This window comes from Nocardiopsis sp. MT53, assembly GCF_019598965.1.
Classification (GTDB): domain Bacteria; phylum Actinomycetota; class Actinomycetes; order Streptosporangiales; family Streptosporangiaceae; genus Nocardiopsis; species Nocardiopsis changdeensis.
On record NZ_CP080599.1, the window covers coordinates 7,124,414 to 7,180,477 of the forward strand.

At 74.4% G+C, this 56,064-nt stretch carries 53 protein-coding genes and 2 tRNA genes (1 of these 55 running past the window's edge); 24 read left to right on the top strand and 31 right to left on the bottom strand.

From position 1 onward, the window contains the following. Window positions 1–68: 68 nt before the first annotated feature. The gene (locus K1J57_RS31765; protein WP_220562375.1) at window positions 69–635 is read right to left on the bottom strand and encodes a TetR/AcrR family transcriptional regulator; all 567 of its coding nucleotides are present in this window, start codon (window positions 633–635) and stop codon (window positions 69–71) included. Window positions 636–657: 22 nt separating this feature from the next. Further along, window positions 658–2,163 carry an MFS transporter gene (locus K1J57_RS31770; protein ID WP_255646746.1) on the bottom strand — a complete coding sequence of 502 codons (1,506 nt, stop codon included), beginning with the start codon at window positions 2,161–2,163 and terminating at the stop codon, window positions 658–660. Window positions 2,164–2,302: 139 nt separating this feature from the next. On the opposite strand from K1J57_RS31770, the gene K1J57_RS31775 reads away from it, so the two are divergent. Further along, window positions 2,303–2,824, top strand: a complete 522-nt coding sequence (locus K1J57_RS31775; RefSeq protein ID WP_220562377.1) for an SRPBCC domain-containing protein — start codon at window positions 2,303–2,305, stop codon at window positions 2,822–2,824. Between the two features lie 12 nt (window positions 2,825–2,836). Here K1J57_RS31775 and K1J57_RS31780 read toward each other — a convergent pair whose 3' ends face one another. The 3 genes from K1J57_RS31780 to K1J57_RS31790 all read right to left on the bottom strand — a co-directional run bounded on the left by K1J57_RS31780 (window position 2,837) and on the right by K1J57_RS31790 (window position 4,750). Beyond that, on the bottom strand, window positions 2,837–3,622 hold the full coding sequence (locus tag K1J57_RS31780) for a hypothetical protein (protein WP_220562378.1): 786 nt from the start codon (window positions 3,620–3,622) through the stop codon (window positions 2,837–2,839). A 229-nt stretch (window positions 3,623–3,851) separates the two neighbouring features. Next, window positions 3,852–4,475 carry a maleylpyruvate isomerase family mycothiol-dependent enzyme gene (locus K1J57_RS31785; protein ID WP_220562380.1) on the bottom strand — a complete coding sequence of 208 codons (624 nt, stop codon included), beginning with the start codon at window positions 4,473–4,475 and terminating at the stop codon, window positions 3,852–3,854. Continuing rightward, complete coding sequence (locus K1J57_RS31790) at window positions 4,472–4,750, bottom strand: DUF1905 domain-containing protein (RefSeq protein ID WP_220562381.1); 279 nt, start codon at window positions 4,748–4,750, stop codon at window positions 4,472–4,474. The genes K1J57_RS31785 and K1J57_RS31790 overlap by 4 nt, the downstream gene beginning before the upstream one ends. Window positions 4,751–4,845: 95 nt before the next feature. Between K1J57_RS31790 and K1J57_RS31795 the strand changes: the two genes are divergently transcribed. After that, window positions 4,846–5,475: a TetR/AcrR family transcriptional regulator gene (locus K1J57_RS31795; protein WP_220562383.1), complete on the top strand. Its 630-nt coding sequence runs from the start codon at window positions 4,846–4,848 to the stop codon at window positions 5,473–5,475. Window positions 5,476–5,603: 128 nt separating this feature from the next. Continuing rightward, window positions 5,604–5,948, top strand: a complete 345-nt coding sequence (locus K1J57_RS31800; RefSeq protein ID WP_220562384.1) for a DoxX family protein — start codon at window positions 5,604–5,606, stop codon at window positions 5,946–5,948. Here K1J57_RS31800 and K1J57_RS31805 read toward each other — a convergent pair. Then, window positions 5,933–7,159 carry an MFS transporter gene (locus K1J57_RS31805; RefSeq protein ID WP_220562386.1) on the bottom strand — a complete coding sequence of 409 codons (1,227 nt, stop codon included), beginning with the start codon at window positions 7,157–7,159 and terminating at the stop codon, window positions 5,933–5,935. The two genes, K1J57_RS31800 and K1J57_RS31805, sit on opposite strands and share 16 nt — an antisense overlap. 115 nt (window positions 7,160–7,274) lie before the next feature. Between K1J57_RS31805 and K1J57_RS31810 the strand changes: the two genes are divergently transcribed. Continuing rightward, window positions 7,275–8,189, top strand: a complete 915-nt coding sequence (locus K1J57_RS31810; RefSeq protein ID WP_220562388.1) for a LysR family transcriptional regulator — start codon at window positions 7,275–7,277, stop codon at window positions 8,187–8,189. Between the two features lie 227 nt (window positions 8,190–8,416). On the opposite strand, the gene K1J57_RS31815 is transcribed toward K1J57_RS31810, so the two are convergent. Beyond that, window positions 8,417–8,490, bottom strand: a tRNA-Pro gene (locus K1J57_RS31815). Window positions 8,491–8,578: 88 nt separating this feature from the next. Beyond that, window positions 8,579–9,664 carry a class I SAM-dependent methyltransferase gene (locus K1J57_RS31820; RefSeq protein WP_220562390.1) on the bottom strand — a complete coding sequence of 362 codons (1,086 nt, stop codon included), beginning with the start codon at window positions 9,662–9,664 and terminating at the stop codon, window positions 8,579–8,581. 360 nt (window positions 9,665–10,024) lie between these two features. On the opposite strand from K1J57_RS31820, the gene K1J57_RS31825 reads away from it, so the two are divergent. The 6 genes from K1J57_RS31825 (at window position 10,025) to K1J57_RS31850 (ending at window position 16,950) form a co-directional block, all read left to right on the top strand. Continuing rightward, window positions 10,025–11,272, top strand: coding sequence for a helix-turn-helix transcriptional regulator (locus K1J57_RS31825; protein ID WP_220562391.1), 1,248 nt, complete (start codon window positions 10,025–10,027; stop codon window positions 11,270–11,272). A gap of 214 nt (window positions 11,273–11,486) precedes the next feature. Further along, window positions 11,487–11,975 carry a hypothetical protein gene (locus K1J57_RS31830; protein ID WP_255646747.1) on the top strand — a complete coding sequence of 163 codons (489 nt, stop codon included), beginning with the start codon at window positions 11,487–11,489 and terminating at the stop codon, window positions 11,973–11,975. Between the two features lie 399 nt (window positions 11,976–12,374). Further along, on the top strand, window positions 12,375–12,971 hold the full coding sequence (locus K1J57_RS31835; protein ID WP_220562393.1) for a TetR/AcrR family transcriptional regulator: 597 nt from the start codon (window positions 12,375–12,377) through the stop codon (window positions 12,969–12,971). A gap of 75 nt (window positions 12,972–13,046) precedes the next feature. Further along, complete coding sequence (locus tag K1J57_RS31840) at window positions 13,047–14,318, top strand: MFS transporter (RefSeq protein ID WP_220562394.1); 1,272 nt, start codon at window positions 13,047–13,049, stop codon at window positions 14,316–14,318. A 288-nt stretch (window positions 14,319–14,606) separates the two neighbouring features. Beyond that, a complete protein-coding gene (locus tag K1J57_RS31845) occupies window positions 14,607–16,397 on the top strand; it encodes a TIGR03767 family metallophosphoesterase (RefSeq protein ID WP_220562396.1) in 1,791 nt (596 codons plus the stop codon). A 121-nt stretch (window positions 16,398–16,518) separates the two neighbouring features. Beyond that, a complete protein-coding gene (locus tag K1J57_RS31850; RefSeq protein ID WP_220562397.1) occupies window positions 16,519–16,950 on the top strand; it encodes a cyclopropane-fatty-acyl-phospholipid synthase family protein in 432 nt (143 codons plus the stop codon). A 35-nt stretch (window positions 16,951–16,985) separates the two neighbouring features. Here K1J57_RS31850 and K1J57_RS31855 read toward each other — a convergent pair whose 3' ends face one another. Then, on the bottom strand, window positions 16,986–17,468 hold the full coding sequence (locus tag K1J57_RS31855; RefSeq protein WP_220562398.1) for a TipAS antibiotic-recognition domain-containing protein: 483 nt from the start codon (window positions 17,466–17,468) through the stop codon (window positions 16,986–16,988). Window positions 17,469–17,677: 209 nt separating this feature from the next. Between K1J57_RS31855 and K1J57_RS31860 the strand changes: the two genes are divergently transcribed. From K1J57_RS31860 to K1J57_RS31870, 3 genes are all read left to right on the top strand, one after another. Beyond that, on the top strand, window positions 17,678–18,502 hold the full coding sequence (locus K1J57_RS31860) for an SAM-dependent methyltransferase (RefSeq protein ID WP_220562399.1): 825 nt from the start codon (window positions 17,678–17,680) through the stop codon (window positions 18,500–18,502). A 213-nt stretch (window positions 18,503–18,715) separates the two neighbouring features. Then, window positions 18,716–19,558: a DUF1963 domain-containing protein gene (locus K1J57_RS31865; RefSeq protein WP_220562400.1), complete on the top strand. Its 843-nt coding sequence runs from the start codon at window positions 18,716–18,718 to the stop codon at window positions 19,556–19,558. A gap of 118 nt (window positions 19,559–19,676) precedes the next feature. Continuing rightward, a complete protein-coding gene (locus K1J57_RS31870) occupies window positions 19,677–20,081 on the top strand; it encodes a four-helix bundle copper-binding protein (protein ID WP_220562401.1) in 405 nt (134 codons plus the stop codon). Window positions 20,082–20,172: 91 nt separating this feature from the next. On the opposite strand, the gene K1J57_RS31875 is transcribed toward K1J57_RS31870, so the two are convergent. Then, window positions 20,173–20,246 (bottom strand) — tRNA-Pro (locus K1J57_RS31875). A gap of 523 nt (window positions 20,247–20,769) precedes the next feature. Between K1J57_RS31875 and K1J57_RS31880 the strand changes: the two genes are divergently transcribed. Then, complete coding sequence (locus K1J57_RS31880; RefSeq protein WP_220562402.1) at window positions 20,770–21,174, top strand: very short patch repair endonuclease; 405 nt, start codon at window positions 20,770–20,772, stop codon at window positions 21,172–21,174. Here K1J57_RS31880 and K1J57_RS31885 read toward each other — a convergent pair. Further along, entirely contained in the window at window positions 21,130–22,257 is a 1,128-nt protein-coding gene (locus K1J57_RS31885; RefSeq protein ID WP_255646748.1) for a DNA cytosine methyltransferase, read from the bottom strand. The genes K1J57_RS31880 and K1J57_RS31885 overlap by 45 nt on opposite strands. Window positions 22,258–23,224: 967 nt before the next feature. On the opposite strand from K1J57_RS31885, the gene K1J57_RS31890 reads away from it, so the two are divergent. The 4 genes from K1J57_RS31890 (at window position 23,225) to K1J57_RS31905 (ending at window position 28,185) form a co-directional block, all read left to right on the top strand. Continuing rightward, window positions 23,225–24,094, top strand: coding sequence for a hypothetical protein (locus K1J57_RS31890; protein ID WP_220562403.1), 870 nt, complete (start codon window positions 23,225–23,227; stop codon window positions 24,092–24,094). 37 nt (window positions 24,095–24,131) lie between these two features. Further along, window positions 24,132–24,824, top strand: coding sequence for a hypothetical protein (locus K1J57_RS31895; RefSeq protein WP_220562404.1), 693 nt, complete (start codon window positions 24,132–24,134; stop codon window positions 24,822–24,824). Window positions 24,825–24,907: 83 nt separating this feature from the next. Next, window positions 24,908–26,344 (top strand): hypothetical protein, encoded by a 1,437-nt coding sequence (locus K1J57_RS31900; RefSeq protein WP_220562405.1) that lies wholly within the window; start codon window positions 24,908–24,910, stop codon window positions 26,342–26,344. A 14-nt stretch (window positions 26,345–26,358) separates the two neighbouring features. Continuing rightward, the gene (locus K1J57_RS31905; protein WP_255646749.1) at window positions 26,359–28,185 is read left to right on the top strand and encodes a DEAD/DEAH box helicase; all 1,827 of its coding nucleotides are present in this window, start codon (window positions 26,359–26,361) and stop codon (window positions 28,183–28,185) included. A 230-nt stretch (window positions 28,186–28,415) separates the two neighbouring features. Here the strand turns inward: K1J57_RS31905 and K1J57_RS31910 are convergent, their stop codons facing one another. Both K1J57_RS31910 and K1J57_RS31915 read right to left on the bottom strand, forming a co-directional pair. Beyond that, window positions 28,416–29,075 (bottom strand): dienelactone hydrolase family protein, encoded by a 660-nt coding sequence (locus K1J57_RS31910; RefSeq protein ID WP_220562406.1) that lies wholly within the window; start codon window positions 29,073–29,075, stop codon window positions 28,416–28,418. An 85-nt stretch (window positions 29,076–29,160) separates the two neighbouring features. After that, window positions 29,161–29,526 (bottom strand): VOC family protein, encoded by a 366-nt coding sequence (locus K1J57_RS31915; protein ID WP_220562407.1) that lies wholly within the window; start codon window positions 29,524–29,526, stop codon window positions 29,161–29,163. 166 nt (window positions 29,527–29,692) lie between these two features. Between K1J57_RS31915 and K1J57_RS31920 the strand changes: the two genes are divergently transcribed. Both K1J57_RS31920 and K1J57_RS31925 read left to right on the top strand, forming a co-directional pair. After that, entirely contained in the window at window positions 29,693–30,631 is a 939-nt protein-coding gene (locus K1J57_RS31920; protein ID WP_220562408.1) for a helix-turn-helix domain-containing protein, read from the top strand. After that, window positions 30,628–31,191, top strand: a complete 564-nt coding sequence (locus K1J57_RS31925) for a dihydrofolate reductase family protein (RefSeq protein WP_220562409.1) — start codon at window positions 30,628–30,630, stop codon at window positions 31,189–31,191. The genes K1J57_RS31920 and K1J57_RS31925 overlap by 4 nt, the downstream gene beginning before the upstream one ends. Here the strand turns inward: K1J57_RS31925 and K1J57_RS31930 are convergent. Continuing rightward, window positions 31,170–31,691 carry a DUF523 domain-containing protein gene (locus K1J57_RS31930; RefSeq protein ID WP_220562410.1) on the bottom strand — a complete coding sequence of 174 codons (522 nt, stop codon included), beginning with the start codon at window positions 31,689–31,691 and terminating at the stop codon, window positions 31,170–31,172. The two genes, K1J57_RS31925 and K1J57_RS31930, sit on opposite strands and share 22 nt — an antisense overlap. Before the next feature lie 163 nt (window positions 31,692–31,854). Between K1J57_RS31930 and K1J57_RS31935 the strand changes: the two genes are divergently transcribed. Further along, entirely contained in the window at window positions 31,855–33,354 is a 1,500-nt protein-coding gene (locus K1J57_RS31935) for an MFS transporter (RefSeq protein ID WP_220562411.1), read from the top strand. Window positions 33,355–33,429: 75 nt separating this feature from the next. On the opposite strand, the gene der is transcribed toward K1J57_RS31935, so the two are convergent. From der to uvrB, 16 genes are all read right to left on the bottom strand, one after another. Further along, entirely contained in the window at window positions 33,430–34,857 is a 1,428-nt protein-coding gene (der, locus tag K1J57_RS31940; RefSeq protein WP_220562412.1) for a ribosome biogenesis GTPase Der, read from the bottom strand. A 243-nt stretch (window positions 34,858–35,100) separates the two neighbouring features. Further along, window positions 35,101–35,805 carry a (d)CMP kinase gene (cmk, locus tag K1J57_RS31945; RefSeq protein WP_220562413.1) on the bottom strand — a complete coding sequence of 235 codons (705 nt, stop codon included), beginning with the start codon at window positions 35,803–35,805 and terminating at the stop codon, window positions 35,101–35,103. A 103-nt stretch (window positions 35,806–35,908) separates the two neighbouring features. Continuing rightward, window positions 35,909–37,021 (bottom strand): prephenate dehydrogenase, encoded by a 1,113-nt coding sequence (locus tag K1J57_RS31950; protein WP_220565931.1) that lies wholly within the window; start codon window positions 37,019–37,021, stop codon window positions 35,909–35,911. Between the two features lie 117 nt (window positions 37,022–37,138). Then, on the bottom strand, window positions 37,139–37,501 hold the full coding sequence (gene aroH, locus K1J57_RS31955) for a chorismate mutase (RefSeq protein WP_220562414.1): 363 nt from the start codon (window positions 37,499–37,501) through the stop codon (window positions 37,139–37,141). Between the two features lie 111 nt (window positions 37,502–37,612). After that, the gene (locus tag K1J57_RS34225; RefSeq protein WP_338151186.1) at window positions 37,613–38,467 is read right to left on the bottom strand and encodes a pseudouridine synthase; all 855 of its coding nucleotides are present in this window, start codon (window positions 38,465–38,467) and stop codon (window positions 37,613–37,615) included. 1,435 nt (window positions 38,468–39,902) lie between these two features. Next, window positions 39,903–40,478: an SMC-Scp complex subunit ScpB gene (gene scpB / locus K1J57_RS31965; protein WP_220562416.1), complete on the bottom strand. Its 576-nt coding sequence runs from the start codon at window positions 40,476–40,478 to the stop codon at window positions 39,903–39,905. Further along, the gene (locus tag K1J57_RS31970) at window positions 40,475–41,317 is read right to left on the bottom strand and encodes a ScpA family protein (RefSeq protein WP_220562417.1); all 843 of its coding nucleotides are present in this window, start codon (window positions 41,315–41,317) and stop codon (window positions 40,475–40,477) included. Before K1J57_RS31970 ends, scpB begins: the two co-directional genes overlap by 4 nt. 121 nt (window positions 41,318–41,438) lie before the next feature. Then, window positions 41,439–41,831: a hypothetical protein gene (locus tag K1J57_RS31975; RefSeq protein WP_220562418.1), complete on the bottom strand. Its 393-nt coding sequence runs from the start codon at window positions 41,829–41,831 to the stop codon at window positions 41,439–41,441. Then, on the bottom strand, window positions 41,828–42,787 hold the full coding sequence (locus K1J57_RS31980; protein ID WP_220562419.1) for a ParA family protein: 960 nt from the start codon (window positions 42,785–42,787) through the stop codon (window positions 41,828–41,830). The genes K1J57_RS31975 and K1J57_RS31980 overlap by 4 nt, the downstream gene beginning before the upstream one ends. A 218-nt stretch (window positions 42,788–43,005) precedes the next feature. Further along, complete coding sequence (locus K1J57_RS31985) at window positions 43,006–44,046, bottom strand: tyrosine recombinase (protein WP_220562420.1); 1,041 nt, start codon at window positions 44,044–44,046, stop codon at window positions 43,006–43,008. Then, on the bottom strand, window positions 44,043–44,708 hold the full coding sequence (locus K1J57_RS31990; RefSeq protein ID WP_220562421.1) for an NUDIX domain-containing protein: 666 nt from the start codon (window positions 44,706–44,708) through the stop codon (window positions 44,043–44,045). Before K1J57_RS31990 ends, K1J57_RS31985 begins: the two co-directional genes overlap by 4 nt. 42 nt (window positions 44,709–44,750) lie before the next feature. Continuing rightward, window positions 44,751–46,391: a CTP synthase gene (locus K1J57_RS31995; RefSeq protein WP_220562422.1), complete on the bottom strand. Its 1,641-nt coding sequence runs from the start codon at window positions 46,389–46,391 to the stop codon at window positions 44,751–44,753. Window positions 46,392–46,986: 595 nt separating this feature from the next. Further along, window positions 46,987–47,910, bottom strand: coding sequence for a hydroxymethylglutaryl-CoA lyase (locus K1J57_RS32000; RefSeq protein ID WP_220562423.1), 924 nt, complete (start codon window positions 47,908–47,910; stop codon window positions 46,987–46,989). A gap of 89 nt (window positions 47,911–47,999) precedes the next feature. Further along, complete coding sequence (locus K1J57_RS32005; protein WP_220562424.1) at window positions 48,000–48,995, bottom strand: GNAT family N-acetyltransferase; 996 nt, start codon at window positions 48,993–48,995, stop codon at window positions 48,000–48,002. Window positions 48,996–49,297: 302 nt separating this feature from the next. Continuing rightward, on the bottom strand, window positions 49,298–49,732 hold the full coding sequence (locus tag K1J57_RS32010; protein WP_220562425.1) for a DUF3060 domain-containing protein: 435 nt from the start codon (window positions 49,730–49,732) through the stop codon (window positions 49,298–49,300). 147 nt (window positions 49,733–49,879) lie between these two features. Beyond that, window positions 49,880–51,976 carry an excinuclease ABC subunit UvrB gene (gene uvrB / locus K1J57_RS32015; protein ID WP_220562426.1) on the bottom strand — a complete coding sequence of 699 codons (2,097 nt, stop codon included), beginning with the start codon at window positions 51,974–51,976 and terminating at the stop codon, window positions 49,880–49,882. Between the two features lie 245 nt (window positions 51,977–52,221). On the opposite strand from uvrB, the gene K1J57_RS32020 reads away from it, so the two are divergent. Together K1J57_RS32020 and K1J57_RS32025 are read left to right on the top strand one after the other, a co-directional pair. Continuing rightward, a complete protein-coding gene (locus K1J57_RS32020; protein WP_255646750.1) occupies window positions 52,222–53,403 on the top strand; it encodes a hypothetical protein in 1,182 nt (393 codons plus the stop codon). A 196-nt stretch (window positions 53,404–53,599) separates the two neighbouring features. Beyond that, window positions 53,600–54,643 carry a hypothetical protein gene (locus tag K1J57_RS32025; RefSeq protein WP_220562427.1) on the top strand — a complete coding sequence of 348 codons (1,044 nt, stop codon included), beginning with the start codon at window positions 53,600–53,602 and terminating at the stop codon, window positions 54,641–54,643. A 162-nt stretch (window positions 54,644–54,805) separates the two neighbouring features. On the opposite strand, the gene coaE is transcribed toward K1J57_RS32025, so the two are convergent. Then, window positions 54,806–55,408 carry a dephospho-CoA kinase gene (gene coaE, locus K1J57_RS32030; RefSeq protein ID WP_220562428.1) on the bottom strand — a complete coding sequence of 201 codons (603 nt, stop codon included), beginning with the start codon at window positions 55,406–55,408 and terminating at the stop codon, window positions 54,806–54,808. A gap of 55 nt (window positions 55,409–55,463) precedes the next feature. On the opposite strand from coaE, the gene K1J57_RS32035 reads away from it, so the two are divergent. Continuing rightward, window positions 55,464–56,064, top strand: the 5' portion of a protein-coding gene (locus K1J57_RS32035; RefSeq protein ID WP_220562429.1) for a hypothetical protein. The gene runs 812 nt beyond the window's last position; 601 of the gene's 1,413 nt are visible here — the first part of the coding sequence; its start codon is at window positions 55,464–55,466; its stop codon lies off the right edge, out of view.

Consider the following 56,064-nt stretch of genomic DNA (forward strand, 5'->3'; position numbering starts at 1 on the left):
CCCGGAACGGGAAAAGGGATTCCGAAAACGGTGCCCCGCGTCGCCCGGAACGGCGTCGGGCCGGGCGGTCACCGGCCCCCGGTGAGGGCGTGTCCCAGGACCGCGTGCAGGTGGTCGACGTCGGCCTCGGCGCCCCCCAGCAGCAGGGAGGCGCACAGCCCGTCGGAGGCGGCGACCAGGGCCTCGACGGCGGCCGGGTCGTCGGTGCGGGCGCGGGCCAGCCCGGCGACCTCCTCCCGCCAGCGCCGGGCCAGCGGGCGCAGCGCGGGGCGCCGCGCCGCCAGGGTGGACAGTTCGCGTTCGGCGAGCGCGCGCTCGCGCCCGGGGCCCGCGGACTCCGCGAGGAGCTCGGCCAGTCCCCGCAGGGTGTCCCCGCCGGCGGCGGTGACGGCCCGGATCCTCGCGGTGTAGTGGTCGGCGACGGTCGACAGCGCCGCCACGAGGAGGTCGTCGAGCGTGGCGAAGTAGTAGGTGGTCAGACTGGCGGTCACCCCGGCCTCGCGGGCGACGGTGCGGTGGGTGACGCCCGCTGCGCCGTCGCGGTGCACGACCCGCAGGGTCGCGTCGATGATCTCGGCCCGGCGGCGCTCCCCTCTGATCCTGCGCCCGTCGGTGACCGCCGTCGTCTCGCCCATGGTGCCTCCCTCACCGCCCAGGCTAGTGGCCGCCGCCCGTTCCGGCCCCGATGGGGCGGACGTGCCGCAGGGCGACGGCGCAGACCACGGCGAGCACGGCCACGACCGGGCCGGTGGCCAGGGCCGCGAGGTTGAGCCCGGCGACGAACGCGTCGACGGCGTCCCGGACGGTGGCCTCGGGCAGCCGGTGGGCCACCGACCGCACGCCCGACAGGCCCTCGCCGACCCGCGCGGCCACGGCGGCGGGCGCGTCGTCCGGAGGTGCGACCCGGGAGCGGTGGACGGCGGTGGACAGCCCGCCCAGCAGCACCACGCCGACCGCCAGCCCCAGCTCCTGCACGGTTTCGGACACCGCCGCCGCCGACCCCGCCCTGTCCGCGGGCGCAGCGCCCACGACGATGTCGGTCCCCAGGGCCGCGATGGACCCGAGCCCGAGGTAGACCAGGGTGAACCCGGCGACCACGCAGACCCGCTCCCCCGGGCCGGCGGCGGCCAGCAGCGCGTACCCGGCCAGCGAGGCGCCGAGGGTCGCGGCCATGACGGTGCCAGGGCGGATCCGCCGGGCGGCCAGCGGGGCGCCGACCGCGGCGGCGAGCATCGCCAGCGCGGGCGGTCCCATCCACAGCCCCGCCTCGGTGGCGGGGAGCCCCTCGACCAGCTGCAGGTACTGGGTGACCAGGAACATGACCCCGCCGACGCCGACCAGCCCGACCAGCAGCACGAGCAGGGCGGCGGAGAAGGCGCGGTCGGCGAACAGCGACACGTCCAGCAGCGGCTCCGGGGAGCGGAGCTGGCGGCGGACGAACAGCACCGAGCAGACCGCGCCCAGCAGGGCCGCGCCGAGGGTCCACGGGTCGGGCCCGTCGGCGGCCAGGTGCTTGACGGCGTAGACCAGCGGAAGCAGCGCCCCCAGCGACAGCGCCACGCCGGGCAGGTCGAAGCCGCCCCGGCCGGGGACCCGGTGCTCCGGCAGCAGGAACGGGGCGGCGGCCGCGACGACCGCGGCAACGGGGACCGCGAGCAGGAACACCGACCCCCAGGGGAGGTGCGCCAGCAGGGCGCCGCCGACCACAGGGCCCGCGGCCATCCCCAGCGCGAACATGGTGGCCCAGATCCCGATGGCCAGGGCGCGGTGCCGGGGCTCGGGGAACAGCGTCCCCACCAGCGCGAGGGTGGAGGGCATGAGCGTGGCCCCCGCGACGCCCAGCAGCGCCCGGGCGGCGATCAGCCACTTCGCGGTGGGGGCGAACGCCGCGAGGACCGAGAAGAGGCCGAAGGCGACGACGCCCACGGACAGCAGCCGGCGGCGGCCGATCCGGTCGCCCAGGCTCCCCATGGTGATGAGGAACCCGGCGATGAGGAGCCCGTAGGCGTCCATGATCCACAGGGTCTGCGCGGCCGTGGGCTCCAGGTCCGCCGCCAGGCTCGGCAGGACGAGGTAGAGCACCGTGACGTCCAGGCCGAGCAGCACCGTCGGCAGTGACAGCAGTGCGAGACCGGCCCAGGCGCGCGCTCCGGGGCGTTCCACGGGCGTCTCCCTTCTCTCGAGAAAGTTGAACGAGAGTACAAGTTGTACCATCGTTCAATTTTTTGGGGAAGGGGCGGCCCCGGGCGGGGAACGTGAGCGGACCCGGAATCAGGGCGGGCGGGCGGCGGTTGGCAGCGGTATGACCGAGACCTCCCCCGTGCTGCACGGCACCTTCACCGTGCCCTTCACGCTGGCCGCCGCCCCCGGCCGGGTGTTCGCCGGATTCTCCGATGAGCCACTGCGCCGCCGGTGGTTCCGCATGCCAGGGCCGTCGGCGACGGCCCGCCACCGGCTGGACTTCCGGACCGGCGGCACCGAGGAGGCCGGGAGCGTCTTCCCCGGCACGGAGGGGCCGGAGGAGCTGGAGTACCGGTCCCGGTTCCTGGACATCGCGCCCGACCGGCGCATCGTGTACGGGTACGAGGCCCGGGTGAACGGGGTGACCCGGTGGACCTCCCAGGTGATCCTGGAGTTCGCTTCCGAGACCGGGGGGACCCTGCTGACCTGGACCGAGCAGTACGCCTTCCTGGTGCTGACCGGGGACGGGTCCCAGGACGTCGCCCACCTGAAGGGCGCCACCCGGCTGCGCCTCAACGGGCTGGCCTCCGTGGTGGAGGACCGCCCGGCCCCGGGGCGCCCGCTCACCCGCCCCCGCCGGTAGCCCCCGCGCGGATCACCGGTCGCCGGTCCCCGCCTCCCCCCGCCACCCGTCGTCCGGGTACTCCTCCCCCTGCCAGCGGCCGTCCGACCAGTGCTCGTCCGGCGGAGCTCCGCCCGGCCGGCGCCCCGCCGACCCGGTGGACTCCGGCCGCTCCCCCCGCGGGCCCTCCCCGGGCCGGGGACGCCGCGGCCGGGGCAGGGCGACGGCCAGCAGGGAGGCGCCGACCAGGAACCACACCGACGGCCACAGCAGGCCCAGCGCCTGTTCGGCCCGCATCGACGGCATGGTCCCCCGGGGGTCGCGGGCCACCTCCATGACCTGCCCGGGCTCCGCGTCGGGCCGGGTCGCGGTCGTTCGCGAGGTCGTCAGGGTGCCGCCGCAGTCCCACTCGACCGTGAAGTCCCCCGTACCCGTGACGGGGTCCTCCCCCCACACCCGGCCCGGTCCCCTTGCGGAGCGCCCGGCGATGGCCTCGCCGTCGACGTACGCCACCGTGCACGTCTCGACCACGGCGACCGTGCGATAGGCCAGTCCGCGCCCCAGGAACTGGACTGCGCCGAGCAGGACCGCGACGGCCACGAGGCCGAGGACCAGAGGGGTCCAGCCGGCGGAATCCCGCACGACCGCGAAGAGGACCAGCACGACCCCGACGATCCAGGCGACCACGAGGACGAACACACCGGCGGCGTTCGGCGCCCATCCGTAATGGAGGTACGAGGCGCCCAAGAGCACCGTTACCGCGATGGGCGCCGCCAAGGCCGCGAGGAGCCGCCGCGATCCCGCGTCTTCGTCCCGCATGTGCCCACTCTCCCGTTCCCGTCGTACGGTTCGCGGGTGGGACGGCCTTCCGAAGGAGGCGGTTCCGCCACGGCCGCGGGGTTCCACGGCGGCGGGGCCGCCCGGACCGCGCTGTTCCGGAGGGGCGCGGGCGCACCGGCGGCGGAGCCGGAGGTCGGAGCGGGGGCGGGGCTCCGGTGGGCGTCTTCGCGAGGGTGTGGCCGGAACCGGCCGCGTGGCCCGCGGGGCCTCAGAGCCGGGCGCGGAGGGCGTCCGCGCCGGGGCCGCCCAGCCCCTCCAGGGCCGCCCCGCGGCCCGAGAGGGCCAGGAGCAGGTCCAGCGCCGTACCGGAGACGACCGGGCCATCGCCCAGGCCGGGCCCTCCGCCGGCGGCGGCGAGCCGCAGTCCGGCGGCCCTCTCCCGGCCTCCGCCGTACGCCGCCGGCGTGCGGGCCTGGAGCCGGAGGGCGCGCTCCACCGCCTCCGGCGGGTACGCGCGGACGATCCCCAGGGGGCGCCGGATGTCCTCGCCGTGGACGACCTCCTCCACGAGCCGCGTGTCCAGGGGCGCCGGAGGCGCCGTCGTCCGCGGCGCGACCTCCCGCAGCCGCTCCAGGGTGTCGGCGGGGCCGTTCCCGCGCTCGCGGGCGACACCGGCCCCGTTGAGCCGGTCGAAGTCCAGCCGCGCCCGCAACATGCCCAGGACGAAGCCGACGCGCGTGGTCCGCGCGGAGTCGACCAGGTGCGCCGCCACGTCGTGGACGGTCCAGCCGTCGCAGAGCGAGGGCGTCCCCCACCGGTCCGGCGGCAGTCCGGCCAGGTCCTCGACGAGGGCGCGGCGTTCGGCGTGCACGAGCGCCCAGACCCCGTTCACGGCGCGACCGCCGCGACGCTCACCCGGACGCGGTCGCCCGCCTCCTTGCCCAGCGCCTTGCGCGTCGCGGCCTTGACCGAGCCCATGTGGCCGCCGTTCCCCGTGGGCATGAGCGTGATCTGCACGGGCACCTCGTCGAGGGTGCCGTGGACCCGCACCGGCCGCCGGGTGCCGAAGAAGGCCGCGGAGCCGGGCACGTCGAAGACGGTCCAGGAGCCGGCCTCCGGGCCGGTGCGCAGTTCGGCCTCGAAGACGAGAGGTGTGTCGGCGGACATGGCGGCCCCACTTTCTGGACTGATGAGTCTTACTTCTCTGAGATTAGACTGCGCAGTATGATTTCTGCAAGAGAAGAAGTGTGAGGAGTGAGCGCGTGCGCCCCAGTTCGGTCCGGAAACGGGAGGCCGCCCTCGCGGCGGCCGAGCGCCAGTTCCTGGCCACCGGGTACGAGTCGGTGACCATGGACTCGATCGCGAGCGAGTCCGGTATCGCGAAGCAGACGCTGTACAGCCACTTCGGCAGCAAGCGGGAGCTGTTCCTCGAACTGGTCACCGCAAAGACGGTGGCGGCGAGCGAGCACGTGCTCGCCGAGCCGCCGCGGCCCGCGCCCGGCTCCGACCCGCGCGCGGTGCTCGGCGAGGTGCTCCGCGCCCAGTTGGCGACGGTGCTGGACCCGGCGATCCTGGGCCTGCGGCGGTTGGTGATCGGCGAGGCGACCCGGTCCCCGGAGCTGGCCGCCGCGCTGTACGAGCACGGCCCCCGCCGGGCGATCGCCTCGCTCGCAGCGACCCTGCGCGCCCTCGACGGCCTCGCGATCCTGGACGTGCCCGACCCCGGGCTCGCCGCGACCCACCTGAACTGGCTGGTCATGGGCGAGCCGGTCAACCGCGCCATGCTGTTGGGCGACGGGGCCGCGCGCCTGGACGAGGACGAGGTCGAACGGCACGTCCAGGCGGCCCTGGACACCTTCCTGCCGAGCGTGCTGCCGGGGCGGGAGCGGTAGCCCGCCCCGGGCGGAGCGCCGGGGCACCGCCCGGGGCGGTCCCCGGGCCCGGGCGGCGCGGTGTCACATCAGGGGGACGCGGTCCGTCCCAGGGGTGTAAACGACCCCGAACGGTCCGGAGCCGAACGATGTCCTTTCTCCACCTCGCCGCCGTCCTGCCCGCGGCGCTCCTCTGCGCCGCCGCGGCGGTCGCGAACCTCACCGGCCACCGCTACCCGCGCGAGGAGGCGGACCGGCTGGGTGTGCCCCGCACATGGATCCCCGTGCTGGGCACACTGCTCGGCGCGGGTGCGCTGGGGCTGCTGGCCGGCCTGGCCGTACCCGCCGTGGGGCTGGCCGCCGCCGCAGGGCTCGTCCTGTACTTCGTCGGCGCCCTCGTCGCCCACCTGCGCGTCGGGGACCTCCGCCTCGGTGCCTGGGCGCTGTTCTCCGTCCTGTCCGCGGCGGCCCTGGCCGCCTACCTGCTGCTCTGATCCCGGGGCCCCGGCCGCCCGCCCGCTCCGACCCCCGCACCGAGGGCCCCGACGGCGAGGGCGGCCAGGGCGAGCCCCGCCGCGCCCCACAGCAGCGGGGCGGTCCCCGCGGCGTCGACGACGGCTCCCCCGGCGAAGGCGCCCAGAGCGATGGAGGCGGTGAAGACCCCGACGTACAGGCCGGTGACGTGTTCGACGCGGTCCGGCGCCGCCGCGGTCATCCAGAGCTGCCCGGACACGGAGAGACCGCCGTAGGCCGCCCCCCACAGGGCGACCGCCGCCACCGCCGCGGCGGCCGTCCCGGAGGCCGCCAGCACGGCGACGGCCGCGGCGATCCCCCCGGCCAGCAGCAGGACCGTCGGCCCGGGCCGGCGGGCCGCGAGGGCCCCGGCGCCGAAGTTGCCGGCGAGCCCGAAGACCCCGTACAGCAGCAGGAGCACGGCGATCGCCCCCGCCGGGAACCCCGCCCGGTCCTCCAGGACCGGGCGGACATAGGTGTAGGCGGCGAAGTGCGCGACGACCAGGAGCGCCACGGCGGCCAGGCCGGCGGCGACCGCCGGACGGAGCAGCCGACGGCGTTCGCCGCCGTCCTCCGCTCCGGCGGGCTCCGGGCGCCGCAGCCGGGGCAGCACGGCCGCCAGCCCGATGGCCAGCACGAACGCGAGGGCGGCGAACACCGCGAACGCCGCCCGCCAGCCGGCGAGTCCGCCGACCAGGGTGCCCAGCGGCACGCCCAGAACGGAGGCGGCGGCCACCCCGCCGACGGTGACCGACACGGCCAGGGCGGCGTCGCGCGGCGCGACCAGGCGGACGGCGACCGCCGCCGCCAGGCCCCACACCGCCCCCATCCCGATCCCGAGGACGATCCGCGAGACGACGAGGAGCCCGAAGCCTCCGGCCAGGGCGGTCAGCAGGTTGCCCAGGCCCAGGACGGCCATCGCCGCCGCGAGCACGACGCGGCGGTCGAGGTCCCCCAGCAGGCGGGGCACCACGGGCGCGACCGCCGCAGCGACCAGCCCGGTGACCGTCAGGCTGGTGCCCGCCGCCCCGGGGGACACCCCGAGGCCCTGTGCCATCGGGGTCAGCACCCCCACGGGCAGCATCTCGGACGTCACCACGGTGAACGTGGCCGATGCCAGGACGGCGACCGCGGCCCGGCCGCGGGGAGAGGTCCGCGCGTGCTCGCGCGCGGGAGGAGAGAGTCGTTCCATGGGGTCCACCCCACCGCTCCGGGGCCCCGGGAACAACGGCGATCCACTCAAGGATCGATGAGCTAGGCTCATCGATATGCCGGACACCCCTCCTTCGACGAACCGGGTCCCCCCGATGAACCAGGTGCACCTCCAGCAGGTCGAGTGCCTGGTCACCCTGGCCGAGGAGCTGCACTTCGGCCGGACCGCCGAGCGCCTGGGCTACTCCCAGTCCCGTGCCAGCCAGCTCATCGCCTCGCTGGAGGGGCGCGTCGGCGCGCGGCTGGTGGAGCGCACCAGCAGGCGGGTGGCGCTCACCCGCCTGGGCGCCGAGTTCGTCGAGGAGGTCCGCCCCGCCTACCGGGCGCTGGCGGCCGCGTTCTCCCGGGCGCGCGAGAACGCCATGCGGGGCGCGCTGCGGGAACTGCGCATCGGCTTCACCGGCATGGTGTACGAGGAGGTCACCCGGACGTTCCGCGCCCTGCGGGAGGAGCACGGGGTCTCGGTGCACACCTGCGACCTGCCCCTGGGCACGCCCTTCGCGGCGGTGCTGGAGGGCGCGGTGGACGCCGTGATCGCCGAGCTCCCCGTCCACGAGCCGGAACTGACGGTCGGGTTCCTCTTCCCGCCCCAGGACCGGCTGCTCGCCCTGGCCGGAGGCCACCCGTGGGCGGACCGGGAGGCGGTCCCGGTGGAGGACCTGGCCGGGTCCGACCTGCTGCACCGCGTCGGCGACGCCCCGGACTACTGGACGGCCGCCCACACCCCGCCGGCCACCCCGGCGGGCCGCCCCATCCCCTCCACCCGGGGCGTCGCCACCCTCCAGGAGGGGCTCGCCCTGGTGGCCTCAGGACACCACACCATGCTGGTCTGCCGCCCGCTGAGCGAGCACAGCACCCGCACCGACGTGCGGTTCCTCCCGGTCCGGGGGCTGGAGGGGTCGAGCCGCCTCGGGCTGCTCTGGCGGACCGACCGCACCGTCCCCCCGCTCACCGCCCTGGCCCGACTGCTGGCCGACACCCACGAAACGCCGAACCCCTCCCCCGCCTGACCCGCCCCGCGGGCGCGCCGGTCAGGCGACGCGCCGGGGCGCCCCCCCGGCACCGGGCACCCCGACCAGGACACCTGGGAGGACGCCGCCGCCACCCACCTCCGCGGCGTCGTCCAGACGCACCGCCCGAGGCGGTGCGGCCGCGGTCCCGGACGGTCGGCAAGGGCTCCGGAGTGCTCCCCGGCACACGGAAAAGGGCGTTCACCGAGGTGAACGCCCTTCATCTGTCGGGACGGCGGGATTTGAACCCACGACCCCTTGACCCCCAGTCAAGTGCGCTGCCAAACTGCGCTACGTCCCGCCGGCGCCACCGCAGCGGCGCCAACAGGTGAAACCCTATCGCATTCCGGGAGCCGCCCGGAACAAGGGGTCCCGGGCGTCCGGCGCCGTCAGTCCGGGGCGCAGACGTAGTAGTTGTTGAACCGGTCGGTGTCCACCTCCGCGACCCGCACACGGCCGAACCCCGCCTCGGCCAGCATGGCGCACGCCTTCTGCTCCCCCCACGCCGAGCCCAGGCCGTCGCCGCCCAGGGCCAGGGACACCGTCATGCAGTGCATGAGGGAGACCGTGTAGAGGAACGTCGCCCAGGGCAGGCCCGCGTTCTCGTGCAGCTCGCTGGACGCCCTGACGTCCACCATGAGGAACCGGCCGCCCGGCCGCAGCGCCCGGTGGATCCCGGCGAGCACCCGGGCGGGGTGCGCCTGGTCGTGGACGGTGTCGAAGGCGGTGATGAAGTCGAAGCCGTCCTCGATGTCCAGTGTCGCGACGTCGCGCAGCTCGAACCGCACGTTGGACAGCCGCATCGCGTCGGCCTCCCCCTGGGCGTAGGCGACGGCCTGCGGGGAGAAGTCGTAGCCGACGAACCGGCTGCGCGGGTAGGTCAGGCCCATGACGTTGACGGCCCGGCCGCGCCCGCAACCGACGTCGGCCACGTCGGCGCCCAGCGCCAGCCGTTCGGGCATGCCCTCCACCAGCGGCAGCACCGTGCCGATGAGGGAGGCGTCGACCAGGACCCCGCTGTCCCCGGCCGCGGTCTCCTGAAAGTCCTCGTAGGCGCTGTAGGGGACGCCGCCGCCGCTGCGGAACGCCTCCTCCACCCGGTCCTCCACGCGCGCCAGCATGGACAGGACCGGCAGGAGCCGGGCGAGGTTGCCGGGGCCGGCCGCCCGGGTCAGGCAGGCGGCGTGCTCGGAGGTCAGCAGGTAGGTGCCGGTCCGAGGGTCGTGCTCGACCACGCGGGCCATGGTGGCGCCGGCCAGCCATTCGCGCACGTAGCGCTCGTTCAGGCCGGCCGCCCGGGCCACCTCGGGGGCGCTCATCGACCCCCGGCCCGCCATGGTGTCGAAGAGCCCGAGCCGGTGCCCCAGACCGCACAGCAGGGCGGCGCTGCCGGATTCCATGAAGCCGATCAACCGGTCGGAGAACTCCTCCGCCGATTCCCGCTCCGGTGCTCGATCCGTGGTCTGCGCGGTCATCGCGGACTCCTCGCTCGGGGGCGACCCGTCCGCCGCGAAGGCGGTCGGTCGGCGCGCCGGCCCCCGTGTCCACAGGACTCTCGTGCGGTTCCCCTCCGGCTCACAGGGCGCATCGGCCACCACTCGTCAACCGGACATTTTACGCTTTTCACCCCCGAATTCCGGGTGCTCCCGCAATCCGGCCACCTGTGGCCACGCGCCCGCCCCGGCGCGACGGCGGTCCGGCGACGGATCGTGGGGAAACCCTCCCGGAGCGTGCGCGCCGCCCCTACGCTGGTGCCGTCCGCCCGCGCGGCACGGCCGGCGCGGCACCGGCGGACGGCACGGGCCGCCGCGGCGGCGTATCGGGAAGGACTCCGCATGGCCTCCGACGGCATCGGGGAGATCGAGGAAACCGCCGGCTCCGACATCCCCTTCGGCACCCGCCTCAAGCTCCACCGCTCCCGCAGAGGACTGACCCGCGAAGTCCTGGGCGGGCTGGTGGGCCGCTCCGCCTCCTGGGTGAAGGCCCTGGAGACCGGCCGCCTGGGCACCCCCAAACTGCCGCTGCTGCTCAAGCTGGCGGACGCCCTGCGGATCCGCGACCTGGCCGAGCTGACCGGGGCCGGGTCGATCCCGGTCGAGCCGTTCAGCGGCCCCGGGCACCCGCGCCTGCCCGCCGTGCGGGCGGCGGTCAACGCCTTCGCGCCCGCCGCCGACCGCCCCGTGCCGGGGCTGCCCCACCTGCGGGCCCGGCTGCGCGGGGCGTGGCGGGCCCGGCACGCGGCCCCCGACCACCGCGAGGTGCTGGGCGCGCTGCTGCCGGAGCTGATCGAGGACGCGCAGGCCGCCGTGCACGCGGCGGACCGCGAGTCCCACCGGCGGGCCGCCCGCGCGGTGCTGTCCGAGGTGTACTCGCTGGCGCAGTTCTTCATCGCCTACCAGCCCGCGCAGAGCCTGCTGTGGCGGGTGTGCGAGCGCGCCGTGGTGACCGCGCGCGAGGCCGACGACCCGCGCGCCCTGGGCATCGCCGCCTGGCTGATGGTCCAGGCGCACCGCGACGCCGGCGACTGGGACGCCGCGGACGCGGTGGCCGAGGGGGCACTGGCGCACCTGGGCGCCCACCTGGACCGGCGGGATTCCGACGAGCTCCGGTCGCTGTGGGGCTCCCTGCAGTTCGAGGCCGGGTACACCGCCGCCCGGCGCGGCGAGAGCGGCGCTGCCTGGCACCGGTGGGACACGGCGCGGCGGGCCGCGGAGCGGCTTCCGGCGGGGTTCTACCACCCGGTCACCTCGTTCTCCCGGGCCGTCATGGGCGCGCACGCGGTGACGGTGGCGGTGGAGCTGCGCAACGGCGGCGAGGGGGTGCGCCAGTCGCTGCGGTCGGAGGCGCACACCATCCCGTCGCGGCCGCGGCGGGCCCGGCACCGGATCGAGCAGGCCCGGGCGTACCGGCTGGACGGGCGGGAGGGCGAGGCGCTGCGGCTGCTGGCGCAGGCGCACGCGATCGCCCCGGAGACCATCCGCTACAACGGGCACGCCCGCGCCATGATCATGGAGGGCCTGCACTCGCGCGAGCACCGCGCGCGGGCGGCCGGGCTGGCCGACCGGGTGGGCGTCCCGGCCTGAGCCGCGCCCGCCCCGCCGACCGGAGCGCCCGTGACCTGGTCTTTGCCGGACAGGGGGCACATTCCCTACCCCCTGCGGGGCGCGGGCCGGGTTAGCGTCGGTGGGGTCCCGGACCGGGAGGGGGTCCGGGACCCCACCGACGGTTTCGAGGAACACCGACGATGATGCGCATCGGCGGCCGCCCACGGGGCGGTCGCGAGTGAACGGCGGAGCGGTGACGCCCGTCCCCGGCGACAGGACCGCCTCCCGGGAGACGGCGCGGACGGCGGACGGCGGCGCCGGGGAGGCCGTGAAGGCGGTGGTGGTCCACGACCGGGCGGAGATCGAGGCCTGGGCGCGGTCCCGGGGCGTCGCGGTCCGGCAGGTGGACGAGGACTGGGAGTCCATCACCTACGAGGCGGAGGCGGTGGAGCCGGACGGGACGCGGGCCCGCTGCCGGTACCGGTACCCGATCCCGCGGCCGGCGGCGCTGCGCCGCCTGGCCCGGACCTACGTGGTGGGGATGGTGCACGACGCGGGACGGGCGCGCTGCCACCACGTGCGCCGGGTGATCCCGGTGGGCGCGACCGAGGACGAGCTGCGCCGCAACGCCGTCCTCGTCGCCTCGGCGCTGATCGACCTGCAACGCCATGAGCGCTGCGGCGCCAGCGTGGTCACCCTGACCGCGTACACGGTCGTGTCGGCCCTGGAGTGGAAGGGCTGACCCGGCGCCGGGCGGCGCCTGCGGCGGCAGCGCCGGCGACACCGCGCGGCACGCCGGAGCCGTGCCCCCGCGGCGCCCCCGCCCGTGAGCCACGTCACCCGTACCCGACCGGCGACCCGTGCTAGGTTCCCGTATTGAAACGATCGATTCAAAACGGATCGCCCCCGCGTCCCCACGGCCCTGCCCCGCCCTCCCCTGCGACCCCTTCACGGATCGGACGACCGACGACATGAGCGACATCCCCGACGGCGAGCGGACCCTCGTGACCGGCGGAGGCCGCGGCATCGGCGCGGCCACCGCCCCGCGGCCGACCCGCCCCTCCCCGCCTCCGCCCCCTTCGCCCCGGGCCCGCGCACCGGTTCTGGTCCGAACGTTCCACAACCGGGTAGCGTGGCGCCCATGGGAAGACCACGGGGGTTCGACGAGGAGCAGGTGGTCAGGGCCGCCCGCGACGTGTTCTGGGAGAAGGGGTTCGACGGGACCTCCACGGCCGACCTGTGCGCGGCCACCGGACTGAACCGCTCCAGCCTGTACAACACGTTCCGGTCCAAGGAGCACCTGTTCCTCAGGGCCCTGGCGCGGTACACGACGGACACCACCGACGGCCAGGTGGAACTCCTGGACGACGACGGCCTCAGCGGCCTGGACCGCATCCGGGCGCTGCTCGCCCGCATCGTGGACGACGCGGTGCGGATCCGGGAGGAGGGCCCCGGGTCGGGCTGCTTCGTGGTCAACACGACCACGTCGTTCGCCGCGCACGACCCGGCGGTCGCCCGGCTGCTCGGCACCGACCGCGACCGGCGCCTGGCGTCGCTGCGCACGGCCGTCCTGGCGGGCCGCGCCGACGGGTCGGTCCACCCGGACCGCGAGCCCGAGGCGACGGCCTGGTATCTCGTCTCGGTGATCTCCGGCATCCGGGTGGCGGGGCAGTCCGGCGCCCGGCGGGAGGTCCTGGAGTCCGTCGCCGGGACCGCGGTCGAGGCGCTGCGGGCCTGAGCCCGGCCCCCTCCGGCCGGGCTTCGCACACCCCAATTTTGAAACGATCAGTACAAAAAACGAAGGAGAGCCCCCGTGCCCCCTGCCGTGCCCCTCCTGGCACTCGGCCTGTTCACCATGGTCACCAGCGAGTTCCTGGTCGGCGGCCTCATGCCGCAGATGGCCGAGGACCTGGGGACCAGCGTCACCCGCATCGGCCACCTCATCACCGCGTTCGCCCTGGCCATGGCCCTGGGCGGCCCGGCCGCCGCCCTGGCGGTGCGCCGCCTGCGCCCCGACCGCGCCCTGCTGGCACTGTTCGCCGTCTTCCTCCTGGGCAACGCGCTGGCCGCCCTCGCCTGGTCCTATCCCGCCGTGTTCGTCGCCCGGGTCCTCACCGGGGCGGCCGCCGGCGGCTTCTTCGGGGTGGCGGTGTCCACCGCCTCCCGCCTGGTCCCCGCCCACCTGCGCGGCCGCGCCGTCGGCACGGCCCTCCAGGGGGTGATGGTGGGCACCCTGCTGGGACTCCCGCTGTCGACGCTCCTGGGCGGATGGCTCGGCTGGCGGGCCGCCTTCGCCGCCGTCGGCGTCCTGACCGTCGCGGTGGCCGCGGCCACCGCCCGGTACCTGCCCCGCCTGGAGCCGACCGCGACCGCCCACGGGCACGGCGGCCGGACCGATGGCGGAACCGGCGGCGGGATCGACGCCGGGGACGGCGCGGACGGCGCCGGGACCGCGAAGCGGGCCGGGACCGGCGAGGCCGCGGCGCTCCGCGACCCCCGCCTGTGGGCGGTCATGGCGACCTCCACCCTGATCATCAGCGCGACCTTCAGCGCGTTCAGCTACTTCACCCCGATCCTCACCGAGGTCACCGGCCTGCCCCGGGAGCTGGTCCCGCTGCTGCTGTTCGGCTACGGCGCGGCCACGGTCGCGGGCACCGCTGTGGTGGGCCGACTGGCCTCCTCCCACGCGGTCGCCGCCATCGTGGCGGGGCTGGCCCTCAACACCGTGTTCCTGACCGGGTTCGCCCTGTTCGCCGCGTCCCCGGTCCCGGCGCTGGTCGCCATGGCGGGCATCGGCCTGGTCGGCATCACCCTCAACCCGGCGATGGTCACCCGCGTGCAGCGGGTGGGCGGGGCCGGGACCATGGTCAACACCGCGCACAGCTCGTTCATCACCCTGGGCGTGGTGGTCGGCTCCTGGGCGGGCGGGGAGGGCATCGCGGCCTTCGGACTGCGCGCGCCCCTGTGGATCGGTGCCGCGCTGGCGCTGCTCGCCCTGCTCGCGATGGCGCCCGCGGTCCTGGCCTCCCGGCGGTCCGGCTCCCCCGCCGGGGCGGCGGCGGTGTCCGCATCCGGCCAGATATGAAAAACCCTCACCTTTATGACGGTTCACCGAGGCCGCCGCGAACGGTCGGCCACCGGGCTCCGACACGGCGGTGACCGGCCGGGACACACGCGGGGTCGGTGCGCCGTCACCGAGCGTTCCCGCTCCGGAGCCGAACCGGGAATCGTACCCACCGGCCCCGCGCCCCTCCCCGCGGGGGTGCGGGCACCCGTCCGCACCCCCGTTGCCAACGGGCCGGTCCCGGTCTTCAATGACGACGCCCCGTCCCCCCGCAAGGCCCGCCCCCCGGGCCGAAAGGACACCGTGCCCATGGCCTCCCTCGACCGCCGCCGCTTCCTCCTGGGGAGCGGACTCCTGGGGACCGCAGCCGGGCTGGGCCTGGCCGCCCTGCCCGCCGCCCCCGCGCACGCACTCGACGCCGCCTCCCTCGACCGCCTCGTCCGCCGGAGCCTGGCCCGGGCCGCCGCCCCCGAGGGCACCACCCTGGTCCAGGCCGCCGCGGCCGTCGGCGACGGCTACCGCCTCCTGTCCGCGGGTCCCGGCTGGCCGCTGGAGGTCCGCGAGGACCTCGTCCCCGCTCAGTCCGGCCGCGACGACCGGCGCGTCCCCCTGGCCGCGTTCGTCCAGTTCACCGATCTGCACATCGTGGACGCCCAGAGCCCGGTCCGCTTCGAGTACACCCACCCCCTGCTCGGCTCCAGCGCCCACCGCCCGCAGGAGACCCTGTCCGCCGTCGGCGCCTCCGCGCTGGTCTCCCGGGTGAACTCCCTACGGGTCGGGCCGATCACCGGGCGCCCCTTCGACTTCGTCATGACCACCGGCGACAACACCGACAACCACGAGCTGATCGAACTCGACTGGCTCATGGCCGTGTTCAACGGCGGAGACCTCACCCCCGACACCGGCGACCCGAGCCGCTACGAGGGCGTCCAGGACAGCGGGTCCGAGCTGTACTGGCACCCCGAACGCGACCTCGCCGACCGCTACAAGGCCGACCACGGCTTCCCCGTCCTGCCGGGCTTCCTGGCCGCCGCCCGGGCCGGGTTCCGCGCCCCCGGGCTCGACGTCCCCTGGTACTGCACCATCGGCAACCACGACGACACCCCGGCCGGGTCCCTGCCCGCCGGGACCCTGACCGAGTGCTTCACCGGCGACCGCAAGATCATGTACACCGACGAACGGGCCGCCGCCCGCACCGCCGAGGCCATGACCGAGGCCGACAGCGTCGGCGAGCTGCCCGCCGCCGTCGAGGGGCTGGCCGAGCCGGGGGCGGCGACCGCGGCCGGGTCGATCGTCTCCACCGTCACGGCCGACGAGCGCCGCGCCCCCTTCGACACGGCCGGGTTCGTCGCCGCCCACCGCGACGGGGCCAACACCGGCCCCGGGCCGGTCGGCCACGGCTTCACCGAGGAGAACGCCGACGGGGTGGACTGCTTCTACACGTTCACCATCGCCGAGGGCGTGACCGGGATCAGCCTCGACACCACCACCCTCGCCGGGCTGGCCAACGGCTCGATCGGGCACACCCAGTACCGCTGGCTGGAGAACACCCTGCGCGCGGGCAGCCCGGTCTACTACGACCTCCTCGGGCGGCGGCGCACCCAGCAGGTGACCGGCGAGCTGTTCGTACTGTTCAGCCACCACACCAGCGACACCATGGACAACCCGCTGCCGGACCGGCGCCGCCCCGCCGAGCTGCGCTACACGGGCGGGGTGCTGGTGTCACTGCTCAAGCGGTACCCCAACGTCCTGGCCTGGGTGAACGGGCACACCCACCGCAACACCGTGCGGGCGCACACCGCCGACCGTCCCGAGTGCGGGTTCTGGGAGATCAACACCGCCTCGCACATCGACCACCCGCAGCTGGCCCGCTGCATCGAGATCGTGGACAACGCCGACGGCACGGTGTCGCTGTTCACCACGCTCATCGAAGCGGACAGCCCCTACCGGGTGGAGCACGGCGACTTCTCGGCGGACGGCCTGGCCTCGCTGTACCGGGAGCTGTCGGTCAACGACCCCTACGCCGACGGCGCGAACCTGGGCTCGGCCCGCGACCGCAACGTCGAGCTCCTCGTCCCCGCCGTCCCCCCGACCCGCTAGCCCCCGGCCGGCGGCCCCGGGGCGCCCCGCCGTGCCGGCCTCGGCACGGCGGGGCCCGGGGCGGAGGAACCCGGCACGGCGGAACCCGCCGCAGCGGCCGCCGTCCGCCTACCATGTCCGCATGAGCGCCTTGTCCCCACGGCTGCGGGCGGTCGTCGACGCCCTCCCGCTGCGCCCCGGTCTGCGCGTGATCGAGATCGGCTGCGGCCCGGGCGCCGCGGCGCGCGAGGTCGCGCACCGGGTCGGCCCGGACGGCCACGTGCTCGCGGTCGACCGCTCCGCCGCCGCGATCGCGCAGCTCACCCGCTCGGCGCCGGACCTGATCGCGGCGGGCCTGCTCACCGCCCGGCAGGGCACCGCCGAGCAACTGGAGCTCGCCGAGGGCGAGGAGCCCTACGACCTCGCCTTCGCCGTCCGGGTGGGCGCGTTCGACGGGCGCCACCCCCGCGCCGGCGCGCTCGCGCTCGAACGGCTCGCCCGCGCCCTCGTGCCGGGAGGCGTGCTGCTCATCGACGGCGGCGACCCGCTGCGCGAGGTGGCCCTGCCCTCCTGACCCCCCGGTCGGCTGCGCCCCGGGGCCGGACCGGCTCAGCCCCGTTCCCGCGCCCGTTCCCGCAGCCGGGCCCGCTCCGCGTTCGCGACGATCGCGGCCCGCAGCCACTCCGCGGCGCCGGGGGCGGTGTTCTCCTCGATGCCCTGCCGGTACCTCTCGTCCTGGACGTAGAGCTCGCTCTTGGCCACGTGGAACCCGTGGTCCATCGCGTAGAACCACCGCGACACGTGGAGCCGGGACGCCTCCGCGACGTCCATCGCCTCCGTGCCGCGCGGATCCGCGCCGGCGGCCATCAGTTCGCGGATCCTCGCCTCGATGGCCGCGTTGTCCCGGTTGATCCGCTCCCACTCGGCCCGGCCGTACCCGGCGACGCGCCGGGCGGAGTCGGCGTACGCCTCGGTTCCGCCCCACCGGTGTTCGACCTCGTCGAGGTACTCCTCCTCGCGGTCCGCGAAACCGCCCCAGACCTCGCGCTTGTCGTCGTCCGACAGCGGGGACCCCGCTTCTCTCCTCGTCATGCCGCCATGGTGCGCCCTGACGCCGCGTCGGGGTCAAGTGCTCGGCGACCGGGCCCGACGTGTTCCGCCGACGGCGCGGCGGATGCGGCGGGTGCGGTGTCGTCTAGTGTGGGGGCGAACGAGAACCCCGCCGTGGCCGGGCTTTGCGGCGTTCGGACGCCGACGGCCCGCCTTCGCGGCGGCCCCCTGCGCACCGAGGTGGTTGCCCCATGACCGACGCCCCGTCCCCGTCCTCCCCCGCGGGCTCCGACGACCGCCCCCCGGCCATCGACACCACCCGGACCCACTCGGCCCGGATCTGGAACTACTGGATGGGCGGCAAGGACCACTACCCGATCGACCGGATCGCGGGCGACGCGGTGGCCGAGGGCTTCCCGGAGATCGTGGACCTGGCCCGCACCAGCCGCAAGTTCCTCATCCGCGTCGTCACCCACCTGACGCGGGACGTGGGCATCCGCCAGTTCCTCGACATCGGCACCGGGATGCCCACCGCCGACAACACCCACGAGGTCGCCCAGTCGATCGCCCCGGAGTGCCGGGTGGTCTACGTGGACAACGACCCCCTCGTGCTCGCGCACGCGCGCGCCCTGCTGGTCGGCACCCCCGAGGGGGCCACCGACTACATCGACGCCGACCTGCGCGACCCCGACGCGATCCTGGAGCGCGCCGCCAAGACCCTGGACTTCGACCAGCCCATCGCGCTCATGCTCATGGGGATCCTGGGCCACATCCCCGAGGACGACGTCCAGCCGATCGTGCGCCGCCTGCTGGACGCCCTGCCCTCCGGCAGCTACCTGGCCAGCTACGACGGAGCCAACACCAGCGAGGCCTACAACAGGGCCATCGAGGCCGGCAACGAGCAGGGCGACGTCCCGTACCTGCTGCGCAGCCCGGAGTTCATCGCCGCCCGGTTCGAGGGCCTGGAGCTGCTCGAACCCGGTGTGGTGCCCTGCCCCCGGTGGCGCCCGGCCCCCCTGGAGGTCCACACCAAGCGCGGCCTGGACCAGTACGGCGGCGTCGGCCGCAAGCCCTGACCCCGAGGCCGGTGCGGGCGGTGCCGCGGCGCGGCGCCGCCCGCCCGGGCCGGGAAGCCGCCACCACCGGCCGCCGGACCGTGCCCGGCGGCCGGCGCCCCCGGGTCGTCGACCGCCGGGTCGTCATCTCCGCGGCGACGTACCCGATCGACCCGTCCGGCGGGCGCCCGGGCCGGGGGCGGGAACGTCCGCCGAAGGGTCTACGGTGTCCGCGTGACGAACGGAACGGACGAGACCGTGGACAGGGTGCGGCGTTTCCGCGCCGGAGCAGTGGAACGGGGCCTGCCGCCGAACGCCGCGGAGAGGTGGGTGCGGTCCCTCCGGCCCGCGGCGTACCTGGCGGACGGCGGTGACGGACCGGTGGCGGCCCGCCTGGGCGGGCGGCCGCGACTGCCGCACGGGGCGCCCGTGCCCCCGCACGGCTTCGTCGCCTCCGTCGACTGCGCCCTCCTGCGCGCGGACGCCACCGACCCGCCGCTGCCCGCCGACGGCCACCTGCTGTTCTTCGCCGTGCCGGACATCGACTTCACGGGGCGCCGCGAGGACGTGGTGCGGTACGTCCCCGCCGGGACGGCGACGGCCGAGCTCCCCGCCGGCGAGGGCAGGGAGCTCTTCCCCGGGCGGGAGCTGCGCACGGTGGCGTACGGGCCCAGTACCCAGGAGTCCGGGAGCTTCACCAGGGACCAGTACGGGGATCCCCCTCCCCAGGACGAGTACATGCGGACCTACGGGCTGTCCGAGGCGTGGCACGCCGCGGGCGGCGACGGCCACGGCGGCGTCGACTGGCGCCTGCAACTGGGCGGCCACCCGTTGGTCCCCAACATCGACCCCCTGGAGGGACTCCGCGGCTACGACCCGGACGAGGAGGGCTCCGAGCGCACCCGCACAGGCGGCCGCGACGACTGGACGCTGCTGGCCACCTGGCGCTGCGGCGACGACGCCCCGGACGAGGTCGGGCTGGACGGGCTCGTGGTCCACTGGCTGGTCCTGCGCCGGGACCTGGCCGCCCTGCGCCTGGACCGGGTGCTCACCTTCGTGGACATGTGGGCCCCGTAGGGGGCACGGTCTCCCCCCTGACCTGGGACGCGGCGTTTACCGTCGCGCCCCGGGGGTCAGTGGCGAGCAGGACGGGGTCCGGCGTCCGGGCCGGAGCCCCACTGCGCCAGGGGGCGTCATGAGTACGGCGGGTCGGATGCTGGAGAGCCACCCCGGGGGCCCGGGCGGGGTGGACGTCGAGAAGCTGCGGGTGTGCATCGAGGCGTGCTTCGAATGCGCCCAGGCCTGTACCGCCTGCGCGGACGCCTGCCTGGGCGAGGAGGCGGTCGCGGAGCTGGTCGCGTGCGTGCGCACCGACCTCGACTGCGCCGACCTGTGCGAGACCACCGGTCGGGTGCTCTCGCGCCGCACCGGCCACGACGCCGACATCGCCCGCGCGGTGCTGGAGGCCTGCGCGCTGGCCTGCGAGAGCTGCGCCGACGAGTGCGAGCGGCACGCCTCCGTGCACGAGCACTGCCGGGTGTGCGCCGAGGCGTGCCGCCGCTGTGCCCGGGCCTGCCGGGAGCTTGCCGGCTCCCTGTGACCGGCCGGGGCGCCGACACCCCGGCCCGCGCGTCGGGCACGCGCCCGGAACACGAAGAAGGGCGTTCACTCGCGTGAACGCCCTTCGCCTGTCGGGACGGCGGGATTTGAACCCACGACCCCTTGACCCCCAGTCAAGTGCGCTGCCAAACTGCGCTACGTCCCGTCGGGCCAGGCCGCTGGCCTCGCCGACGGGAAAGACTCTATCGCATCCACCGGACCCTCCGCACCGCAATTGCGGGCGTGCGGCGCCGCACCTCCCTCATTCCCCGCGTCCGCCCATCGCGCGGGCGAACCAGGCGGAGGCGGCGCGGGCCGCCTCCGCCAGGGCGCCCTCCTCCTCGAACAGGTGCCCGGCGCCGGGGAGACCGTCCGCTGCGGCACAATGCCCCGGAGACGGCCTGCGGGTTCCCGTCGGCGGCACGGGCCGGCCCCGAACTGCACGCACGCCGCCGGGCGGGCGTCCGGCCCGCCGGCCTCCGCCCGGGCAGGTAGCCTTCCCACCGTGCGACTCTCCGACATCTCCGTACAGGGCGCTTCCGGCACGCCCTCCACGCGCGGCTCCGGCGGGCCGGGACCGGCACTGCAGCGGGCAGGCACGAGTGGTTGAGCCGACAGTCCGGCCCGGGGCCGGCGGCTGGCAGCCGCCGCAGGGGTCATGGGCCTCATCGGCCGCCAACCGGCGCAGCATGCGGGGCAACCGCAGCCGCGACACCAAGCCCGAACTCGCCCTCCGCAGACTGGTCCACGCCGTCGGCCTGCGCTACCGGGTGGCGGCCAAGCCGCTACCCAAGATGCGGCGGACCGCAGACCTGCTGTTCCGCCCCACCCGGGTGGCGGTGTTCGTGGACGGCTGCTTCTGGCACGGCTGCCCGGACCACTTCGTTCCGCCCAAGACCAATCCCGGGTACTGGGAGGACAAGATCAGCGGCAACGTCAGCCGGGACCGCGACACCGACGCCCTGTTGGAGGAGGCGGGATGGCTGGTGCTGCGCTTCTGGGAGCACCAGGACCCCGCCGAGTGCGCCGAGATCGTCGTCGAGGCCGTCTCAGCCCGTAAGGGCGAGCTGCAGCGGCCCCGTCGGCTCGGTTAGCCCCGGAGCCTGGTAGGCGGGCAGTTCGGCACCGGCATCCGCGGCCTTCAGCGCGTCGAGGATGGACCTGCCCACGGCTTCGGCCACCGGTGACGGGAACGCGTTGCCCACCTGCCGGTAAGCAGCGGTCTTGCGCCCCATGAACTCCCAGTCCTCGGGGAAGCCCTGGATGATCGCGGCCTGGGCGACCGTCAGCTTGGGCCCGCGCTCGCCGAACAGGTCCCGGTCCTCGTCCTTGGTCTTGCCGAGGTCGTCGGCGACGCCGTGCCCGTCCACACCCAGCTCGGCCCAGGCCCGCTTGGCGCGCGTGGGACCCAGGTCCGCTCCGCCGTGCTTCTTCGAGCCGCCCACGAGGGTCGGGGCGACTGTGCCCCGCTCCTCGGCCTTCCTCTTCCACCTGCGGTAGTAGTCCATCGCATCAGGGCGCTCCGAGGCCGCGTAGCGCGCCCTCATACTGGCGTCCAGGGCTTCGGCGACACTGACGGGGGCCGACCGGCCCCGGGGCGGCTGGAAGTGGGCGGCCCCGTCCGCCTGCATGGCGACCAGGATCGCCCGGGGGCGGAGCTGGGGCACACCGTAGTCACGGGCCTCCAGCACCTCCCAGCCGAGGATCTTGTAGCCCATCTCCTCCAAGCGTGCACGGATGCGGGTCCGGTAGGAGGCGAACTTGAGGAAGGGCTCGAGCAGGCCCCGCACGTTCTCGATCATCACCGCGCGGGGGCGCAGCTCTTTCACCATGTCGAGCATGACGGGGAACAGGTCCCGCTCGTCGTCCTCGCCCAGCTGCTTGCCGGCCAGGGAGAAGGGGGGGCAGGGAACGCCTCCGGCCAGGAGGCTAAGGGAGCCGGGGGGCACGATCTCCTTGAGCGCGTCCATGTCGAAGTCCGTCAGGTCCCAGTCCAGGACCTCGCAGTCCTCCCACTTCTGCTTGCCGGTGTTGTGCCGCAGCGTCTGCACGGCGTGGGGGTCGACCTCGATGAGCGCCCGGTGGCGGAAGCCGGCCCTGTGCAGTCCCACCGCCTGCCCGCCCGCGCCGGCGCAGATCTCCAGGGACGTGTACTCGTCCTCCCGCTCCGACATCATCTGCCTTTCTGTCCTCGCCCCGCCGACCGCTGCGACCCGACCGCTCCACACACATCGAACACCCGGCGGAAAAGCCGCCTGCGACCACGATGGTGCCACGGCACCCGGACGAAACCGCCGGCGCACCGGCAGGAGTTTCCCCACGGGATCCGCGATGCTCCTGAGGGGCGATTCTACGCATGTGCCCGAGCCCGGGAGCAGAACCGGGGGATCCCCCTCCGCAATACCCTGCGCGGGCACCGCCCGCCAGGGGCCTCCCCTCCCTGTTGCCGGCCCCTCGCCGGCCGCCGGAAGCCGACCGAACCGCCGACGGGCGCGCGCCGGGAGCACGCTCCGGGTGTGGCCTTCGGCACCCCGGCCGCCGGCACAGGAGGAGAGGTCCCACCCCGCCGCCCTCGCCTGCCGCCAACGGCGGCGGGGTGCCAGCGGTACGTCCGGCACCCCGTCGCCGAGACCCTTTCCGCACAACGGCGTCGGCCCCAGACGGATTCACGCCGTTTCCGCGCGCCAGAAAATCACCACAAAAGGGATATTAAACCCCGAAAACCCCAAAGGTGGGATCATAGGATCCCCCTTTCTCCGTGCACCGCCGCCGACAACGCCGACCGGCGGGCCCGCCTGCCGGTCCAAGGCGGACTCAAGAAACTGCAAGTAGATGCAAGAGGAAAACCCGCCGCATCTCCTTCCAAACCCACAGAAACTGGGTATAGTCGACTTCCGCCACCCGCAGGAAGCGCGGAGCCAGGGCGCGATCCGCCCTCGGCGCGCCCGCATCCCTGTCCCCCGCGCGCCTACCGGCACCCGCCTCCACGGAGGCGGAAGCACATACCCCCGGTCCTTTCAAAAGGACGAGAAAGCGAGCCCCCGGAGAGAACTCGCACAAGCGCTCCCCCGAACGCACACAGGCACCGGACCGGCCTTTCCGAAGGGCTTCCGAACACTGCGGCAACCAGACACGAGGTAAGCCATGCCTTCTTCCCCGAACCCAGGGGACAACGACGCCTCCCTCTTCGCGGACTTCCTGAAGGAACTCCTCGCAGAACACGGACTCCAGCAGAGCCAGGTAGCGCAGGCCGCCGAAAAGGTCCTGCAGCGCGACGCAAGCGAACGCGGACGCCTGAACCCGGTCTCCTGGTCAACGCTGAGCAGGACCCTCAACAAGAAGCTGAGCCGCCCGCCCTCACGGGCGAAGTTCAACACCATCGCCCTGGCCTGCCTGTATGCGGCAAGGGAAACGGCGGGCGAAGCCGACCCCCTGCCGGACTTCCGCGAGGCCGACCGGCTCTGGGGCCGGTGGCAGGAGTTCCGCTGGCAGGCCCTGCCCGCAGAGTTCCGGGACTACCCGAAGGGGCACCAGCGCCCCCCCGACGGCGCCCGGCCCACACCGGCCAGGGCGCCCCGGAAGGACGCCGAACAGCTCAGGTACGAGGCGGCCTACGGAAGGGCGGGGACCGCCCTGCTCTCCGCTGCCCGCCCGCCGGGGGCGGACCCCGAGGCGGCCCTGGTCCTCGCACTGCTGCGCCTCCTCGACGGCCACCCCGGGGAGGGCGATGCCTGGCTCCGTGCGGCGGGGGCCCTGGGAAGCGCTGAGGCGGCCGGCCTCCTGGGGGTCGAGGCACCGCAGGAGCGCAAGCTCAGCGCTGCCAGGCAGGCCGTCGAGACGGCCGCCTCCGCCAGCGGCCTCCTCAACGAAGGGGAGATCCGGCCGCTGCTCCTCGAACGGGCGGCACGGTCAGGCCTCCGCGAGGCGGCGCACCAGCTGGCCGCCTACTACGCCGGCGCCGGGGAAGAGGGCCACGCCGCCCGCTGGAGCACGGCCGCGGTCCAGGCGAACTAGAAGAGACAGCACGACGGACACTGGAGGGAGAGCGCTCATGCGCCCTACATGGAACGACCCGGAACTGCGGGCCGGCACGAAGATCAAGGTCGCCCTGTGGCTCCTGGACGAGGTCGGGGAGGGGAACTTCTTCACCAAGGCCCAGCTGAGGGAGGCGTTCCCCGGGGTCGAGCAGGTCGACCGCCGTATGCGCGACCTCAGGGCCAACGGCTGGGTCATCAACACCAACCGCGAGGACCCCGGCCTTCCGCTGAACACGCTGTGCTTCGTCCGGGCGGGCGACGCCGTGTGGGACCCCCGTGCCCGCAGGAGCGCGCCGCAGGAGATCAGCAGCAAGGAGCGTGCCGCCGTCATCGCCGCCGACGACTACATGTGCACCGTATGCGGTATCGCCGGCGGCGAGGAGTACCCCGATTCCCGGCGGGGGGAGACGGCACAGCTCTCCGTGAGCGCCAGGAAGGAGACCCTCGAGGACGGGTCCGTGGAGCAGCGGTACGTGACCCAGTGCAAGCGGTGCAAGGCCGGCGGCGCCCAGGAGGCGGCTCCTCAGCTGCAGGACGTCCTGACAGCACTCGACATGCTCAGCGCGGCAGAGCGCGAGGAGCTCGCGCAGTGGGTCCGGCGCGGCAGGAGGAGCCCCCGGAGGGTGGAGCAGCTCTGGACCGAGTTCCGCCGCCTCCCGTCCGGTTCGCGCGCGTTCGTGGCCGATCGGCTGCGGCACCGGCCGTAGGCGGGCAAGCGGGCCCGAAACCCCCGCCGGCCGGGACCGGTGCGCGTCCCGGCCGGACAGACACGAGAAGGAAAGGCGTAGACATGAACCCCGCAGAGATCGCAGAGACGCCCGCCGGCAGCGCGGTCCGCACCATGGTGGAGGCCCGGCTGGAGGAGGCCCGCAGGTCCGGTGAAGCACCTGAGACCGTACGGGTCGAGTGGCGCGGGCAGCCGACCAACTTCAAGGTCATCACCGTGCCGACCGAGGTCCTCCTCTACAACCCGGCGACCCACCGGATCCGGGCACAGCGCTCCCACGACCCGGTGTTCGATGCCAGGCTCGCGGAGGACCCCTGGTCCGAGGAGAGCCAGGAGTACCTGCACAAGCTCCTCCGGTGCAAGCCGGACAACCCCGACGCCACGGACCCCGACTTCGAGAAGCTCAGGGACGACCTGGAGGCGTACGGCCAGAAGGACGCGGGGATCATCACCCCCAGCGGAATCCTGGTCAACGGCAACACCCGGTGCGCGGCCCTCAGGGACCTGAAGGAGCGCGACTTCCGGGCGGCCGTCCTGCCGGCCACGGCCACCTGGGCCGACATCGCGGCGGTCGAGCTGGAGCTGCAGCTCAGGAAGGACCGCCGACGCGACTACTCCTACATCAACCGTTTGATCGCGGTCCACGAGCAGACCTCGGCGGGACGTACCCCGGAAGAGCTGGCGAAGGCCTTCCGGACCACGCCGAAGGCGATCAAGCGCGACCTGTGGGTGTACGACTTCATCTCCGACGCGATCGACCGGAGCCGGGAGCGGCTCGCCGGAGGGGACGAGACCAGCCTGCGCCTGATGGACTTCGAGGGCCACCAGGAGACCCTGTCCGAGCTGCACCGCAGCTACCACCAGGCAGCCGACGCGGGCAAGGCCGAAGCGCTGCGGGAGAACCGGCTGCTCGCCATCGTCCTGGGCACCGCCAAGACCAAGGTCCGCTACGTCGGCCACGACTTCCACAACTCCTACCTCGTCCCCGTGCTGGGCGAGGGGTTCGCCCGGCCGGCCGACCCGGCGGAGGAGCCCTTCTCCCTTCCCGGCCTCGACCTCGGCGACGGCCTGCCCCTCCCGGCCGACGACCCGGAGACCCTGCGTGCGCGTGCCTTCACCGACCGGGTCCTCCAGGCCAAGGCCAGGCAGGCCGCCGCCCCCCTGCTCACGGCCGAGGAGTCCTCCGAAGCCCGGACCGTGCTCAACCAGGTGAAGGACGCGGTCGAGCAGGGGGTGCAGAAAGCCGAGTGGGCGACCCTCCGCGCCAAGCGCAAGACCGCCGCGGCCAAGACCCTCCGGGACGCCGCAGAGCTCATCGGCGAGTCGACGCAGCAGGCCTCGCAGGCACGCAGCCAGGACCTCATGGAGCACCAGGCCCTGGACGAGTCGCTCCTGGAACTCGCGGCCGCCCTGAAGAAGCTCTCGCGCGTCGCCTCCCGGGGTGTGGACCAGCCCGGGCCCGGACTGTCCTGGCTGCAGGACGCGGTCGCAGACCTGTGAAGGAAGACTCTCCCTTGCCCACTCTCGCCATCAGGCTCTCCCCGTCCGGTACCGCCGTGGTCCTGGAGGCCGATTCCTCCTACACGGCCGAACTCGGCCGAATGGCCCGCCGGTTCCGCGGCTCGGCCCACCGGTCCCCGGACACCGTCCACGTCCCCCTCGACGACTTCCTCTCCGCCTTCCAGGCGCTCCAGCACTGGCCGTCGCAGGACGTCCGCTGGGACACGTCGGTCGCCAACCTCGTCAAGGACTCCGTACGCGAGGCGGGGGAGGCCAGCGCCAGGCTCAACGGCGACGGCCCCGCCCCCTCCGAGGTCTCCGCCGACGAGGTCGGCGAGCTGCTCGAGCCCGGCTGGCTGGCCCCCCTGACGGCTTTCCAGCGCAGGGATATCGGCAGGCTCCTCTCGATGCGGCACGGCGCCAACTTCAGCGTTCCCGGCGCAGGGAAGACACGGGTCGCCCTCGCCGACTTCCACGCGTCCCGGAACCGGGGCGAGGTCTTCCGCATGCTCGTCGTGGCACCGAAGTCGGCCCACGGAAGCTGGACGGAGGAGGTGAAGCTGTGCTTCGAGAAGCCACCCGTCGTCCACATCGCCGACGGCGGGATGCTGGACCCCCTGGCCGAGGTCGTGGTCATCAACTACGAGCGCCTCGCCGGCAGCCAGGACGCGCTGGCGAAGTGGCTCAGCGCGGAACCGTCCATGCTGGTCCTGGACGAGGCGCACCGCATGAAGCGCGGCGCGCAGGGCGTCTACGGGGCGGTCTGCCTGTCCCTGGGGCCGCTCGCGCGGCGCCGGCTCGCCCTCAGCGGCACGCCGGCGCCCAACGGTGCCAAGGACCTGCAGAGCCTCTTCTCCTTCGTCTGGCCCGGCCAGGGGGGCAGGAGGGTCGAGCGCGCCATCGCCGACCGCAGCCTGCGCGAGGCCAGTGCGGAGCTCAAGCCGCTCTTCTGCCGGACGACCAAGCAGGAGCTCGGCCTTCCGCCCCTCGACCCCCGTGTCGTCCGCGTCGGCCTCGACGACTGGCACCGGGAGCTCTACTCGGCGATCGCCGGGGAGGAGGGCCTCCGGGCCGCGGGCAGCGGCCAGGGCAGCGAGGGCCTGGAGAAGTACGGCCGGGTCTCCATGTACCTGATCATGGCTGCGGCCTCCCCCGCCCTGCTGTCGGAGGGCGGGAGCAGGTACGAGCCCCTGCCCTACGACCTCCCCCGCCTGGAGGTCCCGCGGAACCCGTCCCTCAAGCACATGTTGGACAACCTTCCCCGCTACGAGGACTCCCCGAAGTACAAGAAGGCCTGTGAGATCGTGCGCGCGAACGCCGCACGGGGGCGGAAGACGATCGTCTGGTCGACGTTCGTCCGCAGCCTGACCACGCTCGAGAGGATGCTGGGGGACTGCGCTCCCGCCGTCGTCCACGGCGGCACCCCTGACCGCGACGAGCAGATCGAGCGGTTCCGCAAGGATCCCGGATGCCTCGTCCTGCTGTCCAACCCCGCGACCCTCGGTGAGGGCATCAGCCTCCACCAGGTCTGCCACGAGGCCGTGTACGTGGACCGGGACTTCACCGCAGGCCGGTTCCTGCAGAGCCTGGACCGGATCCACCGCCTCGGCCTGGCTCCCGGCACGGAGACGAACGTGCGGATCCTGGTCGCGGAGAAGACGATCGACGAAGTCATCGAGGAGCGCCTGGCCGCCAAGCTGCGCTTCATGGGGGCGGTCCTCGACGACCCCGGTGTCGAGCAGCTCGCGGACCTGGCCGACGAGCCCGCCGCCCCGGCAGGGCTGGAGCGCTCGGACATGGGGGCCCTGCTGGACCACCTGTACGGCGCTCCCCGGCAGTGACACGGATCCGTCCGCGCCGGGCCCGCACCGGCCCGGTGCGGAGACCCGGGCGGCTGCCCGTACAGAGCCCTACCGCGTGACGTGATCGGGCCCGGGGTCCAGCGCACCTCCCGGGCCCGGTTCACGCCGTGTGCACGGGGTCCCGGGGGCGGCGGAGCCCGTCCCCGGGCCCCCGGCACGGAGAGCCGACAGGGCACGGGCGGAACCGCCCGGCCCGAACGCCACCTCCCTCATTCCCCGCGTCCGCCCATCGCGCGGGCGAACCAGGCGGAGGCGGCGCGGGCCGCCTCCTCCAGGGCGCCCTCCTCCTCGAACAGGTGCCCGGCGCCGGGGACCACGTGGATCCGGCCGGGTCCGCCCAGCGCGTCGAGGGCGCGCTCGTTGAGTTCCAGCACACGCGTGTCCGCGCCGCCGACGACGAACAGAACCGGGGCGCGCACCCGCCGCAGCGCCTCCTCGCCGGCCAGGTCGGGGCGGCCGCCGCGGGAGACCACGGCGGCCACCCGCCCGGGGCGCTCGGCCGCGCACCGCAGGGCCGCGGCGGCCCCCGTGCTGGCGCCGAACAGCCCGACCGGCAGCCCCGCCGTGCCCTCCCACTCCGCCAGCCGGTCCACCGCGCCCGTGAGGCGCCCGGTGAGCAGCCCGATGTCGAAGCGCAGCCCGGCCGTGGCCCGGTCGACGCGCTCCTCCTCCGGGGTGAGCAGGTCGAACAGCAGCGTCGCGATCCCCGCGTCCCGCAGGACGGCGGCGACGGCCCGGTTGCGGGGGCTGCGCCGGGAGCTGCCGCTGCCGTGGGCGAAGGCCACCGCGCCGACGGCCGCGGGCGGCAGGTCCAGGTCCCCGTCGAGTGCGGCGTCCGCGGTGCGCACCGTCACCTCGCGCCCGGTCATGGCGTCTCCTCCCGGCCGGTCCCCTCGACGGGTCCGCTACCCCCGGGCCCGGAACGCACACACACGGCCCCGCCTCCCGGGCCGGTCATCCGCCCAGGGTGCCGTCGAGCCGCTCGACCAGGCAGAACTCGTTGCCCTCGGGGTCGGCCAGGACCGCCAGCAGGTGCCCGTCCTCCTCGAAAACGGGCCGCAGCACCCGCGCGCCCAGGGCGCGGACCCGCGCGATCTCGGCCTCCACGTCGTGGACGACCATGTCCAGGTGCATCCGGTTCTTGCCCGCCTTGGGCTCGGGCACCTGTTGCAGCAGCAGGTCGGGCCACCGCCCGCCCGGGTCGCGCAGCGCCAGGTACGGGCCGTGCTGCGCCTCCTCCCGCTCGAAGCCGAGCGCCGCGCACCAGAAGTCGGCCGCGGCCCGCAGGTCGCCGGTGTCGAGTACGCAGACCAGTCGCATGTGCCCTCCGCTCCTTTGCGGGGCCGAAGGCCCGGTGCCCCCGGCCGGATGCGGCACACCCTACGCCGCGGCGGCGCGGCCGCCCACCGCCCGCGCGGGCCCGCCCCGACACGGGTGCGCAAGAACGGTCAAGCGCCGCCCGGGGCCGCCCGAACATACTGGTCCCATGACCGAACCCACCACCGGCCGGGACCGGCTCCGCGAGCTCCTCGACGCGGTCCTGGCGGACGAGGACGGCGGTGAGGGCACCGCCTTGGCCGCCATGGCCGAGCGGGCCTACAGCTCGCCGTTCCACTTCTCCCGGCGGCTGAGCCGCGACACCGGGGAGTCCCCCGTGGCGCTGCGCCGCCGGGTGCTGCTGGAGCGGGCCGCCTGGCAGATCCGGCAGGGGTCCAGCGTCACCGACGCCGCGTTCGCCGCCGGCTACCGGTCGGTGGAGGGGTTCATCCGCGCGTTCGGGCGGGCCTTCGGGCACCCGCCGGGGGCGACCACCTCCGGCAGCGGCACCTGGCTGCCCGCTCCGAACGGCATCCACTTCCACCCCCCGATCCACCTGTGGATCGAGTCGCCACCCCAGGAGCGCCCCGCGATGGACGTCGTGTCCCTGCAGGTCCACCACGACATCGCCGACACCGGCCGACTGATCGAGGCGGCCTCCGGGCTGTCGGAGGAGGCCTACCGCAGGGTGCACGCCCCCGGGTGGACCGTCCTCACCTGGGACGGACCCGAGGAGTCGATCGCCGCCGTCCTGGACCACCTGGTGTGGGCCAAGGAGGTGTGGTGCGCGTCCGTCGACGGCACGGACTTCCCCGAGCGCGGCGGCGACGGCCTGGAGGAGCTCGCCGAGCGGCACCGGGTGATCGGCCCGCACTGGGTGGCGACGGTCGAGGGCATCGGCCGCCGCGGCGCCTGGGGCGACCGCCTGGTCGACGCCCTGTGCGATCCGCCGGAGAGCTTCGTGCTGGGGTCGGTGGTCGCGCACGTCCTGACGTACGCGGCGCACCGCAGGCAGCTGGTGCGGCACATGCTGCGCGCCGAGGGGGTGGAGGTGGACCACGGGGATCCCATCGAGTGGTTGCAGGACCGATACGGAGGCACATCATGACCCGGACCGTCTACAACACCGCGACGAGCCTGGACGGCTTCATCGCCACGGAGGACCATTCGCTGGAGTGGCTGTTCGCCGCGGAAGCCGGGGGCGCGGCGCAGGGTGAGAGCGCCGAGAGCGAGGTCGAGGAGTTCATGAAGGGGGTCGGCGCCGTCCTCATGGGGGCCACGACCTACGAGTGGGTGCACCGGCACGAGGGCGACAAGGACTGGGCCTACGACATGCCGTCCTGGGTGCTGACCCACCGGGAGCTGCCGCCGTTCAAGGGCGCGAACGACATCCGGTTCGCGGCCGCCGACTCCGACGACGAGCTGCGGGCCCTGCACGCGAAGGTGGTGGAGTCGGCCGGGGGCAAGGACCTGTGGCTGCTCGGCGGCGGCCGGATCGCCGCGGACCTGGCCCGGCTGGGCCTGCTGGACGAGGTGATCGTGTCCATCGCCCCGGTCACGCTGGGGTCGGGCGCCCCGCTGCTGGCGGGCCGGGTGGACCTCCGGCCGCTGGACGTGCACCGGACGGGGGCCTTCGCCTGCGCCCGCTACGAGGTCGTGCGCTCCTGAGCCCGACCGTCGCCGGCGCCCCGCAGGCGGGCGTCGGCGGCGGCGAGCCCGTGCTCGTTGAAGACCGCGACGCCGTTCCCGGCCAGCAGGTGGGCGGTGACCCCGCGCCCGACGCGCTTGTGCCCGGTGAAGGTGCCGTCGTAGACCTCGTGGAGCCCGCAGGAGGGGCTGGACTCCTTCAGGACGGCCACGGTCGCCCCGCGCTCGCGCGCGAAGGCCAGGGCGGCGCGGGCCCCCGCGACGAAGTACGCGGTGACGTCGTCGCCGTCGGGGGTGAGGATGCGGGCCCCGCCGTCGAGCACGTCGGCGGCGGTGGCCCCGGGCTCGATCTCGGCGGGCGGCCGCGGCACGGGCAGTCCGCCCGCCACCTCGGGGCAGTGCACCACCAGGCGGCCCTCGGCGCGCCAGCGGTCGAGCAGGGCGTCGTCGACGGTCTTGGCGCGGCCGTCGTAGCGGACCGGGCGGCCCACCAGGCAGGCGCTGACCAGGACCTTGTCCATGTTCCTCTCCTCCCGGGCGACACCGACCACGTTACCGCTCCCCCGCCACCGCCCCTCCGCGCCGGAGGTACGGGACGACACGGACGGAACACCCCGACAATCCAGGCAATATCACACAAGGTCGCTATCGTGTTGCTTTGAGTGATTTCATGGAGGGGGACACGTGAGCGAGAACCGGCCCGGGGAGCAGCCCGGGAATCCGCCGGGCGAGGCCGCCGCGAAGCAGCCGGCGGCGCTGGCCACCGAGCACCGCACCACCCGCAAGGCCGTCACCGCCGCCGCCATCGGCAACGCCACCGAGTGGTACGACTTCGGCGTCTACAGCTACCTGGCCGTCACCATCGGCCTGGTGTTCTACCCCTCGCAGTCCCAGGGCGTGCAGCTCATCGCCACCTTCACCACGTTCGCCGCGGCCTTCCTCGTGCGCCCGCTCGGCGGCCTGTTCTTCGGCCCGCTGGGCGACCGGATCGGCCGCAAGCACGTACTGGCCTTCACCATGCTGCTCATGGCGGTCAGCACGTTCTGCATCGGGCTCATCCCCTCGGCCGCCACCATCGGCATCGCCGCGCCGGTCCTGCTGCTCGTCGCCCGCATGCTCCAGGGCTTCTCCACCGGCGGCGAGTACGGCGGCGCCACCACCTTCATCGCCGAGTACGCGCCCGACAAGCGCCGCGGCTTCCTCTCCTCCTGGCTGGAGTTCGGCACCGTCAGCGGGTACGTGGGCGGCGCCGCCATCGTCACCGTCCTGACCCTGCTGCTGGGCCCGGACACCATGCTCGCCTGGGGCTGGCGCATCCCGTTCCTGCTCGCCCTGCCGCTCGGCGCCGTCGGCCTCTACCTGCGGATCAAGCTGGAGGAGACGCCGGTGTTCTCCGACAGCGCCGAGCACGCCGAGGGGTTCGCCAAGGACCCCGAGGGGCACCGCCGCAAGGGGCAACTGCGCGAGACCGTCGTCGGCCAGTGGCGGAACATGCTGCTGTGCATCGGCCTGGTGCTCGTGTTCAACGTCAACAACTACATGGTGACGGCGTACATGCCCACCTACCTGGAGGCCGAGCTGGGGTACGGCTCGACCGCCGCCCTGCTGCTCACCCTGGCCGCGATGGTCCTCATGCTGGTCGCCGTCACCGGGTTCGGGCGGCTCAGCGACCGGGTGGGGCGCAGGCCCGTGCTGCTGTCGGGCAGCCTGTTCTCCATCGTGCTCACCCTGCCCGCGTTCTGGCTGCTGCAGACCGGGAGCCCGGTGGGGGTGGCCCTGGGCATCGTGGTGCTGGCGATCACCCTGGTGCACTTCTCCGGCGCCGCCCCGGCGACGCTCCCGGCGTTCTTCCCGACCAGCGTCCGCTACGGCGCGCTGGCGATCAGCTTCAACATCTCGGTGGCGCTGTTCGGCGGCACCACCCCGCTGGTGGCCGAGTCGCTGGTGCAGTCCACCGGCAACCTCTACTCGCCCGCCTGGCTGGTGATGGGGGCCGGCGCCGTCGGCCTGGTCGTGGTGTGGCGGATGAAGGAGAGCGCCGGGCGCCCGCTGCCGGGCGCGCCCGCCATCCCCGTGCCCGAGCGCACCCCGGGCGGCACCCGGCTGCCCTACCCGCGCCCCACCGGCGAGAGCGGGCCCCACGTGCCGCCCAGCAACGTGCGCAGGCTGCCCTCCGAGTCCTGAGCCGCGGACAGGGGAAGGGGGCGCCTCCCGGCCGGGAGGCGCCCCCTTCGGCGTCCGGGCCGCGCCCGGGTGCGGTCAGCGGCGGCGGCGCTGGCGGTCCGGGCGCACACTGCCCTTGGACGCCTTGCCCACGGGCCCGCCCTTCTTCTCCCGGATCCGCATGCTGATGTGGATCGGCGAGCCCTCGAACCCGAAGTCCTCGCGCAGGCGCCGCTCGATGAACCGCCGGTAGTTGTCCTCCAGGAACCCGGTGGTGAACAGCACGAACTGCGGCGGCTTCGCCCCCGCCTGCGTCGCGAACAGGATCTTGGGCTGCTTGCCTCCGCGCACCGGCGGCGGGGTCGCCGCCACCAGCTCCTTGAGCCAGTTGTTCAGCTGCCCCGTCGGGATGCGCTGGGACCAGCCGGCCAGACTCGTCTCGATCGCCGGGACCAGCTTCTCCATGTGGCGGCCGGTCCGGGCGGAGATGTTCACCCGGGGCGCCCAGGCGACCCGCGCCAGCTGGCGGTCGATCTCCTTCTCCAGGTAGATCCGGCGCTCCTCGTCGAGGATGTCCCACTTGTTGAACGCCAGCACCAGGCCGCGGCCGGCCTCCACCACCTGCTCGACCACGCGGATGTCCTGCTCGGCCAGCGGCTCGCTGACGTCCATCAGGACCACCGCGACCTCGGCCCGCTCCAGGGCGGTGCCGGTGCGCATGGTGGCGTAGTAGTCGGCGCCCTGGAGGGCGCGGAACCGGCGGCGGATGCCGGCGGTGTCGATGAACTTCCAGGTCTTGCCGCCCAGCTCGATCAGCTCGTCGACGGCGTCGCGGGTGGTGCCCGCCACCGAGTCCACGACCACGCGGTCCTCGCCGGCGAGCCGGTTGAGGAGGCTGGACTTGCCCACGTTCGGGCGCCCCAGCAGGGCCACCCGCGGCGGGCCGTCCTCGGTCTCGGGCGCCTCGGCCTCCCGGGCCTGCTCGGGGAAGGCCGCCACGACGGCGTCCAGCAGGTCGCCGGTGCCGCGGCCGTGCAGGGCGCTGATGGGGTAGGGCTCGCCCACGCCCAGGTTCCACAGCTCCAGCGCGTCGGACTCCTGCATGCTGCCGTCGACCTTGTTGGCGGCCAGCACCACGGGCCGGTTGGTGGCGCGCAGCACGCGGGTGACGGCCTCGTCGGCGTCGGTGATGCCGACCGTGGCGTCCACCACGAACAGGACCACGTCGGCGGTCTGCGCCGCGTACTCGGCCTGGCGGGCGACCATCGCGGCCAGCCCGCTGACGCTGGTCTCCCAGCCGCCGGTGTCCACCAGGGTGAACTGGGTGCTCTGCCACTCGGCGTCGTAGGCGACCCGGTCCCGGGTCACCCCCGGCACGTCCTCGACCACGGCCTCGCGGCGGCCGATGATGCGGTTGACGAGACTGGACTTGCCCACGTTGGGGCGGCCCACCACGGCCACCACCGGCAGCGGGGCGGTCTCGCCCCCGGTGCCGATGTCGGCGTTCTCGAAGTCGTCGTTCACGTACTGCTCCCGGTCCTTGAGTCCCCGCGCGCCCAGGATGCGTGCCGCGGGGAGTGCGAAAGCCGACCGGCCGCGCCCGTGCGATACGGGGCGGCCCGATCGGCGCGGACGCCGTCGGCGTCCGCGTGTGTACCGCGAAGGGCAACCTCCGCGGGTGTCCGTGTGTTCCCCCCGGTGTCCGATGTCACCCCGCGCTCACGGGGCCGGACCGGGGAGGGGCGGCCCCTGCGGGCGCCCGGAGGGTCAGGCGCGGGCCGCCGCGGCGGCCTCGTCGACGAGCTCGACGACCAGGGCGACGACCTCGTCCAGGTCCAGCCCGGTGGTGTCCAGCTCGGCGGTGTCGGAGGTCAGCGTCAGCGGCGAGTGGGCGCGGCTGGAGTCCAGCTTGTCCCGCAGCTCCAGGGCCGCCTGGGTGCCGGCCACGTCGCCGGTGCGGATCTCCTTGCTGCGGCGCTGCGCGCGGGCCTCCGCGCTGGCGGTGATGAACAGCTTCACCGGGGCGTCGGGGGCGACCACCGTGGTGATGTCGCGGCCCTCCACCACGATGCCCGCGCACTCGCGCCGGGCGGCGTCGATGATCTCCCGCTGCGCGCTCACCAGCAGCTCACGGGCCCGCGGCACCGCCGAGACGGCGCTGACGCTGCCGGTGACCTCCTTGGTGCGGATCTCCACGGCCACGTCGCGGCCGTCGACGGACACCGTCGGGGCGGCCGGGTCGGTGCCCATCTCGATGACCGGGCGCCCGACGGCGGCGGCCACCGCGGCGGAGTCGTGCACGTCCACGCCGTTGTCGAGCATCCACCAGGTCAGCGCGCGGTACATGGCGCCGGTGTCGAGGTAGCGCAGGCCGCGCGCCCTGGCCACACCCTTGGAGGTGCTCGACTTGCCCGACCCGGAGGGACCGTCGATCGCGATGACGATGCCCTCGGTGCTGCCCTGCCCGCTCACGTGATCCTGCCTCTACCGCTCGTCGTACTACCGACGCCCCAGCCTACCGGCGCGGAACACTCGCGGCGTCCACGCGCGGCACCGCCCACGCGGTGCGCACCGTTCAGGCGCCCGGGTGGACCGACCAGCCGTCGGCGGCCAGCGCCCGGCTGAGGGTGTCCACCCCCGCGGGCAGCACGTACAGCTGCGCCACGCCCAGCGGCAGGCCCGGGGTGTGCTCGATGCGCACGTCCTCGATGTTCACGCCGGCGTCGGCGGCCGCGGCGAACAGGCGGCCCAGGGTGCCCGGCTCGTCCGGGATCACCACCGGGATCACCGTATAGTCCGGCAGCGTCGGCTCGCCGTGCTTGCCGGGGATGCGCCCGTGCCCGTCCCGGCCCCGGACCAGCAGGTCCCGCACCGGCCCGGCCTCCATGTCCGGCCCGGCCAGCGCGTCGGCGGTCCGGGACAGGTCCTCGGCCACCGCGCGCAGCACCCGCGCGACCGGGGCCGCGTTGTGGGTGAGGATCTCCGTCCACAGCGACGGGTCGCCGCCCGCCACCCGGGTGACGTCGCGCAGGCCCTGGCCGGCCAGGGTCAGGGCGTCCTCGCCCGCGTCGAGCAGCCGGGCCGCCACCGCGGAGGAGGCCAGGTGCGGGACGTGGGAGACCAGCGCCACGGCCCGGTCGTGCGCGGCGGCGTCGACGACCAGCGGGTCGGCCCCGCACAGGCGGGCCACCTCCGCGACCCGCTCGACCGCGCCCGGGTCGGCCTTGCCCGTCGGGCACAGCGCCCACGAGCGGCCCAGGAACAGGTCCGCGCGGGCCGCGCCCGGCCCCCGCTTCTCCCGGCCGCCCATCGGGTGCCCCGGCACGAAGGTCGCCAGGTCGCAGCCCAGGTCCTCGGCGGCCGCCACCACGTTCGCCTTCACGCTGGCCGCGTCGGTGTAGACGTGCGCGAGCCCGTCGTCCTGGGCCCGGCGCAGCACCTGCGGGACCACCGCGGGCGGGGCGGCGATCACCGCGACGTCGGCCGGGCGGCCGCCCGAGCCCTCCAGCGGCTCCCCCGCGCCCAGGTCGCAGGCCAGCCGCAGGGCGGCCGCGTCCGGGTCGGACAGCAGGACCTCCACGCCGTGCGAACGCAGGGCCAGCGCGATCGACGTGCCGATCAGGCCGGCCCCCAGCACCGCGACCCGGCGCACGGACGGCCGTCCGTCGCGCGCCCCCGCGTCCCCGATCCCGCTCACCGTGCTCCCCCGCCCCGTGCGTCCGATTCCGTGTCACCCCAGATTAGGGCGTGTCCGGCGGGCACCGCCCGCGACGGGCCCGCGGGACGGCGGCCGGGGCGGCGGCGCCTACTGCGCGATGTCCAGCCGCAGCGCCTGCGCGCCCCGCAGGTACACGTGGTGCAGCTCCGCGCGCGGGCGGTCGGTCTCCACGTGCGCCATCAGCCGCACCACGCGCGGCAGGGCGTGCGGGACCCCGATCTCGGTGGCGCACATCAGCGGGACGTCGACGAACCCGAGCTCCCGGGCGGCCAGCGCCGGGAACTCGCTGGTCAGGTCCGGGGTGGCCGTGAAGAGCACGCTGATGACGTCCTCCGGCTCCAACCCGTTGCGCCGCATCACCTCGGAGACCAGTTCGGCCGTGGCCTCCAGCACCTGCCCGCGTTCGTCCGCGTCGACCTGCACCGCTCCGCGAATGGCCCGTACCGCCACGTCGATCCCGCCTTGTCCGTCGTTCCGCGTACCCGTCCCCGGTCGGAGGAACGGGAACGGCGGCCGCGACCCCGGGTCGCGACCGCCGTCAACTGTATAACCAGCCGGGACCTACAGCCCGGCGGCCTTGTAGAGCTCGCTGACCTCGCGCGGGGTCAGCGCCCGCATCGTGCCCAGCTTGAGGGTGTTCAGGTCGATCGGGCCGACCTGCGTGCGGGCCAGGTCCGCGACCGGGTGGCCGACGGCCTCCATGACGCGCCGCACGATGTGCTTGCGGCCCTCGTGGAGGCGGATCTCCACCAGCGCCTTCGCGCCGTCGTTGTCGACCACGCGGAAGGAGTCGATCTCGACCGGGCCGTCCTCCAGCTCCACGCCCGCGCGCAGCTGCTTGACCACGCTGTGCGGGACGGGGCCGGGCACCTTGGCGATGTAGGTCTTGATGACCTTGTACCGCGGGTGGGTGAGCCGGTTGGACAGCTCGCCGTCGTTGGTGAGCAGGATGAGGCCCTCGGTCTCGGTGTCGAGCCGGCCGACGTGGAAGATCCGCTCCTCGGTCTGGCCGGTGTAGTCGGCCAGGGTGGGGCGGCCCTCGGGGTCCCACATGGTGCTCACGACGCCGCGCGGCTTGTTGAGCGCGAAGTAGAGCTTGTCCGGGGACGTGACGACGCGCATGCCGTCGACGCGGATCTCGGACTTCTCCGGGTCCACCCGGGCGCCGAAGCGGCGGACGACCTCGCCGTCCACGCTGACGCGGCCCGCGGCGATCATCTCCTCGCTGGCGCGGCGGCTGGCGACGCCGGCGGCGGCGAGGGCCTTCTGGAGGCGGATGCCGCCCTCGACGTCGGTGTAGCTGTCGCGGGCCTCGTCGGGACGGTCCTCGTCCTTGGGGTCGTACTCCGAACGCAGCGCGTTGAGGCGCTCGCGGGCGGCCTTGGAGAGCTGGTTCTCGCTCTTGATGTCGCCCATGGGCACCTTGCGGCCGCCGGGGAGGTCGCCGGAGTGGTCGATCTTGTGCCGGGGCTTCTTGGGACGCGCGTCCCGGTCGCCCTCGAAGGAGCGCCCGCCGGGACCGCGCGAGTCGCGGTCACCGAACGAACGACGGTCGTCACCGTCACGCCCACCACGGAAGCCGCCCTCGCGGGAGCCGCCGAAGGAACGCCCGCCGCGGTCGTCGCGGGAACCGCCGTGGGAACGGCCGCCGGGACCGCGCGAGTCGCGGTCACCGAACGAACGGCGGTCGTCGCCGTCACGCCCGCCACGGTAACCACCACGGTCGCCACCCTCACGGGAGCCACCGTAGGAGCGCCCGCCACGGTCGTCACGCGAGCCCCCGTAGCCGCCACGGCCACGGTCCCCGCCATCACGGCCACCCCGGAAGCCACCCTGGCCACGGGAGTCGCCACCGTCACGCCCACCGCGGTAACCACCACGGTCGCCGCCGTCACGCCCACCGCGGTAACCACCACGGTCGCCGCCCTCACGCGAACCGCTGAAGGAACGGCGGTCGTCGCCGTCGCGCCCACCGCGGAAGCCCCCGCGGTCGCCACCCTCACGGGAGCCACCGTAGGAACGCCCGCCACGGTCGTCACGGGAACCCCCGTAGCCGCCACGGCCACGGTCCCCGCCATCACGGCCACCCCGGAAGCCGCCCTCGCGGGAGCCGCCGAAGGAGCGCCCGCCGGGACCGCGCGAGTCGCGGTCACCGAACGAACGGCGGTCGTCGCCGTCACGTCCGCCGCGGTAGCCCCCGCGGTCGCCACCCTCACGGGAGCCGCCGAAGGAACGGCCGCCGGAACCGCGCGAGTCGCGGTCACCGAAGGAACGCCGGTCGTCGCCGTCGCGCCCGCCGCGGAAGCCGCCCTCACGCGAACCGCCGAAGGAACGCCCGCCACGGTCGTCACGGGAACCCCCGTAGCCGCCACGGCCACGGTCCCCACCGTCACGGCCACCCCGGAAGCCACCCTGGCCACGGGAGTCGCCACCGTCGCGCCCGCCGCGGTAACCACCACGGTCGCCGCCCTCACGGGAGCCGCCGTAGGAACGCCCGCCGCCGTAGCCGCCGGAGTCACGTCCGCCACGGGAGTCGCGGTCGCCGTAGGAACGACGGTCTCCACCGTCACGAGAATCACTCATGGAACGTCCCTCACCTGCGCCACGGAAATCACGGCCGCCGCTGCGGCCCCCACCAGTACCACGGAAGTCACGCCCGCCACGGGAGTCACCACCGTCGCGCGGGCCGCGGAATCCGCCGCGGTCCCCGCCGTAGGAGCGGCCTGCGCGGCCGCGGTCGTCCCCACCCCGGGGACCTCGTTCGTCGCGGCGGTCGCGGCCGCCGCCGTTGTCGTTTCGATCGCCGCGCTCACCGCGCGGGGCGTAGTCCCGCGCACCGCGGGAACTGTCGTTAGGTGTGCTCACCGGTGTCGTCTAGACCTTCGATGTCGTCGGGCAGGAACGGTGCCAGATCCGGCAGCTCGTCGAGGCTGCGCAGGCCGAGCCGTTCCAGGAAATAGGAGGTGGTCCGGTACAGCAGGGCACCGGACTCCGGGTCGTGACCGGACTCTTCGATCAGCCCCCTCAGTACGAGGGTACGCATGACGCCGTCGCAGTTGACACCGCGGACCGCAGAGACCCTGCCACGGGAGACCGGCTGGCGGTAGGCCACCACCGCCATCGTCTCCAGCGCGGCCTGGGTCAGCCGCACCTCCTGCCCCTCCTTGAGGAAGTGCTCCACGATGTCGGCGCACTCCGGCCGCGTGTACACGCGCCAGCCGTCGGCCACCGCCCGAAGGTCGAAACCCCTGCCCTGCTCGGTGTATTCCCGCGACAGCGATTCGAGGGTCTCGGAGACCACCGCCACCGGCACCCCCAGCGCGCGGGCCAGGTCGTACTCCGAGACCGGCTGGTCCACCACCATCATCACCGCCTCCAGGTCGCGGCGCAGGGTCGGCGGCACCTCGGCGGTCTCCTCCACGGTCACTCGTCCTCCCCCTTCTCCGCGTCCGCCGGATCGGCGTCGTACTCGCTGTCCACCTCGACCTCGCCCTCGCCGCCGGTCCAGGTGACGACCAGCTCCCCGAGCGGCTCGGGCTGGTCGAAGCCCACGTTCGCGGCCCGGTACAGCTCCAGCAGCGCCAGGAACCGCGCGATGACCTCGAAGGTACCGTCGCACTCGGCGGCCAGCTCCGCGAACGTCATGCTCCCCCGCTCGCGCAGCACCGCCACCATCAGCTCGCCCTGCTCCTTGACGGAGGTCTTGGGCTGGTGGATGTGGGTGACCGGGACGCTCGGCGGCTCCTTGGGGGTGAACACCATCCCGGCCAGCGCCGCGAACTCCTGCGGCCCCAGCTTGAACAGCACCTCCGGGCGCAGCGCCTCGAACCGCTCCTCCAACGGCACGGCGCGCGCGTACCGGCGGCCCTGCGCCCCCAGCCGGTCGCGCAGGAACGCCGCGACCTCCTTGTACGCCCGGTACTGCAGCAGCCGGGCGAACAGCAGGTCGCGGGCCTCCAGCAGGGCGAGGTCCTCCTCGTCCTCCACATCGCCGCGCGGGAGCAGCCGGGCCGCCTTCAGGTCCAGCAGGGTGGCGGCCACGAGCAGGAAGTTGCTGGCCTGGTCCAGGTCCCAGGCCTCCCCGTGGGCGCGGATGTGCGCGATGAACTCGTCGGTGACCTTCGACAGCGACACCTCGGTGATGTCGAGCTTGTGCTTGGCGATGAGCCCCAGCAGCAGGTCGAACGGCCCCTCGAAGTTGTCCAGGTGCACCAGGAAGGCGTTCTCGCCCGCCTCCACGGCCTCGTCCGGAGGTCCCCCCGTCATACCCCCGGCCCCTCGTCGTCGTAACCCATGCACACAAGGGTGTCACCGGCCAGCCCCCGCCGGTGACACCCTCGGTCGTCCCCGCCCCCCGATGTCCCCTCCGACACCGGGCGGGCGTTGTTCAGTCTTCGCTCAGCCGCCGCACCAGCATGCTGGCGGGCCCGTGCTCCTCGAAGTCGGCGAGCAGGACGGCGACCGCCTCACGGACCAGGCGGCCCCGGTCGGCGGACAGCCCGTGCTCGGCGCGCAGCGACAGCCGGGTCTGCTCCAGGGCCAGCAGCTCGGGCCCGGAGATGTAGACGGTGATCTTCTCGTCGTGGCGCTGCCTGCCGCTGGGCTTGGGTGCGCCGTCGACCACCCTGGTGGAGCCCTTGGCGCGCGCGGGGCGCGTCCGGGGCTCGGTCCTTCGCTGTTCCGGTGCCGTGTACTGGCGTTCGGTCTCCGTGTCGGGCACCGCGTCCACCTCGGTGCCGCTGGGGCGGAAGAACAGTTCGTCCGCCCCGGGTAGGGTCACGCGCCGCGACCGCTGAGAGGCCACCTCGCCAGCACCTCCTTGGCCAGTTCCCGGTAGGCGTTGGCGCCGGCCGAGGAGGAGTCGAACCTGGTGATGGGCTCGCCCGCCACGGTGGCGTCCGGGAAGCGCACGGTGCGGTTGATGACCGTGCCGTAGACCTTGTCGCCGAAGCCGTCGATGATGGTGGACAGGACCTCGCGGGCGTGGAGTGTGCGCGGGTCGTACATCGTGCCCAGGAAGCCGTCGATGACGAGGCGCTCGTTGAGCCGCTCCTGGACCTTCTGGATGGTGTCCATGAGCAGGGCCACACCGCGCAGCGCGAAGAACTCGCACTCCAGCGGCACGATGACGCCGTCGGCGGCGGTGAGGGCGTTGACGGTGAGCAGGCCCAGCGAGGGCTGGCAGTCGATGAGGACGACGTCGTAGTCGTCGATCACCGGTCGCAGCGCCCGGCCGAGCATCTGCTCGCGGGCCACCTCGCCGACCAGCTGCACCTCGGCGGCGGACAGGTCGATGTTGCTCGGGATCAGGTCCAGGCCGTCGATGTCCGTCTTGAGCAGGACGTCCTCGACCGTCACGTCCCGCTGCATGAGCAGGTTGTAGACGGTCAGGTCCAGCTCGCGCGGGTCGAGCCGGCCAAGCCCGACCGACAGGGCTCCCTGCGGGTCGAAGTCGACCAGCAGCACCCGTCTGCCGTACTCGGCGATGGCGGCGCCGAGGTTGATGGTGGTGGTGGTCTTGCCGACCCCGCCCTTCTGGTTACAGAGTGCTACAATCCGTGCCGGGCCGTGTTCGTCGATGGGCTCTGGCACCGGATAGGTCCGTTCAGGTCTTGACGCGTGCAGATCGGCCCCCGTGTTGCGTGTCGTGCCCCAGGGGTTGGTCACCGGGTCGGCGAGTTCCTGCTCGCCGACGGCCGCGCCGTGCGCGGCGGCGTCGTTCTCCGACCAGTTCACAACCCTGGACCTCCCCTACGGACCGGCCACGGCCCGAAGGGATGCCGTGCCCCTGGAGCCTGGCGGCCGTCGGAAACTCAATATGTCGACAGCAACGTACCTCTGTGCGGCGACTCTAGAACGCCGACACGACGCACTTCAATGAAACCCGAGTGTAGAATCCCACGTCCTCGCCCCGGAGGGAAACCGAACGCACATATCCGGTCACGCGCGATCCCCTACCCCTGGGGGCTTTCCCGCAGGTCGGAGCCGCCGCGGCGGTGCGCGCGCGGATGGCTGGCCGCGTAGACCTCGCGCAGCCGGTCGACTGTCACAAGTGTGTAGACCTGTGTAGTGGTGACCGAACTGTGCCCCAGGAGCTCCTGCACGACCCGGATGTCCGCACCGCCGTCGAGCAGGTGGGTGGCGAAGGAGTGCCGCAGGGTGTGCGGGGACACCCCCGTCACCCCCGCGCGTTCGGCCACCGCCCCCAGCACGCCCCAGGCGCCCTGCCGGGTGAGCCTGCCGCCGCGGGCGTTGAGGAACAGCGCCGGGCCGCCCCGGCCGCGCCCGGCGCGGGCCAGCACCGGCCGGGCCCGCGTCAGGTAGGCGGCCAGCGCCCGCCGGGCGTGGGAGCCCACCGGGACCATCCGCTCCTTGCCGCCCTTGCCGGTGATCCGCACCAGCCCTACGTGGTCCTCGGGCACGGGGGCGTCCAGGCCGACGGCGTCGGCCACGTCGTCCACGTCGGCGCCGACCGCCTCGGAGATGCGCGCGCCGGTCCCGTACAGCAGCTCCAGCAGGGCCCGGTCGCGCAGCGCCAGTAGGGCGGCCCGGTCGCCGGCGGCGACGGGGGCCTCCACCGGTCCGGCGGCCGCCAGCAGGCGCTCGACCGTCTCCACCGGGACCGCCTTGGGCAGCCGCATCGGGGTGGCGGGCGGGGCCAGGTCGGCGGTGGGGTCGGCGGCGGCCCGCCCCTCGCGGACCGCGAACCGGTGCAGGCCGCGCACGGCGGCCAGGGTGCGCGCCGCCGACGCCGCCGCCAGCGGCGCCCGCCCGTCCCCGCCCTCGCGCAGGGCCCGCACGAAGGAGCCCGCCACGGCGGGGGTGACCAGGTCGACCGAGTCCACCCCCGCCGCGGCCAGGTACTCCCGGTACCGGCGCAGGTCGGCGCGGTAGGCCGCCAGCGTGTTGTCGGCCAGCGCCCGCTCGGCGCTCAGGTGGTCCAGGAACGCCGCGCACACCCGCTCCACCCCGGAGGGGCCGCCCGCGCCCGTCACGGCTCGGCGGGCTCGCGCAGGCCGGTGAAGCCCTCGCGGGAGGCGGCGTGCGCGGCCAGGACGCCGATCACCGTCGCCCCGTTGTGCAGCCGCCCGGCCAGGGCCAGGCCCACCGCCTCGTCCAGCGGCACCCACTCGGCGACCAGGTCGGCCTCCTCGTGCTGGCGCTCGAAGTCGATCTCCTCGGCCGGCACCTCCGACAGCCCGCGGGCCAGGAATACGTGAATGCGCTCGTTGGAGAAGCCGGGGCTGGGGAAGAAGTCGGCGAGCTCGTGCCAGGTGTCGGCGCGCAGCCCCGCCTCCTCCACCAGCTCGCGGCGGGCGGTGGCCAGCGGACCCTCGCCCTCGCCGTCGATGATCCCGGCGGGCAGCTCCCACAGCGTGTGCCGGGTGGCGTGCCGGTACTGGCGCTGCAGCAGCACCCGGCCAGCGTCGTCCAGGGCCAGCGCGGCCGCGGCCCCCGGGTGCTCCATGTAGTCGCGGGCGGCGAGGCTCGTACCGCGGCCGCCCGGGCCGGGCATCCGCACCCAGTCGGTGCGCATGCCCACCAGGCGGGAGCGGAAGCGGTCCTCGGACCGCTCCACCGGCCACGACGCGGGGGCGTCCGCGATCTTCGCGTCCGCCCCCGTGTTGTCGGTTCCGGCCGGGCGGGTGTGACTCATATGCTCTCGCCTCTCAGGCTCGTGCCCCGCCCGGCCCCACCTTCAGGACTTCTTGTTCTCCAAGGCCGCCGCGATCAGACCGCGGAACATCGGGTTGGCCTTGGTCGGCCGGGAACGCAGTTCCGGGTGCGCCTGCGTGGCGATGTAGAACGGGTGGACGTCCCGGGGCAGCTCGACGTACTCCACCAGCTTGCCATCCGGGGACAGCCCGGAGAACACCAGACCCGCCTCCTCCAGCTTGGGCCGGTAGGCGTTGTTGACCTCGAACCGGTGGCGGTGGCGCTCGGACGCCTGCGCCTGGCCCCCGTACAGGTCGCGCGCCAGGGTGCCCTCGCCCAGGTCGGCGGGGTACAGGCCCAGCCGCATGGTGCCGCCCATGTCGCGCTCGCCCGAGACCACGTCCTCCTGGTCGGCCATGGTGGCGATGACCGGGTCGACGGCCTTGTCGTCGAACTCGGTGCTGTTGGCGCCCTCCAGGCCCAGCACGTTGCGCGCGTACTCGATGACGATCGCCTGCAGGCCCAGGCAGATGCCCAGCAGCGGGACGCGGTTCTCGCGGGCGTAGCGGATGGCGCCGATCTTGCCCTCGATGCCGCGCACGCCGAACCCGCCGGGGATGAGGATGCCGTCGACGCCGTCCAGCTCGGCGGCCGCGCCCGAGGGGCTGGCGCAGTTGTCGCTGGCGACCCAGCGGATGTTCACCCGGGTGTCGGTGGCGAACCCGCCGGCGCGCAGCGCCTCGGAGACCGACAGGTAGGCGTCGGGCAGGTCGATGTACTTGCCGACCATGGCGATGGTGACCTCGTGGTCGGGCTGGTGCACGCGGCGCAGCAGCGAGTCCCACTCGGTCCAGTCCACGTCGCGGAACGGCATGCCCAGGCGGCGCACGACGTAGGCGTCCAGGCCCTCGCGGTGCAGGACCTTGGGGATGTCGTAAATGGACGGGGCGTCGGGGGTGGAGACCACGCCTGCCTCGTCCACGTCGCACATGAGGCTGATCTTGGCCTTCAGGCTCTGGGTGATGGGCCGGTCCGAGCGGCACACGATGGCGTCGGGCTGGATGCCGATGCTGCGCAGGGCGGCGACCGAGTGCTGGGTCGGCTTGGTCTTCATCTCGCCCGAGGGGCCCAGGAAGGGGATCAGCGAGACGTGCAGGAAGAAGCAGTTGTCGCGGCCGATCTCGTGCCGGATCTGGCGGACCGCCTCCAGGAACGGCTGCGACTCGATGTCGCCGACCGTGCCGCCGATCTCGGTGATGACGATGTCGACCTCGGGGTCGTCCATCGCGTAGATGCGCGACTTGATCTCGTTGGTGATGTGCGGGATGACCTGCACGGTGTCGCCGAGGTAGGCGCCCTGCCGCTCCTTGGCGATGACGCTGGAGTAGATCTGCCCGGTGGTGACGTTCGCGGTCGCCGACAACTCGGTGTCGAGGAAGCGCTCGTAGTGGCCCACGTCCAGGTCGGTCTCGGCGCCGTCGTCGGTGACGAACACCTCGCCGTGCTGGAACGGGTTCATCGTGCCGGGGTCCACGTTGAGGTACGGGTCCAGCTTCTGCATGGTGACCCGCAGCCCGCGCGACTTCAGGAGCCGGCCGAGGCTCGAAGCGGTGAGGCCTTTGCCCAGACTGGAGGCGACGCCGCCAGTAACGAAAAGGTGCTTGGTACTCGCGGCGGATGCCAAAGTGTTGCTCCCGTGGGTTGAGTGGCTACGGCGGGCTCGGAGGAGCCAGAGCGGCCGTGCGGCGGTCCGGTTCCGAGGCGGTGGGATCATCGCTTCGGTCCGCCCGGACATCCACGGGGCACCAGGATAACAGGCCCCCGCGGAACCACATCCGCAGAACACCTTTCCCGGGGCCGCTGTTCCCACCGCGACCTGCGGCGATCCCGGGGGCCAGGGGAAGGCGCCCCCGCGGCGGCGGCCGTGTCGTGTGCGTCACGGTCGCGCAAACGCCCGCCGGAAGGGGCTTCCCGGCCGCCGCCGCTCCTTCCGGCTCCGCCCCCGCTCCGCGACGAACACCACAGGCCCCACCCGTCGCTCGGTCCCGTCCGGCGGGGGCCGCGCCCCGGTCCCCGCCCAGTGCGTACGACCGCCCTGGCCGACGGGCCCCGAGAGGACCCGCCGCGAAGGGCGCGAAGGAACACGCAGGTTCCCGCCGAGCGCGTACGACCGCCCCGGCGGGGCCGAGAGGACCCGCCGCGAAGGGCGCGAAGAGCCCCACGGGGGCGCGCACCACCACCCCCGCCCGAGAAGGCCGTGCCCCGGCGGGGCCGGCCGGTCAGGCGGGGAAGTCCCCGGCGCGGCCCAGGTAGGCCGGGGGCGCCTTGTCCAGGCGCTCGCCCGTCCAGTCGCCCAGGGCGGCGGCCGCCGACAGGCTCACGCCCGTGTGCAGGCCGCTGCGGTGCAGCAGGTACAGCAGGTCCTCGGTGGCGATGTTGCCGGTCGCGGCGGGCGCGAACGGGCAGCCCCCGAACCCGCCCACGCTGGAGTCCAGCACCCGCACCCCGGCCTCCGCCGCCGCCCAGGCGTTGGCGTAGCCGGTGTTGCGGGTGTTGTGGAAGTGGCAGCGCAGCGTGCGCCCGCCGGCGACGGCGGCCACCGCCCCCACGAGTTCGGTGACCTGGCGGGGCACGCCCACGCCGATGGTGTCGGCCAGCGCGATCTCCACCGCCGAGGTGTCGGCGACGCGCCGCACCACCTCCACCACCCGTTCCGTGGACACCTCCCCGTCGAAGGGGCAGCCGAACGCCGTCGACACGGTGACGCTCAGCGGGACGCCGGTGCCCTCCAGGGCCCGGTCGATGTCGGCCAGCGCGTCGAGCATCCCGTCGACGGTGGTGCCCTGGTTGCGCACGCAGAACCCGTCGGTGGCGGGCACCGCGACGTTCACCTCCGACACCGCGGCCTCGAGCGCCCGGTCCAGGCCGCGCCGGTTGAGGACCAGCCCGATGTGGGAGACGCCCGGGGCGCGACGCACGCCCTTCATGATCTCCTCGGCCCCGGCCATCTGCGGGACCCTCTTGGGGTTGACGAAGCTGACGGCCTCGATACGGCGCAGTCCCGCGTCGGCGGCCCGGTCGATCATCGCGATCCGGTCCTCGACCGAGAGCACCTTCGCCTCGTTCTGCAGCCCGTCGCGCGGCCCCACCTCGACGATCTCGACGTGCTCGCCGCCCGCCGGCCCCCGGTCGTCCACGGTCATGTCCGTCCCCTCCCACGCGCCCGTGCGTTCGCGCACAGGCTAGCCCAGGGGGCCGCGGGCCCCGGGAGGCGGGGCCGGTCGGCCCGCGGTCAGCGCAGGGCGAGGGCGGGGCGGATCTCCCAGGTCGTCCAGACCGGGCGGTAGCCCATGCGGTGCCAGAACGGGCCCGACAGCGGGTTCATGGCGGCGTAGTTGAGCACCGAGACGCCCACCCCGTGGCTGTCCAGGGCCTGGTGGGCCTGGCCGACCAGGGCGGTGCCGATGCCGTTGCCGCGTTCGGCGGCGGTGACCACGCCGTAGCCGATGTGCGCGATCGGGCGCGCCTTGACCAGGGACTTGGCCCAGCGGGACCGCTCGGGCGGGGACACCCACAGCAGGCCCACGGCGCGGCCGCGCCGCTCGGCCAGCCAGATCCAGGAGCGGTCCCGCTCCAGGGCGCGGGCGGCCACCTTGCGGGTCTGCTCGGCGGTGTCGGGCTGGAGGAAGACGCCGCCGAAGTGCTGCTCGTAGCGGTGCTCCTCCATGAGGAGGCCCACCACCTGGGTGAGGTCGCTGCGGTCGGCCAGGCGGATGGTGACGTCGCGCGGCGGCAGCGACGGTGGCACGCCGCGGCGGCGCTGGCGCGCGGCGAGCACGGTGTAGGGCTGCAGGCCGTGGCGCTGGAGCGGGATGATGCCGCAGACGTCGCGGGCGGGCCAGCTCACCAGGGCGGCCGACTCCGAGCCGGTGCCGGTGGGCAGGTCCTCCAGCTGGTCGCGCCAGCTGGTGAGCAGCGAGTCCAGGGCGCGGGAGGGCTCGGGGCCGCCGACGATGGGGGTCAGCCAGTGCTGGTCGGGCACGCCCCAGATCCGGCCGACCTCGCCGGGCTGGTACCAGGTGTAGTGCATGGCGCCCGCCGCGACCGTGCGGCCGTCCTCGTCGCTGACGGTCAGCAGGGGGTAGGAGTCGGCGGCGAAGCTCACCGGTTCGGGCAGCAGGGGGTCCGCGGCCGCCCAGCGCTGGGCGGCGGACCGCACCAGCGGGTCGAGGCCCGCATCGCCTCCGGGCGACTCATCATGTCGCACCCGGGCGACATAACCGCTCATCCACCCCTCCCCTAGCGGGTCTCACGTGTCCGCCCCCGCCGTCGTGCCGCCCCGACGACGGGCGGGACGAAACGACCGTACCGCCTCAGAGTCGGACGGGGGAACGATACAGCCGACCGACACCGAAAGTTCACCCTCGGTGGTGGCATCCGCCCGATCTGTGGCCCTCCTCCGCGCCGACGCGGACGTGGACGCTGACCACCGTAACCGATCGAAGGTCACTCTCAGGTGGCGGGGCGGTCAATCCGGCGACACGGAATCCCGTCGTGACACGGGATCGCGCCGCCCGGGCGCCGCGGGGGTCACTCCTGGGCGACCCCGCCCTCGGCGACGGTGGTGTTGCGGCCCTGGTTGACGATCGTGGGCTCGCCGCCCGCGAAGGAGATGGTGTTGTCCACTCCGACCAGCACGATCTTGTCGGCCGAGCCCACGTCGACGGTGGAGCCGCGGCCGGTGGCGCGGACCACGCCGCAGGACCCGTCGAGCACCACGACGGCGTCGTCGGCCGAGACCACGACCTCGCGCCCCTCGCACTCCTCGTGGATCTCGGAGCCGTCGTCCACGACGATGAGCACGTCGTGGGCGTCGACGTTCTCCTCGGGGATCGTGACGGCGTCGGACCCGGGCGGCAGGTCGGGGCCCTCGATCTGCTCGCGGCCGAAGGCCAGGCCGCACCCGGTCAGCATGGTGCCCAGCAGCACGGCGCCGCCGGCGACCACCTGGAGTCGAGCCCTCATCGTTTCCCCCACACCCGGATTCATCCGGCAATTGCGACATACATCCTGCGCAAGACCAAGATTATGTCACGCGGAGGTAACTACGCGACCCTATCGTTGCCCCACCGTATCCGGACCGAGACCGACCGGGGCGGGAAGCCCCACGGCTCAGGGGGTCCCGGCCGCGTCCATGCCCCGCAACTCCCGCTTGAGCTCCCCGATCTCGTCCCGCAGCCGGGCCGCCAGCTCGAACCGCAGGTCCGCCGCCGCCTGGTGCATCTGCCCGCTCAACTGGTCGATGAGGCCCGCCAGCTCGGCCCGCGGCATGTTCGCCGCGTCCACGCCCCGCTCGCCCAGCGCCGGGACCGGGGCCTTGGCCGCCGCGCCCGCACCGCGGTACCCGCTCGCCATCAGCTCCTCGGTGTCCACGTCCTCCCGGTTCAGGGAGTCCAGGATGTCCGCGATCTGCTTGCGCAGCGGCTGCGGGTCGATACCGTGCTCGGTGTTGTACGCCAGCTGCTTCTCGCGGCGCCGGGTGGTCTCCTCGATCGCCGCCCGCATCGAGTCGGTGACGTTGTCCGCGTACATGTGCACCTGGCCCGCGACGTTGCGCGCCGCCCGGCCGATGGTCTGGATCAGGGAGGTCTCCGACCGCAGGAAGCCCTCCTTGTCCGCGTCCAGGATCGCCACCAGCGACACCTCGGGCAGGTCCAGGCCCTCCCGCAGCAGGTTGATGCCGACCAGCACGTCGAACTCGCCGACCCGCAGCTCCCGCAGCAGCTCCACCCGGCGCAGCGTGTCCACCTCGCTGTGCAGGTACCGCACCCGGATGCCCAGCTCCGCGAAGTAGTCGGTGAGGTCCTCGGCCATCTTCTTGGTCAGCGTGGTGACCAGCACCCGCTCCGAGCGCTCGGCCCGCACCCGGATCTCGTGCACCAGGTCGTCGATCTGCCCCTCGGTGGGCTTGACCAGTACCTCCGGGTCCACCAGGCCGGTCGGCCGGATGACCTGCTCCACCACGTCGCCCGCGCTCTGGCGCAGCTCGTAGCGGCCCGGGGTCGCCGACAGGTACACCGTCTGCCCGATCCGCCCGACGAACTCCTCCCACTTCAGCGGCCGGTTGTCCAGCGCCGACGGCAGCCGGAAGCCGTGGTCCACCAGGGTCCGCTTGCGGGAGGCGTCGCCCTCGTACATCGCCCCGATCTGCGGGACCGTCACGTGCGACTCGTCCAGCACGAGCAGGAAGTCGTCGGGGAAGTAGTCCAGCAGCGTGTTGGGCGCGCTGCCCGGGGGGCGCTCGTCGAAGTGCCGCGAGTAGTTCTCGATGCCCGAGCACGTCCCCAGCTGGCGGATCATCTCCAGGTCGTGGGTGGTGCGCATGCGCAGCCGCTGCGCCTCCAGCAGCTTGCCCTGGCCCTCCAGCTCCGCGAGCCGCTCGCCCAGCTCCGCCTCGATCGTCTGCACCGCCCGCGCGGTGCGCTCCTCGCCGGCCACGTAGTGCGAGGCGGGGAAGATGAACATCTCCTCGCTCTCCCCCAGCACCTCCCCGGTCAGCGGGTGCAGGGTGAGCAGCCGCTCGACCTCGTCACCGAACATCTCGATGCGGATCGCCAGCTCCTCGTACACCGGGATGATCTCGATCGTGTCACCGCGCACCCGGAACGTGCCCCGCGTGAACGCCATGTCGTTGCGGGTGTACTGCATCTCCACCAGGCGCCGCAGCAGGTCGTCGCGGTCCACCTCCATGCCCACCGACAGCTGCGCCATCCGGTCCACGTACTCCTGCGGCGTGCCCAGGCCGTAGATGCACGACACCGACGCCACCACGATCGTGTCCCGGCGGGTGAGCAGCGAGTTGGTCGCCGAGTGGCGCAGCCGCTCCACCTCGTCGTTGATCGAGGAGTCCTTCTCGATGTAGGTGTCGCTCTGGGGGACGTACGCCTCGGGCTGGTAGTAGTCGTAGTACGACACGAAGTACTCGACGGCGTTGTTCGGCAGCATCTGCCGCAGCTCGTTGGCGAACTGCGCGGCCAGCGTCTTGTTGGGCTGCATCACCAGGGTCGGCCGCTGCAGCTGCTCCACGGTCCAGGCGACCGTCGCCGTCTTGCCGGTACCGGTCGCGCCCAGCAGCACCGTGTGCGGGTCGCCGCCGCGCACCCGCCGGGTGATCTCCTCGATCGCCTTGGGCTGGTCGCCCGCCGGACGCATGTCCGAGACCACCTCGAACGGGTTCTCACTGCGCTTGATCTCGGTGACCGGTCGCACGTCGCCCTCATCCCCTCGTCGCCCGGGGCCCGACCCCGCACACGGGCCCCCGTCCCCCTAACGCTACCGACCGCCCAGGACATCCCGCGGCCGGAGGCCGACGCGCCTCCCCCGCGGCACCGGCGGCCGGACCGTCCGTCCACAGCCCGCCGAAGACCCCTGACCGGGCGGGGATCCCGGGGTTACCATCGAAATCAGCGCACTGTACCCCCGGAAACCGTGCCCCCGGAATAGAGGTGCCAGCCGTGTCCCACCCCTCCCGACCCACCTTCGATCCGACCCTGCCGCGCCGGACGATCGCCCGTCTGCACGCCCACCCCGAGCGGCTGCTGCCGGATTCGGTCGGCCCCTCCTCACGGCTCACCTGGCGCCGCGGCGCCGCCCTCACCGCCGCCGGCGGCGCCTCCCTGGCCGCGCTCGCCCTGCTCGTGCCCGGTGCGGCCACCCCGCTCATCGCCCTGCTGTGCCTCATCGTCACCGCCGTCGTCCTGGGCCTGGTCTCCGACCGGGGCTCGCTCGCCGACGACTGGGCCGACCTGCTCATGCACGGCTTCTGGGCGCTGCCGCTGTCCGCCGCCGCCGTCCTGACCGGCCACCTGGTCCTGGGCAACGCCCTGGAACCCCTGGCCGCCGCCGTCCCCGGCAGCGCCTCCGCCGCCGCCCTCTACCTGGCCGTCGCCGGGGGCGGGGCCGGCGCGATCATGCGCCCGGGCATGCTGCCCCGGCTGGCCTCGGAGAACCGCCGCCGGTACGTGCTGCCCGAGGACTTCGGCCGCCCCTACAGCTACGCCACCCGGCACGAGGAGCCCGAGGCCCACCTCTTCGCCCGCCTGCAGCAGGCCACCGACCGCGTCGAGGAGGGCACCCGCGTGCTGGGCGCCTCCTTCGACGCCGCCCACACCCTGCCGCTGCTCCGCGAGGAGGAATGGCGCATGTCGCAGGAGCTGCTGCGGCTGCGCGCCCTGCGCCGCGAGCTGGTCCAGCGCAAGCGGGAGGCGGTGTCCCGGCAGGTCACCCGGGCCCTGCAGCCGCAGGAGGAGGCGGTGGCCCGCGCCCACGCCGCCCTGGCCGAACGCATCGGCGTCCTGGCCGACTACGGCGAGCGCGTCCACGCCGCGGTGACCGCCCACCGCGAGTGGGAGCAGTGCCAGGCCATCGCCGACCGCGCCGCCGAGTACGCCGACCTGGCCCTGAGCACCGCGCGCGGCGCCATGCAGACCGACGAGATCGACGACAGCCTGCTCAGCGTGCGGGCCGCCCACTCGGTCCGGGAGGAACTGGTGCGCGAGGCCGTGGACGCCGGGTCCTCCCTGTCGGCGGCGCTTCACCCCGAGGCCGGGCAGACCCGCCGCGAGCCCCTGGACATCCCCCGACCACGTCAGGCCCGGTCCCCCGAACCCGCGGCCCCGCAGCCGACGGAGGACTGAGGCCGTCCGCACCCGCCCCCGCGCACGGACGCCGGGGCGCGCTCCGCCCTGCCCGGCCGAGGGCCGTGCGCGCGGCCGGTAGCGGCCATTCCCGTTTTCCGGGCCCCGCCCCCGGACATCATGGGGGCATCCCACCCCGAGGCCGCCCCCGCTCCGGCACCCCGTCCCCCGACCGACCTCAACGCCGAGGCGGCCCATGCACGCTCGTCCCACGCCCAACCCCGACCACGACCCCGGCTCCGCGCCCCCGCCCGGAACACCGCGGCCCGGACCGCACCGGCCCCGGAGCGTCGACGAACGCGTCGCCGCGCTCGCGGCCGCCCCCTACCTGTACCCCCACCCCGACCCCGTCGGCGGCGGGCCGCCCGGGACCTGGCCGGAGACCCCCTACCTGCTCCTCCTCCAGGAGGCCACCGACAGCGCCGCCGAGGCCGAGCGCGTCCTCGCCCCCGACCCGGACGCCGCGTGGGCGACCGGGCTGATGCGCCGGGCGGAGTGGGCGCAGGTCTACGCGGCCCACGTCATCCGGATCCTCGTCCCCGACCCGGACACGGAGATCCCCTTCTCCGAGGAGGACCGGCCGGAGGAGGCCGAGGAGGCCGTCCGCCTGGGCGCGCCGGCCCGGCGGGCCGCCCAAGAGCCCGACCGGTACGGCGCCGCCTACCTGGACCGGGTCCGGGAGCTGCGGCGGGGGATCGAGGCGCACGGGACCGCCGCTGAGGACGCCGTGGCGGACGGAGGACCGCGCGCACCGCGCGAGCACGCCGACGCGCGGCCGCGCGGGGCCGGCGGGATCCCCGCCCTGCTCCCCGGCCCGGTCCGGCGCGCACGGGCCCGGCCGTCGTCCCGGGCGGCCACCGCGCTCACGGGCCTGGTCCTGGTGCCCGCCGGACTGTCCGCCCTCTCCCAGCCGTACGCCACCGTGCACCTGGCGATCGTGTGCGGGGCCGCCGTGGGCGCCTTCATCGTGTGGAGCAATCTGCGGTACGACCCCGGGACCTCGCGCCTGTACCTGGCGGGCGTCGCCCTGGTCGGCCTCCTCGTCGGCGGCGCGCTGGCCGACCACCTCCACGGCGCACTGGCGCTCCTGTTCGCGCGGCTCGCCCCGCAGGCCTCCGCCGCCGCACCGGGGGACGCCGTCACCGCCGGACTGTACGGTCTGGCCGCGCTGGTCTGCTGGGTCCTCGCCGCGACCGGCGCCGGCGGCCTGCACGCGCGGGCCGAGCAGGCACCGCCGTAGGGGCCGGGCCGCTCCACCCGACCCGCCGACGGGCGGACGCCCCCGCGTCCGCCCTCCCCACCCCGACCCCGAGGCGACCCCCATGCGAGCCCGCACCGCACCCGGCCCCGCGGCCCCGGGGCGCCCCCGTGCCCGGCCGGGCGCCACCGCGCCGGTGCCCGGTCAGGACGCCCTGGCCAGCAGCTCCTCCCACACCTGCGCGACCCGCTCCGTGAGCTGCTCCCGGGTCCCGGAGTTGTCCACCACCAGGTCCGCCGCCGCCAGCCGGGTCTCCCGGTCGGCCTGCGCCCGGATCCGCGCCCACACCTGTTCAGGGTCCATGCCCCGGCTCCGGACCACCCGGTCCACCCGCACCTCGTCGGGGGTGTCGACGACCACCACCACGTCGTACAGCGACTCCAGGCCGTTCTCCACCAGCAGCGGCACGTCGTACACCACCACCGGGGCGCCGGCCGCCTCGGCGCGCGCCATCAGCTCCGCGCTGCGCTCGCCCACCAGCGGGTGCACGATGGCGTTGAGCCGTGCCAGCCGCGCCTCGTCGGCGAACACGATCTCCCCCAGCCGGGGCCGGTCCAGGCTCCCGTCCGGGGCGAGCACGCCCTCCCCGAACTCCTCGACCACCGCCGCCAGGCCCGGTGTGCCGGGCTCCACCACCTCGCGGGCGATCGCGTCGGCGTCGATCACCACGGCCCCGTGCTCGGCCAGTTCCGCGGAGACCGCGCTCTTACCCGAGCCGATCCCCCCTGTGAGTCCCACTTTCAGCATGTCACGACCCTAGTGACCGCCGCCCTTCCACCGCCCCCCACCCCCCGGAGACCCCGTGACCGCACCCCGGCCGACCGTCCGCCCCGGCCTTCCCCCGGACCGGGTCGCCCGGCTGACCGCCCGGCTCGACGGCCTGGCCGCCCCCTCCCGGGCGCTCGACCCGCCCGACCCGGTCCGCGCCCACCTGTGGACGGCCGGCGTCCACATGTACGCGGCCGCCCTCGCCCTGCTCGTCCCGGCGCCCTCCTGGGCCGGCGGGCTCCTGCTGGGCCTGGGGGCGGCGGGCTGCGCGGGCGCGGTCGCCGTGTACGCCCGGCCCCGGACGTTCTCCCCCGCGCTGGGCGGACCGCGGTGGGCGGCCCCGGTCCTGTTCACCGCCCTGGGCCTCTGTCTGGCCGCGGCCTGCGCCGCGGCCGCCCACCTGCTGTACCTCTCCGTCCGGGAGCTGATCGCGGGCCCCGGGGCCGGAGCCGCCCTGCTCTCGGCCGTCCTCGCCGTCGCCGCCCTGGCCGGCGCCCGCCACTGGTCCCGGGAACGGCGGTCCGTCCACGGGGTCGACCACATCACCCCCCACCTGCTGCCCGCCACTCCGTGGGTGCCCGCCGCCGAGGAGCCCGGCGGCCTGCGCGCCACCCGCCCGCTGCACCCGCGCGAGC

What these genes read in the sequence shown, in the direction of transcription:
- K1J57_RS32005 (WP_220562424.1), bottom strand. Translation starts at nt 48,995, where the DNA reads ATGAGCGGTTATGTCGCCCGGGTGCGACATGATGAGTCGCCCGGAGGC.
- K1J57_RS31775 (WP_220562377.1), top strand. Translation starts at nt 2,303, where the DNA reads ATGACCGAGACCTCCCCCGTGCTGCACGGCACCTTCACCGTGCCCTTC.
- K1J57_RS31780 (WP_220562378.1), bottom strand. Translation starts at nt 3,622, where the DNA reads ATGCGGGACGAAGACGCGGGATCGCGGCGGCTCCTCGCGGCCTTGGCG.
- K1J57_RS31895 (WP_220562404.1), top strand. Translation starts at nt 24,132, where the DNA reads ATGCGCCCTACATGGAACGACCCGGAACTGCGGGCCGGCACGAAGATC.
- K1J57_RS31915 (WP_220562407.1), bottom strand. Translation starts at nt 29,526, where the DNA reads ATGCGACTGGTCTGCGTACTCGACACCGGCGACCTGCGGGCCGCGGCC.
- K1J57_RS31820 (WP_220562390.1), bottom strand. Translation starts at nt 9,664, where the DNA reads ATGACCGCGCAGACCACGGATCGAGCACCGGAGCGGGAATCGGCGGAG.
- K1J57_RS31885 (WP_255646748.1), bottom strand. Translation starts at nt 22,257, where the DNA reads ATGATGTCGGAGCGGGAGGACGAGTACACGTCCCTGGAGATCTGCGCC.
- K1J57_RS31900 (WP_220562405.1), top strand. Translation starts at nt 24,908, where the DNA reads ATGAACCCCGCAGAGATCGCAGAGACGCCCGCCGGCAGCGCGGTCCGC.
- K1J57_RS31810 (WP_220562388.1), top strand. Translation starts at nt 7,275, where the DNA reads ATGAACCAGGTGCACCTCCAGCAGGTCGAGTGCCTGGTCACCCTGGCC.
- K1J57_RS31835 (WP_220562393.1), top strand. Translation starts at nt 12,375, where the DNA reads ATGGGAAGACCACGGGGGTTCGACGAGGAGCAGGTGGTCAGGGCCGCC.
- K1J57_RS31930 (WP_220562410.1), bottom strand. Translation starts at nt 31,691, where the DNA reads ATGGACAAGGTCCTGGTCAGCGCCTGCCTGGTGGGCCGCCCGGTCCGC.
- K1J57_RS31870 (WP_220562401.1), top strand. Translation starts at nt 19,677, where the DNA reads ATGAGTACGGCGGGTCGGATGCTGGAGAGCCACCCCGGGGGCCCGGGC.
- K1J57_RS32025 (WP_220562427.1), top strand. Translation starts at nt 53,600, where the DNA reads ATGCACGCTCGTCCCACGCCCAACCCCGACCACGACCCCGGCTCCGCG.
- K1J57_RS31910 (WP_220562406.1), bottom strand. Translation starts at nt 29,075, where the DNA reads ATGACCGGGCGCGAGGTGACGGTGCGCACCGCGGACGCCGCACTCGAC.
- K1J57_RS31920 (WP_220562408.1), top strand. Translation starts at nt 29,693, where the DNA reads ATGACCGAACCCACCACCGGCCGGGACCGGCTCCGCGAGCTCCTCGAC.
- K1J57_RS32010 (WP_220562425.1), bottom strand. Translation starts at nt 49,732, where the DNA reads ATGAGGGCTCGACTCCAGGTGGTCGCCGGCGGCGCCGTGCTGCTGGGC.
- K1J57_RS31890 (WP_220562403.1), top strand. Translation starts at nt 23,225, where the DNA reads ATGCCTTCTTCCCCGAACCCAGGGGACAACGACGCCTCCCTCTTCGCG.
- coaE (WP_220562428.1), bottom strand. Translation starts at nt 55,408, where the DNA reads ATGCTGAAAGTGGGACTCACAGGGGGGATCGGCTCGGGTAAGAGCGCG.
- K1J57_RS31970 (WP_220562417.1), bottom strand. Translation starts at nt 41,317, where the DNA reads ATGACGGGGGGACCTCCGGACGAGGCCGTGGAGGCGGGCGAGAACGCC.
- K1J57_RS31800 (WP_220562384.1), top strand. Translation starts at nt 5,604, where the DNA reads ATGTCCTTTCTCCACCTCGCCGCCGTCCTGCCCGCGGCGCTCCTCTGC.
- K1J57_RS31765 (WP_220562375.1), bottom strand. Translation starts at nt 635, where the DNA reads ATGGGCGAGACGACGGCGGTCACCGACGGGCGCAGGATCAGAGGGGAG.
- K1J57_RS31845 (WP_220562396.1), top strand. Translation starts at nt 14,607, where the DNA reads ATGGCCTCCCTCGACCGCCGCCGCTTCCTCCTGGGGAGCGGACTCCTG.
- K1J57_RS31790 (WP_220562381.1), bottom strand. Translation starts at nt 4,750, where the DNA reads ATGTCCGCCGACACACCTCTCGTCTTCGAGGCCGAACTGCGCACCGGC.
- K1J57_RS31925 (WP_220562409.1), top strand. Translation starts at nt 30,628, where the DNA reads ATGACCCGGACCGTCTACAACACCGCGACGAGCCTGGACGGCTTCATC.
- K1J57_RS34225 (WP_338151186.1), bottom strand. Translation starts at nt 38,467, where the DNA reads ATGGGCGACATCAAGAGCGAGAACCAGCTCTCCAAGGCCGCCCGCGAG.
- K1J57_RS31825 (WP_220562391.1), top strand. Translation starts at nt 10,025, where the DNA reads ATGGCCTCCGACGGCATCGGGGAGATCGAGGAAACCGCCGGCTCCGAC.
- K1J57_RS31860 (WP_220562399.1), top strand. Translation starts at nt 17,678, where the DNA reads ATGACCGACGCCCCGTCCCCGTCCTCCCCCGCGGGCTCCGACGACCGC.
- K1J57_RS32000 (WP_220562423.1), bottom strand. Translation starts at nt 47,910, where the DNA reads ATGACCGTGGACGACCGGGGGCCGGCGGGCGGCGAGCACGTCGAGATC.
- K1J57_RS31850 (WP_220562397.1), top strand. Translation starts at nt 16,519, where the DNA reads ATGAGCGCCTTGTCCCCACGGCTGCGGGCGGTCGTCGACGCCCTCCCG.
- K1J57_RS31880 (WP_220562402.1), top strand. Translation starts at nt 20,770, where the DNA reads ATGCGGGGCAACCGCAGCCGCGACACCAAGCCCGAACTCGCCCTCCGC.
- K1J57_RS31805 (WP_220562386.1), bottom strand. Translation starts at nt 7,159, where the DNA reads ATGGAACGACTCTCTCCTCCCGCGCGCGAGCACGCGCGGACCTCTCCC.
- K1J57_RS31855 (WP_220562398.1), bottom strand. Translation starts at nt 17,468, where the DNA reads ATGACGAGGAGAGAAGCGGGGTCCCCGCTGTCGGACGACGACAAGCGC.
- K1J57_RS31990 (WP_220562421.1), bottom strand. Translation starts at nt 44,708, where the DNA reads ATGAGTCACACCCGCCCGGCCGGAACCGACAACACGGGGGCGGACGCG.